This is a genomic window from Paraburkholderia sp. BL18I3N2, assembly GCF_003001875.1.
Taxonomy (GTDB): Bacteria; Pseudomonadota; Gammaproteobacteria; order Burkholderiales; family Burkholderiaceae; genus Paraburkholderia; species Paraburkholderia phytofirmans.
In genome coordinates this window covers 286,584-343,446 of record NZ_PVNC01000007.1, presented here as the reverse complement: position 1 = coordinate 343,446, position 56,863 = coordinate 286,584, and the positions used below count along the sequence as shown (strand labels likewise).

The following is a 56,863-nucleotide window of genomic DNA, read 5'->3' as shown; positions in this document are numbered from 1 at the left end:
GGTGTATCACCATCACAAGATGCAGTCGTCGGAATACCGCCGCTACAACATCACCGGCATTACGCCCGGCGACGACTACGCCGCAATGCGCCAGGTGCTCACGCGCCGTTACGAGAAGATGGTCGAGCAAGCCGCCGCGAATGCCGCTGACGAAGCCGCCGAGTTGCAAAGCGATGCGGCCGCCGATCCGTCGCTCACGCCGGATGCCGCGGAGCCGGTCGCGGCCGGCGGCATCCTGCCCACCATCGTGCTGATCGACGGCGGCAAGGGCCAGGTCGAGATCGCGCGCCAGGTGTTCACGGAACTGGGTCTCGATACCGGCATGCTGGTCGGCGTCGCGAAGGGCGAGGGGCGCAAAGTCGGCCTCGAAACCCTGATTTTCGCCGACGGCCGCGCGCCGCTCGAACTCGGCAAGGAAAGCGCCGCACTCATGCTGGTCGCGCAGATCCGCGACGAAGCGCACCGCTTCGCCATTACCGGCATGCGCGCGAAGCGCGGCAAGACGCGCCAGACCTCGCGGCTCGAAGAACTCGAAGGCGTGGGCGCGAAGCGGCGTCAACGGCTGCTCGCGCGCTTTGGCGGACTGCGTGGCGTGGTTGCGGCCAGTGTCGAGGATCTGGCGAGCGTCGAAGGCATTTCGCAGGCACTTGCGGAGCAGATTTACCGGCAATTGCACTGATTGCGGCGGCCGCGGCCGGCCGCTCAACCGCTGTCGAGCAGCGCTGCGGCGGCGCGCACCGCACGCCCCGCGCGCCGCTTTGCTTGTGGCAGGCCTTATGACACGGCACAATTGCATCTCCCTTGCCAGACGCTGCGCCTGCCCATGCCGTTTAATTTCCCGATTTTCCTGACCTGGCTGCGGATCGTCCTGATCCCGCTCGTCGTCGGTGTGTTCTATTTGCCCGACATGATGATGAGCCCCGCGCACCGCAATCTGGCGGCCGCGACCATCTTCATTCTGGCGGCGCTGACCGACTGGTTCGACGGCTATCTGGCGCGCAAGTGGAATCAGACCTCGGCATTCGGCGCGTTCCTCGATCCGGTCGCCGACAAGCTGATGGTGACCGCCGCGTTGCTGGTGCTCGTGCAACTCGCGCGAATCGATTCGGCGATTGCGCTCGTGATCGTCGGGCGCGAGATCGCGATCTCGGCGTTGCGCGAATGGATGGCGCAGATCGGCGCGTCGAAGAGCGTTGCGGTGAATTCGCTCGGCAAGTTCAAGACCGTTTGCCAGATGGTGGCGATTCCCATGCTGCTGTTCTACGGCCCGCTGCAGTTCGGCGGCGGCGTGGTGATCGACACGCGCGTGTGGGGCCTGTGGCTCATCTATCTGGCCGCGTTCCTGACGATCTGGTCGATGCTCTACTACATGAAGCTGGCGTGGCCGCAGATCCGCGAACGGGGCGGCGTGGCCTGAGGTTTCGTCGTGGTGGAGGGCGCCCGGAGCGTGTCTGAACTTCGCTGTCGCATGAGTGAAATCTGTTCAGTAAAAGAGATTCGCAAAAGGGGTTGACACGTTTCAGTCGTTTCTCCATAATCTCGTTTCTCCGATGCGCGCAGTTCGAAACGTCGGGTAGTAAGAGAGTAGTTGCAGTAACAAGGCAGCAGATAGCACGGCAAAAGCAGCACAATGCGGGAGTAGCTCAGTTGGTAGAGCGCAACCTTGCCAAGGTTGAGGTCGCGAGTTCGAGCCTCGTCTCCCGCTCCAAATTTTTAAAGCAGCGCATTGTTTGGCAAGCAGAAGTGCAGTGCGTTGTGAAGCAGTTCAATGCGGGAGTAGCTCAGTTGGTAGAGCGCAACCTTGCCAAGGTTGAGGTCGCGAGTTCGAGCCTCGTCTCCCGCTCCATACATAAGGGGAAGCAACGCTTCCCTTTTTGTTTGGTGGCCCGGTTCTACCGGTTGTCCGCCCGACAAAATCTGCGAATCTGTTTCTAGGTTCCAGTCCGCTTGCGGCGCGATAGCAAAGCGGTTATGCAGCGGCCTGCAAAGCCGTTTAGGCCGGTTCGACTCCGGCTCGCGCCTCCAGTAGTTGATGTAAAGAAAAGCCCCGACTTGTCGGGGCTTTTCTTTTTTCGGCGTCGGTTTCGCCGGCGAAGCGGATGAGGGTGCTGGCGGTTGCGGGTCTCCTCGCAGGGCCACGGGGTAGCCAGAGCATATTGCCCACCTGCGATCACCAGTGCTTCGAGTGGGCGCGAACGGCCAGTGCTGTGCAACGGGTTCGACTGCCGGCATCAAATGCTTATTTACCATTTGCTTTGCGCGCACTTTCACTTTCGTTTTATTGTCTTTCAAATGTGTTTTGCCAATCGTTTGATACGCGGGAACGATGCATTGAGTGCATTCGGCAATTGCCATTAATGTAGAGTGTGCAATACCATTCTCTCGTTCATAAGCATTGCTTGTCATCGGTTCAAATTGATGGCGACGCTTTGTATCGCGAAAGCACGGGGCCGGGCAAACCCGCGACAACTACTCCATATCGACCAATGAAAAAAACCATAACCGCCGCCGTGCTGTTCACCATCGGCGTGCCGATGCTGGCTATTGCGCAATCAGCGCCGGTTCCCGCGGTCAAAAGTGGCGACACCTGGACCTACGTCGACACGTTCGAGAAAGCGCCTTCGGTCTGGCGCCAGACACACGACGAGGTGACCGTCCTGCGCGCGACGCCGTCGCACATCTATTACGCGTCGAAACCGTCGGGCTCGACCCAGCCGCCGAACGAAGCGATCGCCGGCGCGGACTGGAGTCGTGAGCGCAATGTGAATGGCGCGGAAGTGGTGGTCAACCGGCCGCTCGCGTTCCCACTGTCGTCCGGCAAAACCTGGAATATCGACTACACGGAACTGCATCCGAACAAGCTGCATGCTTCGGAAAAGTGGAGCACGCACTATCGGGTGGTAGATACGGAAACCGTCGAAGTGCCGGCGGGCAAATTCCAGGCGATCAAGGTCGAAGCGGAAGGCGACTGGGTCGCGCAACTCGAACCGACGCAGACCGTCACGCAGGCCGTGCAGGTCCAGCAAGGCGATACGGCCATGGTCACGCATGCGCAGAAAACCGGCCCGGTTCAGGCAACCGGGCGGACTTATAAAGCCGTCTGGTATGTGCCCGAGATCGGCCGATGGGTAAAGTCGGTAGAGGAGTATTACGCCAGCAATGGCGTACGAAATGAGCGTTATACGAGTGAGCTGGAGTCGTTCAAAAAAAGCGCTGAATGAAAGCCTCGCATCCGAAGCCTCGCATCCGAAGCCTCGCATCCGAATAGGCAGCGGCCGATTTTTTCCGCGAAGTAAAGCCCCATCGTCCGGGGCTTTATTTTTATATGTGCTGATTCTCTGCGTTGCCGCTATCGTGGCTAATGCCATGGCAAATGCGGCGCACAATGCATTCTGCACGTGGTCGATCAATTGTCCGCGCGTCTGATTCTTGCGTTATTGCCTGTCCACTCCGAGGCTGCATGTACCTACAACTCACCGGCACCCCAGTTCGCCTGCTCGGCTCGATGCATCTGTTTCCGGCGACGAGCCGCAGAACGCCGCCGTGGATCGCCGAGGCCTATGACTGGGCCGAAGCACTCGTCTTCGAGTCCGATCCGCCGACGATCCTGCCGTTTCTGAAGGCCGACCAACCAGGGAGCGCGCAACAACTGCAGCCCTTTCTTTCCGCCGACGCGTGGCGGCAACTCCAGGCGGCATGGCCCGTCGACGGACCTTTGGCGCCACTCGCCGATCTTCGTCCGTGGGCCGCGCTGATCGTCGCGCCGACGTTGTTCCAGCAGGTCGTCGAAGGCGTCGAGCCGCGCATGCTGCGCTCGGCGATCACGCAGGCCAAACCCTATCGGTATCTCGAGACCGCGGACGAGGTGGCGGCGGCGCTCGAATCGATTCCGCTAGATGCGGTCGGCGCGGCGCTTGGCCTGCTGATGGCCGATCTCGACGAACCGCAGCGCACGCTCGAGCGCATGCACGCAGCCTGGCTGGATGGCGATCTGCCCGCCGTGCACCGGATCGCCATCGAGTCGCCAATGTTCAATCTGCCGGGCATCCGGCATGCGATTCTCGACGCGCGCAATCGCGCATGGGCGGCGCGCCTGACGGAGTTGCTCACGCGGCCGGAGCGCACGTTGGTCGTGGTCGGCGCGCTGCATCTGTGTGGCCCCGGTAACCTGATCGACTGCCTCGCGCGCCCCGTCGAGCCGGTCTTTGCCAACCCATAGCGAAGCCGTCTCCGCGCGAGCGTGGCAGCCCGGCGCGGCCTGCATCGGCTCAAGTGAGGATCGGCCGCGGATCCGACGCGCACGCAATCGGCGGGAACTCTCGCGCCGTGGTTTTGCCCCAAGGTAAAGCACACAGCTATACACTACCCGCCTACCACTTCGGCCAAGCCGGTCGCCCAAGGGAATCCAACATGCATGTCCCACCGACGCCCACGAACGAAAGCGCCCGTCTCGACACTTTGCGTGCGCTGCATATTCTCGATACGTTGCCCGAAGAGCGCTTCGATCGTCTGACCCGGCTCGCCAAGCGGCTCTTCGGCGTACCCGTCGCGCTCGTGAGTCTGGTCGACGCGGACCGTCAATGGTTCAAGTCGTGCGTCGGCCTGGAGGCGAGCGAGACCTCGCGCGACGTATCGTTCTGCGCGCACGCGATTCTCGGCGACGAAATCCTGATGGTGCCCGACACGCTCGCGGACGAGCGCTTTCACGACAATCCGCTCGTCACGGACAACCCGAGTATCCGCTTCTACGCCGGCTGTCCGCTGACGGTGCCCAACGGCAGCAAGCTCGGCACGCTCTGCCTGATCGACACCAAGCCGCGTGGCCTTGACGAAGAAGAACGCGAACTCCTGCGCGATCTGGCGCGCATGGCCGAGCAGGAATTGGCGGCGGTCCAGTTGGCCACGCTCGACGATCTGACGCTGCTGTCGAACCGGCGCGGTTTCGAGGCGCTCGCGCAACATGCGCTGAACGTTTGCAAACGGATGCACAAGCCGGCGTCGCTACTGTTCTTCGACCTGAACGATTTCAAGCAGATCAACGACACGCTCGGCCACGCCGAAGGCGATCGCGCGCTGAAGACCTTCGCCGATGTCTTGCGTACCGCGCTGCGTGAAAGCGACGTGATCGGGCGGCTCGGCGGCGACGAGTTCGTCGTGCTGCTAACCGATTCGGACAGCGGTGCCACGCAGGAAGTGACGCAGCGTCTCACGCAGATGCTGGACGCGCGCAATGCCGAAGCGCAGCGTGGCTATCACATCCGCTATAGCGTCGGGCAGATTCAATACGATTGCGTCCGGCACCAATCGATTGCCGAACTGCTGGCGGCCGCCGACGCTGCGATGTACAGCCACAAACAGGCGTCGAAGGCGCGCGCTGCGCATCGCAACTGAGCGCGGCACGGTGGCGAAGCCGCCACGCGCGGCATAATCACGCATCGCCGCTTCCAGTGCGGTGCGACTCTTTCTCTAGAACGTTGTCATGACTGAACCGCAGCAAACCGCCACCATGCGGCTGGCGCAACTCGATTGGCGCTGGAAATCCTTCCACGATCTCACGGGCATCGAGGTCTATACGATGCTGGGCGCACGCGCCGCGGTGTTCGTCGTCGAGCAGAACTGCTTGTACGGCGATATCGACGGGCTCGATATGGATGCGTGGCATCTGCTGGTGTACGGAGCTGATGAACGACGGCCGGCGCTCGCGGGCTATCTGCGCGTGCTGCTGCCCGATGCGGACGACGCCGATATCCGCATCGGCCGCGTGCTCACGACCGCCGATTTCCGCGGCATCGGTCTGGGCAATGCGATGCTCGAGCGCTCGCTGACGCATATTCGCGCGCAGTGGCCCGGTACGCCGATTCGCTTGCATGCGCAGGCGCATCTGCAAGGTTTCTATGGTGCGTTCGGCTTCGCGCCGGTTTCGGAGATTCACGAAGAAGACGGCATCCCGCATGTGTGGATGCGGTCGGCCTGAAGCGGCTACAGCAAGCTGAGTCCGGCGCGGGCGCGTCGGGCTGTCAATCGAATCCTGGGCTCAGCGCTGGCCGCGCGCCGGCGCTAGAGACTGCTTGGCTTTCGCGCGCCGTTCGCTACGCAAACGTCCGCGCGCCGACAGCCGCATCCAGTGACGCAAGGCGAGCAGCGCGCCGATCACGCTCATCATCGAACCCGGAATCCACAGCAACAGCCCGCCGATCTGCTGATCGCGCATCGGGCTCAACCACGTGAACGCGCGGCCGCAGATGGAGTAGATCGGATACAGCTCGTGCGGCGTGAAGAAGATGAACGCGCCGAGAATGATCTGCGGCGGAATCGCGGCGATCACAACCAGCACGCGCTTGCCCGGCGACAAACGCGCGGGCGGTGCGGGACGCGGATCGAGCACGAGCCACCAGAACAGCAGGCCGTCGATCACCATGCTCCAGTTCATCACGCGATAGAGCCGCCAGTCGAGCATCGCCATGAAGTGAATCGGCGACATCAGCCAGAAGTAGATCAACCCGACGAACAACGTGACCGCGACGACGGGATGCATCACCACGTCGAGGAATTTGCGCACCACCGGCGTTTCCAGCGCGGGCCGCACGAAGCGCTGCCGCCAGCTAAACGGAATGCCCGCGCGCAACGCAGCGCCCGGATACGACAGCGCGATAAAAAACGGCCCGAGGTGATGCAGCACCAGATGCTGCGCGCGATGCATGAAGAACTCATGCTCGAAGAAATAATCGAGCCGCGTATGCAACGCGACGTATAGCGCCACCAGCCCGAACCAGAAGGAGATACGCCGCGCGACCGACACCTTCGCTTTGCGCGCGCCACGCACGAACAGGATCGCGGGCACCAGCAGCGCGATCACGACCGTCGGCGAAAACTCCCAGGGATCGAGCCAGTAGAGCAGATTCATCGCGGCAGGTTGCCTGGTTACTTGGTTTGCGCCGGCGACTTGACCGCGAACGGCGTGTCGAGCGTTTCGCCGTCGGAGAATTTGAGCTTCAGATGCACAGTGTCGCCCGGCGCGACCTTGTGCTTCGCGTCTTCGAGCATCACGTGATAGCCGCCGGGCGCGATCGCGACCTGGCCGTGCGCGGGCACCGTCAGCTTGTCGACCATCACCATCTTCTGCGACGAACCGTTCGACACGGTCTGATGCAGCATTGCGTCGCCGTAGTCGTTACTGGAGATATCGACGAGATCGACCGCTTTGTCGCTCGCGTTGACGAGCGTCGCATAGCCGGCGGCGGGCAGGTTGTTGGGCAGCCAGCGAACCCACGCGTCCTTGACGCTGATCGCGTTGGCGCCCGCCGCTTGCGCGGTCGATGCGGCACCGAACGAAAGGGCGAGGGCACAACTCAGTGCAGCGAACGTTTTGATCTTGATCGACATGGTTGAACTCGGGAAAGGTCAGGAACGGTCATCGATGATGCGGCGCAGGTCCTGCGCGATCGCATCGGGCGTGTTGTGGTCGGTGGCCAGCAGGCGCGCGTGGCCCTGGCTGTCGAACACATAGACGGCGGAACTGTGGGTAACTTCGTAGTTGCCGCTGGGGTCGCGCTTTTCCATCTGATAGGCGACGCGGTAACGCTTGGCGAGCGACTCGATCTGCCAGTCGCTACCGGTCAGCCCTTCGGCATGTTGCGAATCGAAGGCGCCGACGTAATCGTGCAACGCCTGCGCCGTGTCGCGCGCGGGATCGACGGTGATGAACAGGATGCGCACCTTCTGCGCGTCGGGGCCAAGCTTGCCGAGCACCTGCATCAGCCGGCCCATCGTTTCAGGACAGACGTCCGGGCAATGCGTGTAGCCGAAATAGACGAGCGAGGCCCGGCCCTTGAACGAATCGCCAGTGACGGGTTTGCCGTCGTCGCCGGTCAGCTTGAAGTCGAGATCCGGCAGATGGCCGGTCACATTGGTCAACTGCCAGGTTTCCGCGGGATGCGTGCAGCCGGCGAGCGCCGTCAGCGCGCCCAGCATCAGCGTCAGTGCAAACAGACGCGCGGACCGCGGCCAGCGTGAAATTGCGAAGTGCGGTTGCGAGTGCCGGGATGAGAAGATCGGGAACAAAGCAGGCTTCGGTTACTCGATTGAATTGCGGCGCCGCTCGATGCGCGTGCGGCGCTTGCGCGGTCATAGTGTGCAAATATGGTCGTAACGGCAATGTTTCGCGTGGCTGCGACTTTAGCGCAAATCAGCCGATGGCGTCGCGCAGCGCCCACGGGCGCGCGGTTTGCGAGGCAATTTGACGCAGGCTGCTGAAAGCCGGCTGAAGCCGGATTGTTCTCATTTTGAACGCAATCGCCGCCGGGGCTCGCCTGCGGCACTAGGCTGGGCTTGTGCCGAGCCTTACTTTCTCGAAAAATTGATGGATGCGCGGTAAGATGCGCACACTTTTCCGGCCGCACAAGGCTGAAAGGCAAAACTAACCGATGCAAGCACTTCCGGCTGTTCTGTCTCCAAGCGAGACGGCATTTTTCTTCGATTTCGACGGCACGCTCGTCGAACTCGCTCCCACGCCGGACGGCGTGATGGTGCAACCTCGCGTGATCGATTTGCTGAGCGAGCTGCGCAGCTTGACGAACGGTGCGGTCGCGGTTGTCTCGGGCCGCGGTATCGACAGCATCGACAGTTTTCTCAACATGCCCGATCTGCCGATCGCCGGCCTGCACGGCGCCGAACGGCGCGACGCGAACGGCGACACGCAGCGCATCGGCTTCCATGACGAGCGGCTGCTGCGCATGGAGCAGGTGCTCGCGCAGGTGGTCAACGAGAACGCCGGCATGCTTCTCGAGATCAAGGGCGCGGCCGTGGCGCTGCATTACCGCAATGCGCCGGACCGCGAGCCGGTGGCGCGCGAGGCGACCGAGCGGCTGGTGGCCGATTATGCCGGCTCCTATGTGCTGCAGCCCGGCAAGATGGTCTACGAAATCAAACCTAAAGATGTCGACAAGGGCCGCGCGTTGCGCGCGTTCCTCGACGAGCCGCCGTTCGTCGGCCGCAAGGCGGTTTTTGCCGGCGACGATCTGACCGACGAGAAAGGCTTCGCCGTCGTCAACGAGCGCGGCGGCGTGTCGATCAAGGTCGGTCCGGGCGAGACGCTGGCGCATACGCGTGTCGACTCGGTTTCGGGTCTGCTCGACTGGCTGGCATCGATCGTCGCGGCGGCGCGCGCCGCATGATGGCCGCGCCGCATCATCCAAAGCAAACAAAGCACTGCATCGGGAATCGCGCTACATGAGCCGACTGATCATCGTATCGAACCGGGTTGCGCCGATCTCGGAGGGCGGCCCGGCGGCGGGTGGTCTGGCGGTCGGCGTGTACGACGCGCTGAAGGAAACCGGCGGCATGTGGTTCGGCTGGAGCGGCGACGTGCTCAGCTCGGGCCAGCCGCAGATCAAGGTCGAGGAGCGCGGCCCGGTGACCTTCGCAACCATCGCGCTGATGCGCCGCGACTACGATCAGTACTATCGTGGCTTCTCGAACGCCACGCTGTGGCCCGCGTTCCACTACCGCGCCGATCTGGTGCAGTACGACCGGCACGACTTCGAGGGCTACCGCCGCGTCAATGCGTGGCTCGCGCAACAGCTCGTGCCGTTGCTGCGTGAAGACGATGTCATCTGGGTCCACGACTACCATCTGATTCCGTTCGCGCAGGCACTGCGCGCCGCGGGCGTGAAGAACCGCATCGGCTTTTTCCTGCATATTCCGTTTCCGGCTTCGCAGGTGTTGCTGGCGGTGCCGCCGCATCGCGAACTCGTCGAAGCGCTGTGTTCGTTCGATCTGCTCGGTTTCCAGACAGCGCCGGATCTGCGCGCGTTCTGCGACTACATCGTCAACGAGGCGAACGGCTCGGTGGACGCATCGGCGAAAGGCCCGCTGACGATCCACGCGTTCGGCCGCACGCTGCGCGCGGCGGCGTATCCGATCGGCGTCTATCCGGACGAGATCGCCGAACTCGCGAAAGCGGGCGAGCGCGGCAAACCGGTGCGCACTATGAAGGCGACGCTGCATTCGCGCAAACTGATCATGAGCGTGGACCGGCTCGATTATTCGAAGGGACTGGTCGAGCGTTTTCGCGCCTTCGAGCGGCTGCTCGAACACGCGACCGCGCAACGCAACAAGGTGTCCTTCCTGCAGATCGCGCCGCCAACGCGCGCCGACATGCACGCGTACCAGGACATCCGTTTGCAGCTGGAAGGGGAGTCGGGGCGCATCAACGGGCGCTTCGCCGAACTGGACTGGACGCCGATTCTCTACATCCACAAGCAGTACGAGCGCTCGGTGCTGGCGGCGCTGTTCCGCACCGCGCACGTCGGCTATGTGACGCCGTTGCGCGATGGCATGAACCTCGTCGCCAAGGAATATGTGTCGGCGCAGGATCCGGACAATCCCGGCGTGCTCGTGCTATCGCGCTTCGCCGGCGCCGCGCAGGAGCTGGACGGCGCGCTGATCGTCAATCCGGTCGATATCGACGGCATGGCCGAGGCGCTCGCACGGGCGCTCGACATGCCGCTCGCGGAGCGTCAGGCGCGTCATCGCGACATGATGGTGCAGTTGCGCGAGAACAATGTTTCGGTGTGGCGCGATAACTTCATGCGCGATTTGCAGGGCGTCGCTGGTGCAAAGAGCACCCGAAGCGGGAAGGCGCGCGCGGTGTCGGGGAAAAAGGCGGCGCGCGAGACTCAGGCGGGGTAGGCCGAGGTCGGCGCTTCCGATTGCAACGCGCGTAAAAGAAAAGCCGCTCTCGAGCGGCTTTTCTTATGGCGATGACGGCTCGCGGCTCGAAGCATGCCGCGCTCGCAGGCTTAAACCACGTGCTGTTCGTCGACCTTCTTGCCGCCGATGTGCAGCGTGTGGCCTTTGCCATACTGCTTCGTGAGCAGGTCGCGATAGAGGCCCGGACGTTGGCGCAGTTCTTCCGGACTGCCGTCGTCGATGACCTTGCCGGCGCTCATCACGATGATCCGGTCGAAGTTGTTCAGCGTCGACAGACGGTGCGCGATCGCGATCACGGTGCGGCCGACCATCAGCCGGTCGAGCGCTTTCTGGATCGCTTCTTCCGACGCGCTGTCGAGCGCCGAGGTGGCTTCGTCGAGCAGCAGGATCGGCGCGTTCTTGAGGATCGCGCGAGCAATCGCGATCCGCTGACGCTGGCCGCCCGACAGCTTCACGCCGCGGTCGCCCACGATCGTGTCGTAGCCTTCCGGCATCGCCTCGATGAAGTCCGCGCAACGCGCCTCGCGCGCGGCCGCGAGCACTTCCTCACGGCTCGCCTCCGGGCGCCCGTAGGCGATGTTCTCGTACACCGTGCGGTGGAACAGCGAGATATCCTGCGGCACCAGCGCGATTGCATGGCGCAGGCTGTCCTGCGTGATCGTGGCGATGTCCTGGCCGTCGATCTTGATCGCGCCGCCCTGCGTTTCGTAGAAACGCTGCAACAGCGCCAGAACAGTGGACTTGCCCGCGCCTGACTTGCCGATCAGACCGACGCGCTGGCCGGGTTCGATATGCAGATCGAAGTGGTCGAGGATCGGACGGCGGCGCGGATAGGCGAACGTCACGCCTTCGAAATCGACGCGGCCGCCTTGCGGAACGAGTTCGGTCGCGCCGTCGCGGTCCGGCATGCCGTGCGGCTCGAGCAGCGTGCGTACAGCCTCAGCGAGACGCGCCACATGCTGCGTGACGTCGACGAGCGCCACGGCCAGATCGCGCGTGCCGTGCAAGATCGTGAAGCCGAGCGAGCTGACGAGCACGATGTCGCCCGAGGTCGCCTTGCCTTGATCCCACAGCCACAGCGCCCACCCCAGCAAGCCCGCCGACAGCAGCGCGGTGATCACCGCATGCAGCAGGCGCAGCTTTTCCAGATACAGCAAGCTCTGCTGGCGCGCGTCCATCTCGGCCTTGACCGTTGCGCCGAAGCGCTGCTGCTCGCGAAACGTCATGCCGAAAGCACGCACGAGGCCCATGTTGCTGATCACGTCGACCAACTCGCCGTCCACCGACGCCGCCTTGGTGGCGAAATGGTGATGGCGCGCGGAGCCGCGCCCGGCCAGCTTGTACAGCACGACCGACAGAATTGCCGAGCACAGCATCAGACCGCAGGCCATCAGCGGATTCACCGCGATGATCATGACGATCGCGCCGAGCACCGCGATACACGGCGGCAGCACATTCCACGCGGTGGTGTTCTCGGCCGTGTAGACCGCGTTCGATGTCGCCGTGATCCGGCTTGCGAGCATGCCCGGCTGCTTTTCGGAGTAGTAAGTGGGCGAGTGCCCGCTCAGATACTGGAACAGGTCGCGCCGCAGGTCGCCGGTCACGGCGACGAACGTATGCGCGGCGACCCAGCCGCCGACCCGCCACAGCAGGTTGTCGGCGGCGATCAGGCCGACCAGGATGGCGAATGCGCCCCACAGCGGGCCGGGATGGTGCCGGCCTTCGCCAAGCACGTCGATCAAATGTTTGATCGCGTACTGCGAAGCGAGCGCACAGCCCACGGCCGCGAACACGCTGCACAGGACGATCGCATGCGCGAGCGGATGGCGGCGGATGAAGCGGAAGAGGAACGCAAGCGGCCGGTGCGCATAGCTCGCGAGCTTTGCGTTCTCGGCATTACGCTGGGCGATGGTTAAATGTTCCAATTGATCGTGAGGTTGGTGTGTGTCGGGTTGTGCATGCAAAGCGTGGGCCACATGGAAAAGGTTCGCCGCGAAGCCGATGCTTCGCATTGTAAACATGCAAAAGCGATTGCGCCCTGTGTATCCGGGCCTTGGCGCGATTGATTTCGCGATAGACGTCCGCGACCCACCGCTACTCGACCCGTCTATGGGGTCAGGGTTCGCGCGGGTCGCGAAAAATTTCGGGATATAATTACAAATTGCATTCAACCGCGGTGCGGCATTTCTTCAACGCTTGCCGGCAAAGTTGACGCAAGAGCTTACAGGACCACCTCGGCGGTCCGTGCCGCAAGCCAGTTGCCACTGTAGAACTGTCTTAGAAAACAAGGGTTTGCAAAGTGTTTCGCGTTTGTAACAACGTAAAGACTTTGAAATGTTGTGGTGCAGCGTGAATCCCGGCATCGATAATGCATGCTCTGTAGGCCCACCGAATTTTCTGACAGTTTGTCAACGTAGGTGTCATGTGTGCGTTTACCGGCACATGCGCAGACACTGACCACGGGTCTGGGCTCACTACCCAAGCGATCCATCGCAGGATTTCTCGAAAGAATCAGGCCCGCGCCGGCAAGTCCGGCCAGACTGCCCTGGCGAGCAAGCGAGTCGCTTTTACCAAACGCAGTACCTTTGCCTGATTTTTTACGAGGAGTTCTTCATATGCGAATCGCTCAAATCGCTCCGTTGCACGAGGCGGTTCCTCCCAAGCTGTATGGCGGTACGGAACGCGTGGTGTCCTATCTGACCGAAGCTCTGGTCGAGCAAGGCCACGACGTCACGCTCTTCGCGAGCGGCGATTCGGTAACCTCGGCAAAGCTCGAAGCTTTCTGGCCGCAGGCGTTGCGCCTCGACCCGACGATCCGCGACGTGATGGCGCCGCACATGCTGCTGCTCGAAGAAGTGCGCCGCCGCGCCGACGAATTCGACGTGCTGCATTTCCACATCGACTACTACCCGTTCTCGCTGTTTGCCCGTCAGCCGGTGCCGTTCCTGACCACGCTGCACGGCCGTCTCGATCTGCCGGAACTGCAGCCGATCTTCAATACGTTCAGCGACGTGCCGGTGGTGTCGATTTCGGACAACCAGCGCATTCCGCTGCAGCAGGCAAACTGGCTGCAAACCGTCTATCACGGCCTGCCGGAAAACGTGCTCACGCCGATCCCCAACGTCGAACCGGGCTACCTCGCTTTCCTCGGCCGCGTCTCGCCGGAGAAGGGCCTCGACCGCGCGATCCGCATTGCCGGCCAAGCCGGCATGAAGCTCAAGGTCGCCGCCAAGATCGACAAGGCCGACCGCGCCTATTACGAAGAAGTGATCAAGCCGCTGATGGCGCTCCCGCACGTCGAGTACATCGGCGAAATCGGCGAAACCGAAAAGCGTGAGTTCCTCGGCAACGCGCATGCACTGGTGTTCCCGATCGACTGGCCGGAGCCCTTCGGTCTGGTCATGATCGAAGCGATGGCGTGCGGTACGCCGGCGATCGCGTTCAACCGCGGTTCGGTGCCGGAAGTGATCGAAAACGGCGTGTCGGGCTTCGTCGTCGAAGACGAAATCAGCGCGGTTGCCGCAGTCAAGCGTCTACACACGCTGTCGCGCGCCGGTGTGCGCAAGGCGTTCGAGTCGCGCTTCTCGTCGAAGGTCATGGCGAAGAACTACGTCGCGACTTACGAGGAACTGCTGCGTCAGAAGCACCGCACGGTGCTGCGCGAAGTCAACGCCAGCTAATGCGCGACAGATAAGAAAGTCGCACTGGCTCAAGGAACGCGTCAGGCGCTCCGAAGGCCGTCAGCAACGCCCCGTGAGGCACTTGCCCACGGGGCGTTGTTGCAGGCGCGCCGCGTTTTTCCCAATCAACCGACGAAAGTGCGGGTTTCGGGCCGCTAAGAATGAGCCACGCTCCGTAATATCCCTATAATGGCCCTGCCGCAAATTTGGCTGCGGCGCCGCCGACGACAGGAGGATGCCTTGGCGAGAACGAAAGAGACGCGTGCGAACGCGGCGCCCGGCGCCGGAACGATTTTCGCGTTGCGCGCCATCGGTCTCGTGATCCTCGCTCGCTGGCTTTTTTCGATGGCGGACCTGGATGCTGGCGCGTCGCTGCTGGCCATGCTGTCCTCGCCGTGGGCATGCATCAACCTCGTCTTTCTGTTCCTGCTGATCTTCCTGCCGGGCGCGCGCGCCGTGGCCGAGCGTCCGTTTCATCCGCTGCCGCAATGGCTGCGGCAGGCGCTGCGTCTGTTCGCTTTTCTCGGGTTCCTGTTTGCGGTCTGGTCGGTCGGCGCGTTTGCCGCGAGCGCCGGCTGGCGCCGTGCCGCCAATGCGGTGGCGGCCTCCAACGGCTGGTTGCTGGCGGCGCCCGCGCTGTATGCCGCCGTGCTGTGGATCTGCCGGCCGCGCGCGCTGTGGCGAACCAATATCGCCGCGCGCCGTTTCGCGATCGGCCGCTATGCAGTCGCGCTCGATCCGGCCACTCGGACGGTGATCGTGTGGGCGGAGCGCCGCAAGGTGGGGCAGTACGACGCGCGCGAATTGTCCGTGCGCTGGGCGGCGGGGCAGGAGGCACGAACCACGCCGACGCCGACCCCCACTCGCGCTGTCGCGTTTGGCGGCGTGGGCGAGCCGGGTGGGTCCGGCGCGTCGCTGGGGGCGGCGGCTGCGCCGTCGCTGGCGCACGGCGCCTTCGGCCGCCGCCCGAAGATCGAGTTACTGTGGGATTCGCCGGCCGCCGCGGGGCACAACCGGCAAACCGTATTCCGCACCGCGCTGACGACCGAAGGCGACCGGGTCGCCGCCCGCGCGCTTGACACATCCTTGCGGCAGGTCTGAATCTGCCGGTTTGTGCAGTCGGCCACACCCCTTGCCGAAGCAGGCGTTGTAGATTGAGCCGTAGTCGATAATGAAGTCATGGCGCCCGGCGCTTCAGCGCGGGCGCGTGAGACATACAACGATCGTATTGCGTCCTTTGCAGGAGTCGCCATGCTGGTTCGCTGGTTGCTTGCCGCCCTCCATCTGCTTGCTTATGGCTTCGCGCTCGCATCGATTCTGCGGCGCACATGGGCGCTGCGCCGCGCCACCGTACCCGCCGCGCTGCGCTCGCTCTTCCGCGCGGATTCACGCTGGGGCATTTCAGCACTGGTGCTGCTCGTCACCGGGTTGATGCGCGTTTTCGGCGGTTACGAAAAGGGCGCCGACTACTATCTCCACGAGCCGCTCTTCCACATCAAGATGACGCTGCTCGTCATCATTCTCATTCTTGAAGTCCCGTCGATGCTCGCGTTGATGCGATGGCGCGCGGCGGTCAGGAAAGGCGTCGCGCCGGATTTGCGCAAGGCGCGCTCTTATGCCCGCTACAGTGTGATCCAGACGATCTTGCTGGTGCTGATGGTGTTTGCCGCGACGGGCATGGCGCGCGGAGTGGGATTATCGGCGGGCGTGGTGTAACGCGGCGTGTGGATGCTTGCGTAGCCGGCGCGAGCAGAGCAGCGCTTACGCGTGCGCTCTTGCGCGTGCGAAAAAAGTGCGGCAGATCGACAGTGCGAAGCGTCGCCGCCTACCGGCGCGGCGATTTCCAGATCACGCGAGCGTGCCTGACTAGCGCTCACTCGCGCCCATAAAAAACGGGCGGTGGAACGTCATCCAAAAGCGCCGCCATATCTGCGCTTGCCAGTCGACGTCCCACACGCCCAGTTCAATTTACTTCCCAACCAGCAGGCTGGAATCGTCCGTCCTGTTCGCGTTCGGCTGCTCGGTCCGAGTCGTGAATTCCGGCTCGCCCAGACCCTTGATCAGCTCCAGCGCCTGACGCTCGAACAACCGCCGGTATAGGCCGTTCTCGAGTCTGATCAGCGCGTCGTGGCTGCCTTCCTCGATCACTTTGCCCTTGTCCAGCACCAGCAGCCGATCCAGCGCGCGCACAGTGGAAAGGCGGTGCGCCACCACAAGCGTGGTGCGGCCCATCATCAGCCGCTCCATGGCCTGCTGGATCAGCACCTCGCTCTCGCTGTCGAGGCTCGACGTCGCTTCGTCCAGAATCAGGATCGGCGCGTCGGCGAGGAACGCCCGCGCGATCGCGACGCGCTGACGTTCGCCGCCCGAGAGCTTGACACCGCGTTCACCGACCAGCGTGTCATAGCCGTTGGGCAGCGCTGCGATGAAGCCGTGCGCGCTCGCGAGCTTCGCGGCCCGCTCGATCTCGGCACGGCTCGCGCCGGGCCGAGCATAAGCGATGTTCTCGGCGAGCGAGCGGTGAAACAGCACCGGTTCCTGCTGAACGATCGCTATCTGGCTGCGCAGCGATGCCTGCCGCACTTGGGCGATGTCCTGACCGTCGATCGTGATCCTGCCTTCCGAAATGTCATAGAGCCGCTGGATCAGCTTGATGAACGTAGTCTTCCCGGAACCCGAATGCCCGACCAATCCGACGCGCTCGCCCGGCGCTATGCGCACGGAGAAGTTGTCGTAAAGCGGCCGGCCGTTCGTTCCGTAGTGGAAGGTGACGTGCTCGAAACGGATCTCGCCTTTGCCGATCGTGATCGGACCCGCGCCGGGGCGGTCCTCGATACCGAGCGGCTGGCTTTCCTGCGACACCAGTTCCTCCATGTCGTTGACCGAGCGTTGCAGGTTACGGATGTGCATGCCCACGTCGCGCAGATAGCCCTGCAGCATGAAGAACATAGTCAGCGCAAACGTAATGTCGCCGACGCTCGCTTCGCCGCGCGCCCACAACAGCAGCGCCGCGCCGAGAATCGCGGCCTGGATCGCCACCAGCATGCCGCCCTGGACGCCGCCGTTAATCGTACCGCGCATCCAGGTGCGGCGCGTGCGGTGCCGCCACTTGCCGATCACGCGCGCGAGCAGCGCTTCTTCGCGCTCTTCCGCGCCGAACGCCTTGACCACGCCGTTGCAACTGACCGCGTCGGCGAGCGCGCCGCCCATGCGCGTGTCCCACGCATTCGCGAGACGCGCGGCCGGCGCGACGAAGCCGAGCGACATGGCCACCGTCACCGCGATGTAGAGCACCGAGCCGATGCCGACGACCGCGCCCATCATCGGCCAGCGCCAGCCGAGCAGAACGGTTGCGCCGACCAGCATGACGAGCGACGGCAACAGCGCAATGAGCAGCGTGTCGTTGAGCAGGTCGAGCGCCCACATGCCGCGCGTGATCTTGCGCACTGTGGAGCCGGCGAAGCTGTTGGCGTGCCAATCCGTCGAAAAGCGTTGCACGCGATGAAACGCGTTGGCCGCGATCTCGCTCATCATCTTGAGCGTGAGCCGGATGATGTTGAAGTACACGCCTTGACGCAGCAAAGTGGCGCCGAGACCGAGCGCGCCCAGCACGCAGAAGGCCGTAATCGCGGCATGCCAGGCGACGGCGTTGCTCGCCGCGCCGGACGCGATGGCGTCGACGAGACGTCCGGCGAACATCGGCGTGAGTACATCGGCCAGTGCCGAGAGCAGCACCAGCGCCGTGATGACGACGATGCGCCAGGGCTGCTGCGCCCAGTGATGGAAGGTGAAGCCGAGGACGTCCTTGAAGGCTTGTCCGCGAAAGTCGAGTTTTTTTCTGGTCATTTGTCACGCCCTCGTGGCGCATGAGCACAGCGAGGTTCCAGTCAGAAGCGAAAGGACGAGACAGTCAAAACGCGCCGGAATGCGTAGGCGATTGAACTGCGGACTGTCTGGGAATTGCGCGGAGTGCCTTTTCAGGCGACACCACGTGAACGGCGATTCGGCGACTTAATCGGACAGATTAAGATCGCGAAAACGCTCGCGAGACCATGCCGGGGACGGCGATACGCATTGCAAACATGTGGCGCCTCCCTATGGTCGAATGAGGTGGAGAAATGGAGCGGGCGAATGCCCGAGTGCCAACTATATCAGCAGTATCAGGCGTCCGCAAACGTACGAAGATCCGGAGTTGACGATCAGTCCGAACGTTGAGCGCCGGAATCTGCCTGGCATTCCGTACGGTTTTTCACCGGCCGATCTATGAATCAAACCACGAAATGAAAAAGGGCTCACGCATTTCTACGTGAGCCCTTTAGTCTTCGGTGATCGACACACCAAAATTCTGGTGGGTAGTACTGGGATCGAACCAGTGACCCCTGCCGTGTGAAGGCAGTGCTCTACCGCTGAGCTAACCACCCGAAGAGAGCCGAATTATGTCAGGGTTTTTCGGCCTCGTCCAGTACTTTTTAAGCGGTTTGCTCATCCGCAGCCGGCGCCGGTTCAAGGCGCCACACGCTCGTGCCCTTGATCGCCTTGTCGAGACCGTCGAGTACCGCCTGGTGCGCGGCGAGCTCGTCGTCGCTGGCGCTGATCACGACCAGATCGAGCGAACTGATCGCGACGCGTGGCGCATGCGCGTCGCCGCCAACGTGCGACTCGCCGAGCATGTCGATGACGAGGCTTTCCTGGCCGCGCGTCATCGCCAGATAGACTTCGGCGAGTAGTTCCGAGTCGAGCAGGGCGCCGTGCAAGGTTCGGTGCGCGTTGCTGATGCCGAAGCGGTCGCACAGTGCGTCGAGCGAATTGCGCTTGCCGGGGAACATCTGCTTGGCGCGCGCCAGCGTGTCGATGATTTCGCCGCAGTAGGTTTTCACCGGCGGCAAACCCAGCAACGCGAACTCGGCATCGAGAAAACCGATATCGAACGGTGCGTTGTGGATGATCAGTTCCGCGTCCTGGATGAAGTCGCGAAACTGATCGGCGATCTCGGCGAACTTCGGCTTGTCGCTCAGGAACTCGGTGGTCAGTCCGTGCACAGCCAGCGCGCCCGGATCGCTCTCGCGCTCCGGGTTGATATAGAAGTGCAGATTGTTGCCCGTCAGTCGGCGGTTCACCATTTCGACGCAACCGAGTTCAAGAATCCGGTCGCCGGTGCGGGCATTCAGGCCGGTAGTTTCGGTATCGAGGATGAGTTGACGCATGTCGGATTAGCTTGCTTCGAGATATTTGCAGAAAAAAGAGTGCGCACGCAGTGGACCGCGCGCGCCGTCGCAGCAGGCGTTACATCTGCGCGAGTGATGCGACGCCGCGATTGGCCAACTGATCGGCGCGCTCGTTTTCCGGGTGGCCGTTGTGCCCGCGCACCCAGCGCCACTCGATTTCGTGTTGCGCGACGAGCGCGTCGAGCCGTTTCCACAAGTCGGCGTTCTTGACCGGCTGCTTGGCGGCGGTGATCCAGCCTTTCTTCTTCCAGCCGTGGATCCATTCGCTGATGCCTTTCTGCACATACTGCGAGTCGGTGTGCACGACCGCTTTGCAAGGACGTTTCAGCGCTTCGAGCGCGGCGATCACGCCCATCAACTCCATGCGGTTGTTGGTGGTGTTGGCTTCGCCGCCGAACAGTTCTTTTTCCTGGTCGCCGAAGCGCAGCAATGCGCCCCAGCCGCCGGGGCCGGGGTTGCCTTTGCAGGCGCCGTCGGTATAAATATCGATGAGATCGGAAGTCATTGAGTGTGGTTGCGTGTATTCGGTGTGGCGGCGGGCGCGAGGCCCGCGGCGAGGACGGGTTTCTTCACTTTCAGCGGGCCGACGAGACGCATGCCGCGCACGCGCTTGATCGCCTTGATCATGTAGGTGGCGCCGAAAATCGGCCACCAGCGGTCGCCGGCGGCTTCCATGAAACCGTAGCGGGCGAGCCATTGTTCGCTGCCAAGCGGCGGACGATAGCAGCCGAAGCGCCCGCGTTCAAGGTCGAAGCCCAGCAGCTTGATCCAGTCTTTCAGGCGCGTGAAGGCGATCAGGTCGACGGCGGCCGGCACGAACGGCCGGCCGGTCATCTTGCCGACCGATTGCCGCGCCCCCCACAGCGAGAGCGAATTGAAGCCGAGAATGATCAGTTGCCCTTCGGGCATCAGCACGCGCTCGGCTTCGCGCAACAGACGGTGCGGGTCGCTCGTGAATTCCAGCGTGTGCGGCATGACGATCAGATCGACGCTTTGCGCTTCGAACGGCAGATCCAGCAGGTCGCACCAGACGGCACTGCGCCCGGCCGGCGCCGGCAGGCCCACGAGGCCGCCCTGTGCGGTGCTGTTGTTCAAACCGTTGCGATTGCCATTGGCCGCACGGCCCGCGCCGCGCGGATACGCATACGGCGCGCTCGCTCCGCTCGCGGCGTCGAGCACGAGCCCGCGGCACGGCATGCGGTTCTCGCGCAAGGCGTCGAGTTGCGGCAAGCCGAGTTGCAGCGCATGGTAACCGAACACGTCCGACACCACGCGGTCGAGCTGGGTTTGCTCCCACTCGAGTACGTATCGGCCAGGTGGCGAGTCGGTCCAGGCGGGCCAGTCTATAATCGCTCGGTCAGTCATATCAAAGAATGCGTCGCCTATGAATGCGCTCGAGTACGTACCGGTCCCGGCGTTTGATGACAATTACATCTGGGTCGTTTCCGACGGACACCATGCGGCGGTCGTCGATCCGGGTGAGGCCGCCCCCGTAAAAGCCTATCTGGCGAAACGGGGTTGGCGGCTGAGCGCTATTTTACTCACGCACCATCATCAAGACCACGTCGGCGGGGTGGCCGATCTGCTGAATGGCCAGGCCGTACCGGTCTACGGCCCCGCTGGTGAAGCAATCGAGCATCTCACACACCGTCTGAAAAATGGCGATCATGTGTCGATTGCGGCGCCGGCGCTCGAATTGAGCGTGCTCGACGTACCGGGTCATACGAGTGGCCACATCGCCTATTTCCAGGCGGCCGACCCGCAAGGCACGCCGCACGTGTTTTGCGGCGACACGCTGTTCGCCTGCGGATGCGGCCGGCTGTTCGAAGGCACGCCGAAGCAGATGCTCGCCTCGCTGGATTCGCTGGCCGCGCTGCCCGGCGCGACCGAGGTTCACTGCGCGCACGAGTACACGCTGTCGAATATCCGCTTTGCGCTCGCCTGCGAGCCGGGCAACGCCGAACTGCAAGCCTGGCGGGACAAAGCGAGCGAACTGCGCGCGCGCGACGTGCCCACGTTGCCCACCACGATCGCCCATGAGCGCGCAGTGAATCCGTTTTTACGCGCCGGCGATCCAGCGGTGCAGGCGAGCTTGCGGGAGCAGTTGCACGAGGCAGTGCCGGATCGATTGACGGCCTTTACCTTGATGCGCGAATGGAAGAACCGCTTCCGTTGACCCGACCCCGGGCAGGGTAATCCTCACGCGAAGAATCGGAAAAATTCGCCAAGCCCAAGATTTACTTGATTTTTTGGTAATTTTCCGATTGACGTAAACGTTGCCGTTTCGTACTATCGGCTGCAAATTCCAGCCCTTGTGGAAGCCGAGATTTTCATGCGATTTATCTTTAGTGCGTTGCTGGTCCTGACGCTCGCCGCCTGCGCGAGCCAGGGACCGACGACGAGCATTCCGAACACCGCAACCAACCCCGCCAGTCAGCAAGCCGTAGCAGACGCCCTTCGCAAGTCAGCCACCGCCAAAGAGACGATCAACGTCGATCAAGGCTCCGTCACTCAGCTGACGAGCGCCGACGCCGACCTTTGGGGCCGTATTCGCCGTGGTTTCCAGATGCCGGACCTGCAAACTGACCTCGTCGACATGCAGGTCAACTGGTATGCGCAACGGCCTGACTACGTGCAGCGCATGACCGAGCGCTCGCAGAAATACCTGTACCACATCGTCGAAGAGCTCGAGGCGCGCCATATGCCGACCGAGCTCGCGTTGCTGCCGTTCATCGAGTCGGCGTATAGCCCGCAGGCGTTGTCGGTGGCGAAGGCGGCCGGCATGTGGCAGTTCATGCCGGGCACGGGCCGCACCTACAACCTCAAGCAGAACATGTGGCAGGACGAGCGCCGCGACGTGCTGGCGTCGACCAGCGCCGCGCTCGACTATCTGTCGCGTCTGCATGACATGTTCGGCGACTGGCAGTTGGCGCTCGCGGCGTACAACTGGGGTGAGGGCAACGTGCAGCGCGCGATTGCGCGCAATGAAGCGGCGGGCCTGCCGACCGACTACCTCAGCCTGCGCATGCCGAACGAGACGCGTAACTACGTGCCGAAACTGCAGGCGGTCAAGAACATCGTGATGAACCCGCAAATGTACGGGCTCACGCTACCGACCATTCCGAATCACCCGTATTTCGTGACGGTGACCACCTCGCACGACATCGACGTGGACATGGCCGCCAAGCTCTCGAACCTGTCCGCGGACGAATTTCGCGCGCTGAACCCGTCGTTCAGGAAGCCGGTGATTCTCGGCGCCACGCAGCCGCAAATCCTGCTGCCGTTCGACAACGCCAGCGCCTTCGAACGCAATCTGAAGACTTACTCCGGCTCGCTGTCGTCGTGGACCACGTACACGGTCACCGAACGCGCGACACCTGCGGCAATCGCGCAGAAGATTAGCGTCGACGCCGACACGCTGATGGAAGTGAACAAGATTCCGGTCGGCATGCGTTTGAAACCCGGCTCCACAATCGTGGTGCCGCGCGGTTCGGACGACGACGAGGACATCAGCGCCGACGTCGCCGAAAGCGCCGTGCTGGCCATGGAGCCCGACGTCCCCGATACGCGCAAGATGCTGATCCGTGTGCGCCGCAATCAGTCGATGGCGGCCATTGCCGTGCGCTACGGCGTGTCGGTCGGCCAGTTGAAGGCATGGAACCGTACGCATCGCGACGCCGTTTCGCGCGGTCAGGTGATCGTGCTGCACGTGCCGGTCGGCAAAGCCATGCCGAGCGAACCCGGTCCGGAACGCATCGCGACCGATGTGCAAGGCGGCGGCGTCGAGAAGATCGGCACCCGCGTCGCAGACACCAGAAGCGAATCGCGCTACGACAAGAAGAAGGGTCGTGGCCGGGCAGAGGTGGTGAAGGTTTCCGAGCCGGTAGGTAAGGTCGTCAAGCCGACGGCATCCAGCGCCAGCAAGGGCAAGGTGACCAAGGTGTCGGCTTCCACGTCCAGCAAGGCGTCGAAGCCTGCGGCAGAGAGCCACCCGAAGACCGCGGCCAGCGCGAAGAAGGGTAAGTAGACCATTGCGGTTCAACGGTAGTGACCGCATGCGTTGCGGGGCAGCGCATGAATTGCGCTCCAATCACGCACCATGCTTTTTGCAACGCCGTCACCTGTGGTGACGGCGTTTTTCATTCCGCAGATCATTCGCGCAAAGTCAGCGCTTTTCCTTTATCTTTCGTGCTTCGGTCAAACTCAATCCGCCAGCCGTCTAACTCCAAGCTCATGTCGTCGACCCAGTTGCGCGTCTTCCTGCTGTTCTCCGCCGGTTATTTTGTTTCCTACGTGTTTCGCGGCGTCAACCTCGGCTTTGCACCGTTTATCACGCACGATCTCGGTTTGTCGGCCGCGGATCTGGGCCTGCTCACCAGTCTCTATTTTCTCGGCTTCGCGGGTGCGCAGATTCCGGCTGGCGTCCTGCTCGATCACTTCGGCGCGCGGCGTGTCACGGCCGTCACGCTGCTATTTGCAGCGCTCGGCATCTGGGTGTTCGGCGCTGCCCATAGCGTCGGCGTGATGATGGTGGGGCGCCTGCTGATCGGCGTCGGCGTCTCCGTGTGCCTTGGCGCCGCCTTCAAGGCATTGGCGCAGCACTTCGCCGCCGCGCGCCTGCCGCTGATGAACGGACTGGTGATGGCGATCGGCGGCTTCGGCGGCGTGATGGTCGGCTCGCCGCTGACATGGGCGCTGACGTTCGCCAGCTGGCGCGCTGTCTGCGTCGGGTTGGGTTTGCTGACGGTGCTGGTCGCGCTGGCGCAGTGGACGCTCGCGCCGGACACGAAGGAATCGCATCATCAGGCGAGTCTGGGCGCGCAGTTCAAAGGCACGCTGCATATCTTGCGTAGCGCGGCGTTCTGGAAGATCGCGTCGTTTTCAGTCGTCACGCAAGGCGTCTTTTACGCGATGCAGTCGCTCTGGGTCGGGGCGTGGCTGCGTGACGTGCAAGGCTTCGAGCCGCGCGAAGCCGCTGCGCTTGTTTCGATTCTCGGCTTCGCGATGATGGCCGGCTGCGTGGGCTTCGGCGCGGCCGCGCGCGGTCTCGAACGGCGCGGTATCTCGCTCTATGCGTTCTGCGGCATCGGCATGGCGCTGTACGTCGTGACGCAGTTGCTGATCATGTTCAAGGCGCCGCTGCCAGCGGGCCTGTTGTGGGCGGCGTATGGGATCTTCGGCGGCACTGGCATTCTCAGCTACGCGGTTATGGCTCGGCACTTCCCGGCGCAGATGATCGGCCGCGTGAATACCACGCTGACGTTAATCATCTTTCTGCTGATTTTCGGCTTCCAGATCGGTGTCGGCGCGGTGCTGTCCCATTGGCCGGCGAGCGGCGGCCACTATCCGGCGGCCGCGCATCTGACGGCCTGGGGCATTCTCGTGGCGCTGCAGGTGGCGAGCGCGATCTGGTACGTGTTGCCCGGCCGTAAGCTGGTTCCTCCGGCCGAGGTCCACGCCGAGCAGGACGCTTGAGGTAAAGCAACCCGTAGTCTGCCGCCGGGCACGCCCTTTCGCTGGTCGTCACGGCGCTGGCGACCGGTAATTCGCTGGTCGTGCCCCATCGCGCGGCTCTGTCCCGATTCGCGCTGGCCGAAACGTTCCAGAGCACCGTCCGGGCCAGGTGCGGCAAGGCTTTCAGCGGTTTCGAGCTGCGGTGTTCCACGGGTCGACGCCATCTCGGATTTGGAGAGAAGGGCATTTTCACGCTATAATTCCGAGGTTTGAGCTTATCAACCCGCACCCTAGCGCCTACCTCTCCCATACCGTTCATCCGCCGCGCGCCACCGGCGTAGCAAGCAGGGCCCCGCCCCCAGCCGATCCGTCCACACAATGGACCCATCGCGCCCCTTGCAACGTCAACGGCAGTTCGCGAGCGAGTCTGCGCGCGCATCCTCGATGCGTTTCGCTGCGGCTCGCAGTCGGATAGACAGGTCGGCAACAGGGTGTTCCCCCAAGGAGTCTCCCGTGTTGCCGTCATTTTCTCCCGCTCTGCTCGCGCTCGCCGACGGCACGGTCTTTCGTGGTTACTCGATCGGCGCCCCCGGGCATACCATCGGCGAAGTCGTGTTCAACACCGCTATCACCGGCTATCAGGAAATCCTGACTGACCCGAGCTACGCGCGCCAGATCGTGACCCTCACGTATCCGCATATCGGTAACGTCGGCGTGAACGCCGAAGACGTCGAAGCTACGAAAGTCCATGCCGCCGGCCTGATCATCCGTGATCTGCCGGTTCTCGCGTCGAACTTCCGCATGGAGCGCACGCTCCCGCAATACCTGAAGGACGAAGGCGTGGTCGCCATCGCCGGTCTCGATACCCGCATGCTGACCCGCGTTCTGCGCGACAAGGGCGCGCAGAACGGCGCGATCCTCGCCGGTTCGGACGACGAAGCCAAGGCGATCGAACTCGCACGCTCGTTCCCGGGCCTCTCGGGCATGGACCTCGCGAAGGTCGTGTCGACGAAGGAAACCTACGAGTGGACCCAGACCGAATGGCGTCTGGGCGAAGGCTACGGCACGCAAAAGGCGCCGAAGTATCGCGTCGTGGCGTTCGACTACGGCGTCAAGTACAACATCCTGCGCATGCTGGCCGAACGCGGCTGCCACGTCACCGTGCTGCCGGCGCAAGCCAGCGCTGCTGACGCGCTCGCGCTGAATCCGGACGGCATTTTCCTGTCGAACGGCCCCGGCGACCCGGAGCCGTGCGACTACGCGATCACGGCTACCAAAGAGCTGATCGAGCGCGGCATCCCGACCTTCGGCATCTGTCTCGGCCATCAGATCATGGGCCTCGCGGTCGGCGCCAAAACCATGAAGATGAAGACGGGCCACCACGGCGCGAACCATCCGGTGAAAGATCTGGAGGATGGCCGCGTGGTGATCACGTCGCAAAACCACGGCTTCGCGGTCGATGCCGACACGCTGCCCGCCAACGCCCGCGCCACGCACGTGTCGCTGTTCGACGGCACGTTGCAGGGCTTTGCGCTGACCGACAAGCCGGCGTTCTGCTTCCAGGGTCACCCGGAAGCGTCGCCTGGTCCGCACGACATCGCCTATCTGTTCGACCGCTTCACGGCGTTGATGGACACGAAGAAGGCCGGCAAGACCGCAGCGGCATAAAGCGGCATCGAAGTCTCGGCGGCGCACGGCTCGCGCCGCGCTGCGCGCGATCGACGCACAGTGCCGCACACGCGGCGAGCCGCAGCAGACAAAGCAGAGCGCGCGCAACGCCACAGCGGCGCGCGCCGACGGAAAGAATAGCAACCAGGTTGCATGGGACCGGAGTAAGGCGCTGAAGCGCTAACTCCCGTCGACACAGGAATACATTAGCGAGAGCGTTATGCCCAAGCGGACAGACATCAAGAGCATCCTCATCATCGGCGCGGGTCCGATCATTATCGGCCAGGCGTGCGAGTTCGATTACTCGGGCGCGCAGGCATGCAAAGCGCTGCGTGAGGAAGGCTACAAGGTCATTCTCGTCAACAGCAATCCGGCGACGATCATGACCGACCCGAACACGGCCGACGTCACCTACATCGAGCCGATCACGTGGGAAGTGGTGGAGCGCATCATCGCCAAGGAGCGCCCCGACGCGATCCTGCCGACGATGGGCGGCCAGACGGCGCTGAACTGCGCGCTCGATCTGCACGCGCACGGCGTGCTGGAGAAGTACAAGGTCGAGCTGATCGGCGCATCGCCGGAAGCGATCGACAAGGCGGAAGACCGCCAGAAGTTCAAAGACGCGATGACCAAAATCGGCCTCGGTTCGGCCAAGTCGGGCACCGCGCATTCCATGGAAGAAGCGCTGGCGGTGCAAGCGGACATCGCTTCGCAAACGGGCAGCGGCGGCTATCCGGTCGTGATTCGTCCGTCGTTCACGTTGGGCGGTTCGGGCGGCGGTATCGCGTATAACCGCGACGAGTTCGAAGAGATCTGCAAGCGCGGTCTCGATTTGTCGCCCACGCGCGAGTTGCTGATCGAAGAGTCGCTGCTCGGCTGGAAAGAGTACGAGATGGAAGTGGTCCGCGACAAGAAGGACAACTGCATCATCGTCTGCTCGATCGAAAATTTGGACCCGATGGGCATCCACACCGGCGACTCGATCACCGTCGCGCCGGCGCAAACGCTCACGGACAAGGAATATCAGATCCTGCGTAACGCATCGCTCGCGGTGCTGCGCGAGATCGGTGTCGACACCGGTGGTTCGAACGTGCAGTTCTCGATCAATCCGAAAGACGGCCGGATGGTCGTGATCGAGATGAATCCGCGTGTGTCGCGCTCGTCGGCGCTGGCGTCGAAGGCGACCGGTTTCCCGATCGCGAAGATCGCCGCGAAATTGGCAGTCGGCTACTCGCTCGACGAACTCAAGAACGAAATCACCGGCGGCCAGACTCCGGCGTCGTTCGAGCCGACCATCGATTACGTCGTTACCAAGATCCCGCGTTTCGCGTTCGAAAAATTCCGCGAAGCCGATTCGCGCCTGACCACGCAGATGAAGTCGGTCGGCGAAGTGATGGCGATTGGCCGCACCTTCCAGGAATCGTTCCAGAAGGCGCTGCGTGGTCTGGAAGTCGGCGTGGACGGTCTGGACGAAAAGACCGATAACCGCGACGAGATCATCCGCGAGATCGGCGAAGCCGGTCCTGATCGCATCTGGTACGTGGGCGACGCGTTCCGTGTCGGCATGACGGCCGAAGAGATTTTCGAAGAAACCTCGATCGACCCGTGGTTCCTCGCGCAGATCGAACAGATCATCCTGAAGGAGAAGGCGCTGGCCGGTCGTACGCTCGCGAGCCTCTCCAAGGAAGAACTGAAGTATCTGAAGCAAAGCGGCTTCTCGGATCGCCGTCTCGCCAAGTTGCTCGGCGCTAAGCCGGCGGAAGTGCGTCAACGCCGTATCGAGTTGAACGTGCGCCCGGTGTACAAGCGCGTCGATACGTGTGCGGCCGAGTTCGCCACGAAAACCGCCTACATGTACTCGACCTACGAGGAAGAGTGCGAGGCGAACCCGACCAACAACAAGAAGATCATGGTGCTGGGCGGCGGCCCGAACCGGATCGGCCAGGGCATCGAGTTCGACTACTGCTGCGTGCACGCCGCGCTCGCCATGCGCGAAGACGGCTATGAAACGATCATGGTCAACTGCAACCCTGAAACCGTTTCGACCGACTACGACACGTCCGACCGTCTGTACTTCGAATCGCTGACGCTCGAAGACGTGCTCGAAATCGTCGACAAGGAAAAGCCGGTCGGCGTGATCGTGCAATACGGCGGTCAAACGCCGCTGAAGCTCGCACTGGATCTCGAAGCGAACGGTGTGCCGATCGTCGGCACGTCGCCGGACATGATCGACGCCGCGGAAGACCGCGAGCGTTTCCAGAAGCTGCTGCAGGACCTCGGCCTGCGCCAGCCGCCGAACCGTACGGCGCGCGCCGAAGACGAAGCGCTCAAGCTCGCCGACGAAATCGGTTATCCGCTGGTGGTGCGTCCGTCGTACGTGCTGGGCGGCCGCGCGATGGAAATCGTCCACGAGCCGCGCGACCTCGAGCGCTATATGCGTGAGGCCGTGAAGGTGTCGAACGATTCGCCGGTGCTGCTCGACCGCTTCCTGAACGACGCGATCGAATGCGACGTGGATTGCATCTCCGACGGTGAAGCGGTGTTCATCGGCGGCGTGATGGAGCACATCGAACAGGCGGGCGTGCACTCGGGCGACTCGGCGTGCTCGCTGCCGCCGTATTCGCTGTCGAAGGAAACCGTGGCTGAGCTGAAGCGCCAGACCGGCGCAATGGCGAAGGCGCTGAACGTGATCGGCCTGATGAACGTGCAGTTCGCGATTCAGCAGGTGCCGCAGGCAGACGGCTCGAAAGAAGACGTTATCTACGTGCTCGAAGTGAACCCGCGCGCCTCGCGCACGGTGCCGTACGTGTCGAAGGCAACCAGCCTGCCGCTCGCGAAGATCGCGGCGCGCGCCATGGTCGGCCAGAAGCTCGCCGATCAAGGCGTGACGAAGGAAATCGATCCGCCGTACTTCAGCGTGAAGGAAGCCGTGTTCCCGTTCGTCAAGTTCCCGGCAGTCGATCCGGTGCTCGGACCGGAAATGCGTTCGACCGGCGAAGTGATGGGCGTGGGCCAGACGTTCGGCGAAGCGCTGTTCAAGTCGCAACTCGCGGCGGGCTCGCGTCTGCCGGAGTCGGGCACGGTGCTGTTGACCGTGATGGACGCCGACAAGCCGAAGGCAGTCGAAGTCGCGCGCATGCTGCACGAACTCGGCTATCCGATCGTGGCAACCAAGGGCACGGCCGCCGCGATCGAAGCGGCCGGCGTGCCGGTGAAGGTCGTCAACAAGGTGAAGGACGGCCGTCCGCACATCGTCGACATGATCAAGAACGGTGAGATCGCGCTGGTCTTCACGACCGTCGACGAGACCCGCGCCGCGATCGCCGACTCGCGTTCGATCCGCATGAGCGCGCAGGCAAACAAGGTCACGTACTACACGACCATGTCCGGTGCGCGTGCCGCTGTGGAAGGTTTGCGCTATTTGAAGGACCTGGAAGTCTATGATTTACAAGGCCTCCACGCTCGCCTAAACTAAGGCTTCGAATACCTGTCCAAGATGTAAGTGCCGCGGTTAAGCGGCGTTCCGCAGGTGCTTGACGCCGGGCTTTGCCCGGCGCTCTGGCCCCCACGGAATGCACTTAACCGCGGTGATTTTTTTTACGGCTGTTTTTTGCATAGAGTTGTTTATGAGCACTGTTCCATTGACTAAGCGCGGCGCGGAAATGTTGCGCGATGAATTGCAGCGCCTGAAATCGGTTGAGCGTCCTTCGGTGATCAATTCGATTGCGGAAGCGCGTGCCCAGGGCGATCTGTCGGAAAACGCGGAATACGACGCGGCGAAGGAAAAGCAAGGCTTTATCGAAGGCCGTATTGCCGAAATCGAATCGAAGCTGGCCGGCGCGCAAGTCATCGATCCGGCGGCTGTGGAAGCGGACGGACGCGTGGTGTTCGGCGCGACGGTGGAACTGGAAGATCTGGATTCGGGCGCGTCGGTCAAATATCAGATCGTCGGCGACGACGAAGCGGACATCGACCATGGCTTGATCTCGATCAGCTCGCCGATTGCGCGCGCCCTGATCGGCAAGTCGGAAGGCGACGTTGCGTCGGTGCAGGCGCCGGGCGGCGTGCGCGAATACGAAATCATCGCGGTTAGCTACGTTTGAAGGCGGTTCCGGTGTCCCTGATGCCGCATCGATTTTTCCGGTTATTGACGGTGGTGTGGGTCGGTAGTCTGCTGACTATCGGCTATGCGGTCGCGCCTGTGCTGTTCACCTCGCTCGACCGGATGACGGCCGGCGCGGTGGCCGCGCAACTGTTCCGCATTGAAGGCGTGTTGGGTGCGGTGTGCGGCATTTTGCTGCTCGGTCTCGCGAACGTCCTGGTTCGGCGCGGCAGCGATGCGTATCGCCGGTTGCGCTGGCTGATCGCCGGCATGCTGGTGTGCGTACTGGTTGGTTACTTTGCGTTGCAGCCTTTTATGAATGCAATGCGCATTGCCGCGCTCGAGGCGGGCAGCGATGTCGGGCATTCGGCTTATGCAACACGCTTCGGCATTTTGCACGGCGTGTCGAGTCTGTTCTACCTGATCGAAAGCCTGCTGGGTGTGGCGCTGGTGTGGAAACTGCCCGCCGGCGCAGGCGTCGCGTCCGCAGAGCAGGGTGCTCGCGGCACGGCGGGGAACGTCGCCGGCTGACACGAGCGGCCGTGGCTGCTTTCAGGCGCTGAGTATGCAAACTGGAGCGCGACGAGCGTGCTGGGTGAGCAACGTTGAGCTCCGTGGTCGTGAGATCAAGCGGCCCACGTCAAGGTGCGGACACCGCCCGCACCGCTCATCATTCGCTTATTTCGACGACTGATGCGAGCGCTTCGCGCTGGTCTGGCGCTTCTTGGCGCGCTTGATGTTGCCGCCTTGCGTCACGCGTTCATTGCCGCGCACCACGACTGCTTTTGCCTTAGGTTTGCGCATCGGGATTTCGCTGGGCTTCACGACCGTCACCACGCGCGGCGCGCGGCCCTTACCCGGTTTGGCTTCCACCGCGGCTTCGCGGGCGCTCGGCAGGGCGCCGCGCTTGGTCTTCACGGCCGGCTGTGCGGCTTCCGGCTTCCAGATCACCAGCAGCTTGCCGATATGCTGGATCGGCGCGGCGTTCAGCTTGTCGCAGATTTCTTCATAGATCGCGATGCGCTCTTCGCGTTCGTCGCCGAACACGCGGATCTTGATGAGCTGATGAGCGCCAAGGTGGACCTTGATCTCGGAGAGCACAGCGTCGGTCAAGCCTTCGGCGCCGACGAGCACGACCGGTTTGAGCGCATGTGCCTGGGAGCGCAACTCGGCGCGTTGGTCGGAAGAGACTTTGAGGGCGGGCATGGAAAGTGGGAGACTCGACTAAAATGGCGGCACCTGCATTTCCGAGAGATTCGGCCAATTGCGCAGGGCGGCGCGTCAGAACAACAGAATCGCGGATGACTGCCAGTTTTGGCGGCGTCCGCGCGAATTAACCGCGTATTATCCCCTAAAGCGTGTCATAACGCAGCAAGAGTTCAACGCTTAATGGCAAAAAACAAATTCAACACGGCGTGGTTGCACGATCACATCAACGACCCGTACGTAAAAATGGCGCAGCGGGAGGGCTATCGTGCCCGCGCAGCCTACAAGCTCAAGGAAATCGACGAGCAGGACAAGCTGATCCGTCCCGGCCAGGTGATCGTCGACCTCGGTTCGGTGCCGGGCAGTTGGAGCCAGTACGCGCGTAATAAGCTTGCCAAGGGTTCGCAGCGCGACGCCGAGCGCGAAGGTGGCATCGACGGCACGATCATCGCGCTGGACATCCTCCCGATGGAGCCGATCGCCGACGTCACGTTCATTCAGGGCGACTTCCGCGAAGACACCGTCCTCGGTCAACTGGAAGAATTGGTCGGCGAACGCCAGGTCGATCTTGTAATTTCGGATATGGCGCCCAACCTGTCGGGAGTGGCGGTGGCGGATGCCGCGCGAATCGAGCATCTGTGCGATCTCGCGCTGGAATTCTCACAAAATCACCTGAAGCAGGATGGTGCCCTTTTAGTCAAATGCTTTCACGGCAGCGGTTACAGCCAGATTGTCGAAAAGTTCAAGCATCAATTTAAGGTGGTGGCGGCCCGCAAGCCGAAAGCCTCGCGGGACAAGTCGTCAGAAACGTTTATTTTGGGTAAGCATCTCAAGCGGCCCGCATAGGACGCTGCAGGACGGTTCCGCATCTGCCGATAATGCGATCATGGCCTCGGAAATGGGTGCTGCAATGGCCCGCTGTCCTATTTCTGTGGTAGTGAAACCTTATGGCAGGGGTCTGCGGACTGGATTAGAATGCTTTCGTGGTGCCGCAAGGCAAATGTAGGCGCCCGTCTAAGTGAAGGAGTGGTGCTTTGAACAACAATATGTTTTCGAAAGCAGCAGTGTGGCTGGTTATCGCACTGGTGCTGTTTACGGTGTTCAAGCAGTTCGACAAGCCCCGTGTCCAGGAAGGCGTTTCCTATTCGCAGTTCATGGACGACGCGAAGAACGGCAAAGTCAAGAACGTCATTGTCCAGGGGCGGAACCTCACGGTCACTCCAGCAGACGGCCAGAAGTACCAGATCGTGTCGCCCGGCGACATCTGGATGGTCGGCGATCTGATGAAGTATGGCGTTCAGGTGAGCGGCAAGGCTGATGACGAACCGAATGCGCTGGTGTCCGCGCTGTACTACCTCGGGCCGACGATCCTGATCATCGGTTTCTGGTTCTACATGATGCGACAGATGCAGGGGGGCGGGAAAGGTGGTGCGTTCTCGTTCGGTAAATCCCGTGCACGTCTGATCGACGAAAACAATAACGCAATTAATTTCACCGACGTTGCCGGTTGCGACGAAGCCAAGGAAGAAGTCTCCGAACTGGTCGACTTCCTGCGCGATCCGCAGAAATTCCAGAAGCTGGGCGGGCGCATTCCGCGCGGCGTCCTGCTGGTCGGGCCGCCGGGAACCGGTAAGACGCTGCTGGCGCGCGCAATCGCCGGCGAGGCAAAAGTGCCGTTCTTCAGCATCTCGGGTTCGGACTTCGTCGAAATGTTCGTCGGTGTCGGCGCGGCTCGTGTGCGAGACATGTTCGAGCAGGCCAAGAAGCACGCACCGTGCATCGTGTTCATCGACGAAATCGACGCGGTTGGCCGTCATCGCGGCGCCGGCATGGGCGGCGGTAACGACGAGCGCGAACAGACGTTGAACCAGATGCTGGTCGAGATGGACGGCTTCGAAGCGAACTCAGGCGTGATCGTGATTGCTGCAACGAACCGTTCGGACGTGCTCGACAAGGCGCTGCTGCGTCCGGGCCGTTTCGACCGCCAGGTGTATGTCGGTCTGCCCGATATTCGCGGCCGTGAACACATCATGAAGGTTCACCTGCGCAAGGTGCCGATTTCGAACGACGTCGATGCAGCGGTGATCGCACGCGGCACGCCGGGCTTCTCCGGCGCCGACCTCGCGAACCTCGTGAACGAAGCAGCTTTGTTCGCGGCTCGCCGCGGCAAGCGCATCGTCGAAATGACGGATTTCGAAGACGCGAAGGACAAGATCTTCATGGGCCCGGAGCGCAAGTCGGCCGTGATCCGCGAAGAATCGAAGCGCGCTACGGCGTACCACGAGTCGGGTCATGCAGTGATCGCGAAGCTGTTGCCGAAGGCCGATCCGGTGCACAAGGTCACGATCATTCCGCGTGGCCGCGCATTGGGCGTGACATGGCAGTTGCCGGAGCATGACAACGAGACGTATTCGAAGGACTACCTGCTGGATCGTCTCGCGATCCTGTTCGGTGGCCGCGTCGCGGAAGAGCTGTTCCTGAACCTGCTCAGCACCGGCGCGTCGGACGACTTCAACAAGGCGACGCAAACCGCGCGCGCCATGGTGGCTCGCTTCGGCATGACGGACGCACTCGGACCGATGGTCTACGTCGACGACGAAAACGACGCCACGCCGTTTGGCCGCGGCTTCACGCGCACCATTTCGGAAGCGACGCAGCAGAAGGTCGATGCCGAAATCCGCCGCGTGCTGGACGAACAGTACAACCTGGCGAAGCGCTTGCTGGACGAGAACCGAGATAAGGTCGAAGCGATGACCGCCGCACTGATGGAGTGGGAGACGATCGACGCCGATCAGATCAACGACATCATGGCCGGCCGTCCGCCGCGTTCGCCGAAGAGCTCGACGCCGTCGGCAACCGACGCCTCGTCGGGCGGCAGCCCGGGCACCGAGGTCAAGCCGGGCAGCGCAACGGCGCCGGCCTGATAGGCGACCAGTAGAAAGTGCGGGCCGGTGTGTTTCACACCGGCCCGTTTTGCATTTATCCGTTTGCGCGAAGCACTACCACGTGTCGAAAGTCGAATCCCCTTTTTTGCCTATTCCCGAGCCGCTGCAATGCGGCCGCTTCAAGCTGACCTTTGAACGCCCGTTGGTCATGGGCATTCTGAACGTCACTCCCGATTCTTTTTCCGACGGCGGCAAATACGCAATGCGCGGCGATGCGTTGCGCCAGGCCGAGCGTATGATGCTCGACGGCGCGGACATCATCGATATCGGTGGCGAATCGACGCGCCCGGGCGCCCCGCCGGTGCCGCTCGACGAAGAACTGGAGCGGGTGATCCCGCTCGTCGATCAATTGCGCGGCGCGAATGTGCCCTTGTCGATCGACACCTACAAGCCCGAAGTGATGCGCCACACGTTGGCCGCCGGCGCCGATCTGATCAACGACATCTGGGGCTTCCGGATGCCCGGCGCGATCGACGCCGTGCGCGACAGCGAGTGCGGCCTGTGCGTCATGCACATGCTCGGTGAGCCGCAGACCATGCAGCTCGGTGAGCCGGTCTACGACGACGTCGTGAGCGAAGTTCGCGATTTTCTTGAGGAGCGCGTCGCGACACTTGAGCGGGCGGGCATTGCGCGTGCTCGTATCAGCGTGGACCCGGGTTTCGGCTTCGGCAAGACGGTAGTCGAGCATAATTACACGCTGCTCGCGCATCTGCCGGATACGGCGCCGCGAGCCGAGCCTCCGTATCCGATTCTTGCTGGCATGTCGCGCAAGTCGATGGTCGGCGCGGTGGTGGGACGCCCAGCGCCGGAACGCGTCGCCGGCAGTATTGCGGCGGCGGTGTGCGCCGCTGAACGGGGCGCTGCGATTCTGCGCGTGCACGACGTCGCGCAAACAGTAGATGCATTAAAAGTATGGGCAGCTATGCGCGACGCGGCGGATCACAGCCGCGCGCGCGGTTGAACCCACAAGCCAAGGAGGAAGATAAAACATGGCACGTCGTTATTTCGGAACGGACGGCATTCGGGGCAAAGTCGGCGAAGGGCCGATCACGCCGGAGTTTGTATTGCGGCTTGGCTACGCGGCCGGCAAGGTGCTGGCAGGCGCGGACCGCTGGGCCAAATCGGGTACGCGGCCAACCGTGTTGATCGGCAAAGACACGCGGGTGTCGGGGTACATGCTCGAAGCCGCGCTCGAGTCGGGTTTCTCCGCGGCGGGTGTGGACGTGATGCTGGCCGGCCCGATGCCGACGCCCGGCATCGCCTACCTGACGCGCGCGTTGCGGCTCGCCGCGGGCGTGGTCATCAGTGCATCGCATAACCCGTACTACGACAACGGCATCAAATTTTTCTCCGCCGACGGCAACAAGTTGCCGGACGAAGTGGAGTCGCAGATCGAGGAGCAGCTCGATCTGCCGCTCGCTTGCGCGGCATCCGAGCAACTGGGCAAGGCGCGGCGTCTCGACGACGCGGCGGGCCGCTACATCGAGTTCTGCAAGAGCACGTTCCCGGCGGCGTTCGATCTGCACGGCCTGAAGCTGGTAGTCGACTGCGCGCATGGCGCCGCTTATGACGTGGCGCCGCACGTGTTCCACGAGCTCGGCGCCGAGGTGATTCCGATCGGCGTCGCGCCGAACGGCTTCAACATCAACGACGGTGTCGGCGCGACCGCACCGGATGCGCTGGTCCGTGCCGTGCGCGCGAATCATGCGGATCTGGGCATCGCGCTCGATGGCGACGCCGACCGTCTGCAGGTGGTCGATGCGGCAGGGCGCCTCTACAACGGCGACGAACTGCTGTACATCCTGGTCAAGGATCGAGTTGCGACCGACGGCAAAGTGGACGGCGCGGTCGGCACCTTGATGACGAATATGGCGGTGGAAGTGGCGCTGCAGGAAGCCGGCGTGAAGTTCGTCCGCGCGGCGGTCGGCGACCGCTACGTGCTCGAGCAGTTGCGCGAACACGGCTGGCAACTCGGCGCCGAGGGCTCCGGCCATATTCTTTCGCTCGACCGCCATTCCACGGGCGACGGCATCGTCTCCGCGCTGCTGGTGCTGGCGGCCATGAAACGCAGCGATAAGACGCTCGCAGACCTGCTCGACGGCGTCACGCTGTTCCCGCAGAAGCTGATCAACGTGCGCATGAAGCCTGACGCGGACTGGAAGAGCAGCGATCTGATTCGCCGCGCCATCGCCAAGGCCGAGAGCGCGCTGGACGGCCGCGGCCGTGTGCTGATCCGCGCGTCCGGCACCGAGCCGGTGCTGCGCGTGATGGTGGAAGCAGAAAATGCCGCCGACGCGCTTCAGCACGCGGAGTCGATTGCCGGAGCCGTGAAAGAGGCAACGGCGTAAGCCGCGCGCTGTTGCGGCGAGAGGGCGTGGGGACGACGAGCATATCGTCCGGACGCCCTCTCGCTGTCCGCAATCTGCAATTCAGCGTCGCAATCACCACGCGGCAATTAGCGCCTACCGCCCGCAGCGCGTCACGCTTCACGTGACCAAGTGTCGCCAACTCAGACAGCGAACCGCGCAAAAGACACATCGCCAAAAAAGGCACACCGCCAGGCAGACCGGCGCTCAAACACGCAGGACCAAAACGCGCAGCCCCAAAAGACGCAGCCCCAAAAAGACGCGGCCCCAAAAGACAATGCCAACGCTCTAGCCGCACTCCAACCACCGTCTCCCCCGCCGCAGCATCCCGCACAACCCACGCCGCATCTTTTTCCTCAAACGCGCACTCGCAAACGTTCGCGCCCCATCTTTCTTCGACTAATCTAAAGAGCGGTACGATCTTCGCCGGAAAGTCAGCGTTTTCCCTGACGAGGCGCCTTTCAGTCGTGTAATCCCACTGTCACATCCGTTTCACGTTAAGTCACGTTACTGTCACAAAGAGACCCTAAGCTTCGCGGTGATCGTCTTACACGCTCACACCGCTCACACCTTTGGAGGTCTCATGAAATTGATGCAAACCGTGTTCGCTGGCGTTGCTGGCGCGCTTTTCGCGATCGCAGCGCAAGCCGCAGACATCACCGGCGCGGGCAGCACCTTCGCAGCACCGATTTACACGAAGTGGGCCGACTCGTATCAGAAATCGGGCGGCGGCAAGGTGAACTATCAAGGCATCGGCTCGTCGGGCGGCGTGAAGCAGATCGTCGCGAAGACCGTCGACTTCGCCGGTTCGGACGCTCCGCTGAAGGACGACGAACTCGCCAAGGAAGGCCTGTTCCAGTTCCCGACCGTGGTCGGCGGCGTGGTGCCGGTCGTCAACGTGCCGGGCGTGAAGCCGGCTGAACTGACGCTGTCGGGCGAAGTGCTCGGCGACATTTATCTGGGCAAGATCAAGAAGTGGAACGATCCGGCGATCGTTGCGCTGAACCCGAAGGTCAAGCTGCCGGATACCGACATCGCCGTGGTTCGCCGCGCCGATGGTTCGGGCACCAGCTTCATCTGGACGAACTATCTGTCGAAGGTCAACGCGGACTGGAAGTCGAAGGTCGGTGAAGGTTCGACGGTCAACTGGCCGACGGGCACGGGCGGCAAGGGCAACGACGGCGTTGCGGCCTTCGTGCAACGTCTGCCGGGCGCAATCGGCTACGTGGAATGGGCGTACGCGAAGCAGAACCACATGACGTATGTCGCGCTGAAGAACTCGACGGGCACGGTTGTCGAACCGAAGACGGACACCTTCAAGGCAGCGGCAGCAGGCGCGGACTGGTCGAAGTCGTTCTACCAGATCCTGACGAACGAGCCGGGCAAGAACGCATGGCCGATCGTCGGCGCGACGTTCGTGCTGGTTCACACGACGCAAGAGAAGGCGCCGCAAGGCAGCGAAACGCTGAAGTTCTTCGACTGGGCGTTCAAGAACGGCACGCAAGCCGCGAACGATCTGGACTACATCTCGCTGCCGGATTCGGTCGTGTCGGAAATCCGCACGCAATGGAAGGCAAAGGTGAAGGACGCTTCGGGCAAGGCAATCGCCGAGTAAATGCGGCGATGAGCGCGGCAGCGCAAGCGCTCGGTATCGGTAGCACGTAACACGTTGGCCGTCCTCATGTGAGGACGGCCAATGGCTTTAACCCCCGGCATTACCGGCCGCATGACACGTGTCGTGCGGCAACTGGAAACAGGTCCATCAGGCTCTCATGTCCGATATCCAATTAGCGCCCGGTGCGAGCAGGTCGACCCCGCCCGGCAGCGCGTCGCAGCAGAAAGCGCCCAGCCGCGCCGGCGATGTGATCTTCGGCGGTCTCGCGCGCCTCGCCGCTATCATCACTTTGCTGCTGCTCGGCGGCATCATCGTTTCGCTGATCGTCGCGTCCATGCCGTCGATCAAGCAATTCGGCCTCAGCTTCCTGTGGACCGCCGACTGGGATCCACCCAGCAAGCAATTCGGCGCGCTGGTGCCGATCTACGGCACCATCGCCACCTCGATCATTGCACTCATCATCGCGGTGCCCGTCAGCTTCGGCATCGCGCTATTCCTGACTGAACTCTCGCCCGCGTGGCTGCGCCGCCCGCTCGGCATCGCGATCGAACTGCTCGCCGCGATTCCGTCGATCGTGTACGGCATGTGGGGTCTGCTGGTGTTCGCGCCGATCTTCGCGACCTGGTTCGAGAAGCCGCTCGGCGCGGTGCTCGGCGGCATTCCGGTGGTCGGAGCGCTGTTTCAGGGCGCGCCGATCGGCATCGGCATTCTGTGCGCCGGGGTCATACTTGCGATCATGATCATTCCGTACATCGCCTCGGTGATGCGCGACGTCTTCGAAGTCACGCCGGTTCTGCTGAAGGAATCGGCGTACGGCATCGGCTGCACGACGTGGGAAGTGATGTGGAAGATCGTGCTGCCCTTTACGAAGAGCGGCGTGATCGGCGGCGTGATGCTGGGTCTGGGCCGCGCGCTCGGCGAGACCATGGCTGTCACGTTCGTGATCGGTAACACCAATCTGCTCGACAACGTGTCGCTCTTTTCGCCGGGCAACAGCATCACGTCGGCGCTCGCCAACGAATTCGCCGAAGCGGATCCGGGCCTGCACACGTCGGCGCTGATGGAACTCGGCCTCATCCTGTTCGTGATTACTTTCATCGTGCTGGCGATCTCCAAGGTCATGCTGCTGCGTCTTCAGAAAGCGGAGGGCGCGAAATGAGCCAGCCCACTTTGAATATGCCGGGTTCGAACGACGCCGCCGCGCTCGAAGCGATGCGCGTGCGTCTGCAAGGCCGCCGCCGCATGAAGAACGCGATCGCGCTGACCATGTCGCTCGCCGCCATGGCGTTCGGCCTGATCTGGCTGGTCTGGATTCTCTATACGACTTTGCGTCTCGGTATCGGCGGCTTGTCGGTCGAGCTGTTCACGCAATCTACGCCGCCGCCGAACACCGATGGCGGCGGTCTCGCCAACGCGATCGTCGGCAGTCTGATGCTGGTCGGACTCGCGACTTTCGTCGGCACGCCGATCGGTATTCTGGCTGGCGTCTATCTCGCCGAATACGGTCAGAAGGGCTGGCTCGCGAGCGTCACGCGTTTCATCAACGACATTCTGTTGTCGGCGCCTTCGATCGTGGTGGGCCTCTTCGTCTACGCGCTGGTCGTCGCGAAGATGGGCCACTTCAGCGGCTGGGCCGGCGTCTTCGCGCTCGCCTTGCTGCAGATTCCGATCGTCATCCGCACCACGGAAAACATGCTGAAACTGGTGCCGAACGCACTGCGTGAAGCGGCTTTCGCGCTCGGCACGCCGAAGTGGAAGATGGTGCTGTCGATCACGCTGAAGGCCTCGATCGCGGGTATCGTCACTGGCGTGCTGCTCGGCGTGGCGCGTATCGCAGGCGAAACCGCGCCGCTGCTCTTCACGGCGCTGTCGAACCAGTTCTTCTCGACGGACATGGGCCAGCCGGTCGCGAACCTGCCGGTCACGATCTACAAGTTTGCGATGAGCCCGTTCGCGCAGTGGCAATCGCTCGCGTGGGCCGGCGTCTTCCTGATCACGCTCGCGGTGCTGGGATTGAACATCCTCGCGCGCACGATCTTCTCGAACAAGTAAGGGCGGAGTGTAATCCGATGAATATGGCAGAAACTCAACTCAATCCGATCCAGCGCCACACTGCGCCCGCCGGTTTCGATCCCGCCCAGAGCGGCCAGTCGCAGGCGCCGTCGCGCCCGAAGATCGAGATCAACGATCTGAACTTCTTCTACGGCAAGTATCACGCGTTGAAGAACATCAATCTGCAGATTCCCGAAGGCAAGGTGACCGCGTTCATCGGCCCGTCGGGTTGCGGCAAGTCCACGCTGCTGCGCACGCTGAACAAGATGTACGCGCTCTATCCGGAACAGCGCGCCGAAGGCGAGATCCTGATGGACGGCGAAAACCTGCTGACCTCCAAGCGCGATATCTCGCTCTTGCGCGCACGGATCGGCATGGTGTTCCAGAAGCCGACGCCGTTTCCAATGTCGATCTACGACAACATCGCGTTCGGCGTGAAGATGTTTGAAACGCTGCCGCGCTCGGAGATGGACGACCGCGTCGAATGGGCGCTGACCAAGGCCGCGCTGTGGAACGAAGTGAAGGACAAGCTCGGCCAGAGCGGCTACGGTTTGTCGGGCGGCCAGCAGCAGCGTCTGTGCATCGCGCGCGGTATCGCGATCCGTCCGGAAGTGCTCCTGCTCGACGAGCCGTGTTCGGCGCTGGACCCGATTTCGACGGGCCGCATCGAAGAACTGATCGCCGAATTGAAGAGCGATTACACGGTGGTGATCGTCACGCACAACATGCAACAGGCGGCCCGCTGTTCGGACTACACTGCCTATATGTACCTCGGCGAGTTGATCGAATTCGGCGATACCGAAAAGATCTTCATCAAGCCGGTCCGCAAGGAAACTGAGGATTACATCACTGGCCGCTTCGGTTAACGCGCCGAACAAAACAAGGAGTACCACATGTCCGACAAACACCTGTCCAGCCAGTTCGACGCCGACCTGAATCTGGTTTCTTCCAAGGTGCTCGAAATGGGCGGCCTGGTCGAATCGCAGATCGTCAAGGCCATGCAGGCGCTCAACGAATTCGATCTCGACATCGCCGAACAGGTGATCGCCGCGGAAGATCGTCTGAACAAGATGGAAGTGGAAATCGACGAAGAGTGCAGCAACATCATCGCGCGCCGTCAGCCGGCCGCGCGTGATTTGCGTCTCCTGATCGCGATTTCGAAGACCATCACGAATCTCGAACGCGCCGGCGACGAAGCCGAAAAAATCGCCAAGCGCACCAAGCGATTGATGGAAGACGGCGCCTCGCGCACCATCAATATCGCCGAAATCAAGTTGTCGGGTGAAATGGCGGTGTCGATTCTGCGCCGCGCGCTCGACGCGTTCGCGCGCCTCGATACGGTCGCCGCCGCGCAGATCGTGCGCGACGATAAAGCGATCGACGAAGAATTCCGCGCCTTCGTGCGCAAGCTGATTTCGTACATGACCGAAGATCCGCGTTCGATCTCCGTGGGCCTCGACTTCCTCTTTATCGCCAAGGCGATCGAGCGGATCGGCGACCACGCGAAGAACATCGCCGAATTCATCATTTACATCGTGAAGGGCACGGACGTGCGGCACAAGTCGCGCGACGCGCTCGAACGCGAAGCACTCAGTTAATCCAGACATAAGGACCAGAGGTGCCGATGCCCAGCAGCATTCTCGTCATTGAAGATGAGCCCGCCATTTCCGAACTGATTTCGGTCAATCTTCAACACGCCGGACACTGCCCGATTCGCGCGTACAACGCGGAACAGGCGCAGAACCTGATCAGCGACGTATTGCCCGACCTCGTCCTGCTCGACTGGATGTTGCCGGGTAAATCGGGCATCGCGTTCGCTCGCGATCTGCGCAACAACGAGCGCACGAAACATATCCCTATCATCATGCTGACCGCGCGTGGCGACGAGCAGGACAAGGTGCTCGGCCTCGAAATCGGCGCCGACGACTACGTCACCAAGCCGTTCTCGCCGAAAGAACTGATGGCACGCATCAAGGCGGTGTTGCGCCGCCGTGCGCCGCAGTTGACCGAAGACGTAGTCGCGATCAACGGTCTCAAGCTCGATCCAGCCACTCACCGCGTGGCCGCGAATGGCGACGGCAGCGAGATCAAGCTCGATCTCGGCCCGACGGAATTCCGCCTGCTGCACTTCTTCATGACGCACCCCGAGCGCGTGCACAGCCGCACGCAATTGCTCGATCAGGTGTGGGGCGACCACGTGTTCGTCGAAGAGCGCACGGTGGACGTGCATATCAAGCGTTTGCGCGCAGCTCTCAAGCCGGCCGGGTGCGATGCTATGATTGAGACGGTACGCGGCAGCGGCTACCGGCTTGCGAAGAGCGCCTGAGGCGCGCATTAGCGGCGTTCGCGCCGCCGCGCTGGGTACGTTTATTCGCCACGATAGGCGCCGCGATTTCCGTCCCGGCGCATAGGCTTTTCTCTTCGATCGCTAGACCATGAACATCATCTGGGCGCGCTCCATCGTGTCGGTCGTGCTGCTGGCTGTTCTGTGCGCGGTGGTCGGCGCACTCGTGAACGTCAAGGCAGCGCTCGTCCTCGCGATCGTCATGCTGCTCGCGCAGAGCCTTTTCAGCACCTTCCATAAACAGCGTCTGTGGCGTTTGCTCGACGCGCCGGTTTACGGCGAAGTGCCGAGCGCCCCCGGCATCTGGGGCGAAATCTACTACCGTCTGCATAAGCTCGCGAAGCGCTGGCACGCCCAGGTGCGCTCGGTCGAGCAGCAGCATTCGCGCTTCATTCAGGCTATCCAGGCCTCGCCGAACGGCGTGGCGATGCTCGACGATCACGACCAGATCGAGTGGTGCAACGCGATCTCGGAACTCCATTTCGGCCTGGACGCGAAGCGCGATCTGCGCCAGCACATCACGCATCTGGTGCGCCAGCCGGACTTCGTTCGCTATCTGAATTCGCATCGCTACGAAGAAATGCTGATCATGCGCGGCATGGGCGACAAGCGGCAAAACGTGCTGTCGGTGCAGGTGTTTCCGTACGGCGAGAATCGCAAACTGGTGCTCTCGCAAGACATCACCGAACTCGAACGCACCGATGCGATGCGGCGCGACTTCGTCGCCAATGTTTCGCATGAACTCAAAACGCCGCTCACGGTTCTCTCGGGTTTTCTGGAAACCATGCGCGAGTTGCCGCTGAGCGAAGCCGAACGTTCGCGCTATCTCGAACTGATGGAGCAGCAGGCTTCGCGCATGCGCCATATCGTCAGCGATCTGCTGGTGCTCGCCAAACTCGAAGGCGACAACAAGCCGCCGAGCGATCAGATGATCGATATGCGCGCGGTGTTGCGGCATCTGCGCGACGACGCGGAAAACCTGTCGAGCGATCATCACAAGATCGTGTTCGATGCCGACGAAGGGCTCACGGTCACCGGTGTCGAAACGGAAATTCTCAGTGCGTTGGGCAATCTCGTCACGAACGCGATCCGCTACACGCCGGACGGCGGCGCGATCAAAGTGGCCTGGCATGCGCAGGGCGGCAATGCGATATTTTCCGTGACGGACAGCGGACTCGGCATTCCGGCCGTGGACATTCCGCGCTTGACGGAGCGTTTCTATCGCGTCGATCGCAGCCGTTCGCGCGACACCGGCGGCACGGGTCTCGGGCTCGCGATCGTCAAGCATGTGCTGCAGCGTCACGATGCGCAACTCGACGTGAAGAGCGAAGAGGGGCGTGGCAGCACGTTCACCGTGCGCTTCCCGGTGTATCGCACGGCGCGCCGGCAACCGGCGCCGGCTTGAACGTAACCGCATCGGAATGAAGAAAAGCCCGCATTTAGCGGGCTTTTTTACGCGTGTCGCGTTTGTTGGTAGCCCGCCAGAGCGAGCGCAGTCACTAACGTTACGAACAGAATTTCCCCAGCAGACTCATCTGCGCATTGCGCGAGGACTTGCCCGGCCGGCGGCGCCGATAATGGCCGTCGCTTTGCATCAGCCACGCGGATTGATTGTCGCCAAGAAACGCCGACAGGCCTTCAGCGATCACACGCCGCTTCAAACGGCGGTTGTTGATCGGAAACGCCACTTCAACACGCCGGAAGAAATTGCGATCCATCCAGTCGGCGCTCGACAGATAGACTTGCTCCTTGCCGCCGTCGTAAAAGTAGAAGATGCGATGGTGTTCCAGAAAGCGCCCGACGATCGAGCGCACCGTGATGTTCTCCGAAAGCCCCGCCACGCCCGGCTGCAACGAGCACACGCCACGCACGATCAGATCGATTTTCACGCCGGCCTGCGCGGCTTCGTACAACTCGGCGATCACCGTGGGTTCGAGCAGCGCATTCATCTTCGCGACGATGCGTGCCTTCTTACCCGCGCGCGCATGCTCGGCTTCGGCGCGGATCGCTTCGACCAGTTTCGGATGCAGCGTGAACGGCGATTGCCACAACTCGTGCAGCTTCAGCTCGCCGCCAATGCCGGTCAGTTGCTGGAACACGTGATGCACGTCTTCGCAGATTTTCTGATCGGCGGTCATCAAACCGAAGTCGGTGTAAAGACGCGCGGTGCGCGGGTGGTAGTTACCGGTGCCGAGGTGCACGTAGCGCTTGAGCGTGGTCTTGCCGCCCACCGACACGCGCCGTACGATCAGCATCATCTTCGCATGGCACTTGTGGCCCACCACGCCGTACACCACGTGCGCGCCGACTGCCTCGAGCTGCGAGGCCCAGTTGATGTTGGTTTCCTCGTCGAAGCGCGCGAGCAGTTCGACCACTACCGTGACTTCCTTGCCGTTGCGCGCCGCTTGCATGAGCGCGTCCATCAGCGGCGAATCGGTGCCGGTGCGATAGATGGTCTGCTTGATCGCGACCACGTTCGGATCTTTGGCCGCCTGCAGCAGCAGTTCGAGCACCGGCTGAAAGCTCTCGTACGGATGATGCAGCAACACGTCGCCCTGATCGATCACGTCGAACATGCTGGCGCTGTTGGCGACCTGCGGCGGAATCGCGGGGATGTGCGGCACGAACTTGAGATCGGGACGGTCCACCATCTCCGGCAATTGCATCAGCCGCACCAGATTGACGGGGCCGTCGGCGTAATAGCAGTCCTTGTCCGAGAGGCCACTTTCGTCGAGCAGGCGCCGCACGACATGCGTGGGCGTTTCCGCCGACACTTCGAGCCGCACCGCATTGCCCAGATGCCGCGCCGGCAATTCGCCCTGCAACGCGACGCGCAGATTGGTGATTTCATCTTCGTCGACAAACAGTTCGCTATTGCGCGTGATGCGAAACTGATTGCAACTGCGCACCACGAGGTTTGGAAACAGCTCGCCGACAAAGCGTTGCAACAGCGAGCTCAGCAGCACGAAACCATGCGGATAGCCCGACAGTTCCTGCGGCATGCGCACGAGCCGCGGCAGCGCGCGCGGCGCCTGCACGATGCCCATCATCGCCTGACGGCCGAACGCGTCCTTGCCTTCCAGTTCGACGACGAAATTCAGGCTCTTGTTGAGCACGCGTGGAAACGGATGCGCCGGATCGAGGCCGATCGGCGTGAGCACGGGTAACAGTTCGTCGAAGAAGTAATTGCGCGCCCATTCGGTCTGCGCTTCGTTCCACGCTTCGGTGCCGTGAAAATAGATACCTTCTGCTTCGAGCGCGGTGAGCACCGTGTCGTGCAGCATGGTGTACTGGCGATGCACGAGCTTCTGCGCGCGTTCGACCACGAGGTCGTACACGTGCTGCAGCGACATGCCGTCCGGCGATAGCGCGCCGGGGTTGTCGCGCATCTGTTCCTGCAGTCCGGCCATGCGGACTTCGAAGAATTCGTCGAGATTGCTACTGGTGATGCAGATGAAGCGCAGGCGTTCGAGCAAAGGGACGGCTGGGTCGGCAGCTTGTGCCAACACACGCTCGTTGAAACCCAGAATGCCCAGCTCGCGATTCAATAAGGGGTAGCGGATGGACATCGGCAGCGAGAATGGAATGTCAGGAAGAGAGGCGGAAAGACGCTCGGAAATTCTCACAGTATGATGACGTTGTTATGACATTCTCGATTTTTTATTCTACGCCGTAATCGGCACGTGTCGTCAATATGACGCAGTCGGTATGGGACCATTGGGCACCCCCATTGCTGCGAGGTGACATCGTGAGGCCCGGTACGCTTAGAATGGCGTCTTTGAACAGCGCGGCCGGCCAGAAGGCGCCCAGGGCACCCGATGGACACGGAGCGTTCCCCGCATCCAACGCCGCCGCGCTCGCGCGCATGGAGTCCGCTTACCCGATGGTCAATACTCCGCAACTCCTCGCCGCCGTCGATCTCGGCTCGAACAGCTTCCGGCTGATCGTGGGCCGGGTCGAGGAAACCGACGCGGGCAGCCAGATCTATCAAGTCGATGCCTTGCGCGAGCCGGTGCGTCTGGCCGCCGGTCTGTCGCGCGACAAGATGCTCGACCGTGCCTCGCAAGTGCGCGGCTGGGACGCGCTCAAGCGTTTTGGCGAGCGTCTTCGCGACTTTCATCCCGATCACGTTCGCGCGGTCGCAACCAATACATTGCGCATCGCCAAGAATGCCGGCGAATTTCTCGGCGAGGCGCAGGCCGCGCTCGGTTTCCCGATCGAAGTGATCGCCGGGCGTGAAGAAGCGCGCCTGATCTACGCGGGCGCAGCACACTCCGTGCCCGCGAGCCCGGGTAAGCGTCTCGTCGTCGACATCGGCGGCGGCTCGACGGAATTCATCATTGGCTCGCATTACACGCCCATCAAGATGGAGAGCCTGTATATCGGCTGCGTGAGTCATAGCCGGGCGTTTTTCCCCGCCGGCAACGTCGACGAATACACGATGCGCCAGGCCGAACTCGCCGCGGGCCGCGAAATCCAGATCATTTCCGCCGAGTACAAGAAAACCGGCTGGGAGCAGGCGATCGGCTCGTCGGGCACCGCGCGCGCGTTGGCCGAATTGGTGGAGGCAAATAACTTCAACGACCCGGGCGTCACGCACGGCATCTCGCGTGGTGGTCTCGAACGGCTCAAGCGCGCGCTGATCAAGGCGGAGAACGTCAACCGGCTGAAGCTCGTCGCGTTGAAGGGCGATCGTATTCCCGTGCTGGCGGGCGGTCTGTCCATCATGATCGCGGTGTTCGACGAACTCGGTGTCGACTACGTCGATACGACGGACGGCGCCTTGCGCCTCGGCGTGCTATACGACCTGCTAGGCCGTTCGCAGCACGAAGACATGCGTACGGTCACGGTGGAAGGCTTCATGCGCCGCTATGGCGTGGATCGCGCGCAGGCGGGGCGCATCGGCGAACTCGCGGTGCGCTTCTACGAACAGTTCGCGGAACCCGACGAAGAACGCCGCGCGGAAAACCGCACGTTTCTCGGCTGGGCGGCGGCGCTGCACGAAATCGGTCTGTCGATCTCGCATAGCGCGTATCACAAGCATTCGGCTTATATCGCAAGCAACGCGGACATGCCGGGCTTTTCGCGCACCGATCAGGCGCGGCTTGCCGCGCTCGTGCTCGGTCACGCGGGCAAGCTCGGCAAGCTGTCGCAGACACGCGAAGTGGAGTGGCCGCTGCTGTTCTGTCTGCGGCTCGCGGCGCTGCTCTGCCGCCGGCGTGCGGACGTCGGCCTGCCGGGCATTGCGGTGGCGCAGGTCAACGGCGGTTACGAGGTGCGTTTGCCGAACGAGTGGGTGGCCAACAACCCGCTCACCGACTACAGCCTGATTCAGGAGGCCGCGGAGTGGGAGAAGGTCGGCATTCCGTATCGCGTGGTCTATACGGACGACTGAAGCCTTGTGCATGGCGCATTGCGGACGAACGAGAAAGCCCGGCATGTTGCCGGGCTTTTTTGTGGCCGCTTGTTTTGTTTCTGCAAGTCGCGTCACAGCGCGTCTTGCGTGCGAATCAGCTTAGCGCGGCAGCGCATCGCCGAGGAAGTGGCGGGCGTAACGCGCATTGATATCGGACAAACGGAACAGCGTCAGAAAGTCCGCGGTATTGAAATCGGGATCCCATGCCGGCGCGCCGCAAATCTTTGCGCCCAGACGCAGGTAACCCTTCACCAACGGCGGCGGTGCCACTTCGGCGCCCGTTTGCAGTTCATCGACCGGCAGCGGTGTATGCGGAAACGCGCGATATTCCGGCGCGGTCAGCGCGTTGTCGCGCAGCGAGCAATACAGATTCGCCGCGTAGTGGCCGCCGTCGACCATCGCCACGCTCGCGCAGCCGAGCATCGTCTCGTAGCCGTTGTGTTTCATGTACGCGGCAAGGCCCGCCCACAGCGACATGATCACCGAGCCGCTGCGATAGTCGGGATGCACGCAGGAACGGCCCACTTCGACCATCTTGGCGCGCAGGTGCGTGAGGCGCGACACGTCGAATTCGCTTTCCGCATACAGGCGGCCAATTCGCGCGGCCTGATGCGGCGGCAACGCGCGATATGTGCCGACCACGTTCAACGTGTCGAGATCGCGCACCAGCAGGTGATCGCAGTAGGAGTCGAACGAATCGACATCGAGACCTGCGGGGCCTGTCAGGCGCGCGCCCATTTCGTCGGCGAACACGCGGTAGCGCAGACGCTGTGCTTCGCGCAGTTCTTCGTCGGTGCGCGCCCACGTGACTTGCAGGCGATGCTGGGCGGTGACCGTTTCCTCGGCGCGCGGCAGACGGCGCGACTCGAAGATCGAAGCGAGGGGCAGGGTGGGCGTCGGCAGTTCTCGCATGGGGGGTCCTGGTCGAAAAAAGGGAGATTTCTTTTTTCGCCAATGTAGTAACGCCTGGTGACGCTCGCATGGCAAACCCGTGACGATTGGATGACTGCCCGTAAGCTGCGTGCCCGCGGCTTGTAATGATGCGAACGGGGCCGATGAGTGTTGTTTCCGCGCGAAACGTGGGGAATCGAGGAAATGGGTGGGGGTAATTCAAGCGCCGGGACGGTGAGGTCCCGGCGATGTGGGTGAAGCGTGTGATCGGCTTGGTAGTTCGGCGCCATCGCGCGCGGCGCTTGGTTTTTATAGGCGCGGGCCTCGCCTCGTCGAAGCGAATCCGGCTCAGACCAGATCGGGCGTCATGGCGGCGCGCAGCACGGCCTGGTCGTCGCCATCGCGCTCGCGGCTCGCGATCCACCACACGCCCGCTTTCTTCAGCGGCCAGCTCCCGTCGCTATTGCCGAGCAGCCGTGCGGCGACGTGGCCGAGCGTCGGTTGATGGCCGACGATCACCACCGTCTGCGCGACGCCTTTAGGCCAGCCCGCGGCGTTGAGCACGTCGTCGGGGCTCGCGTTGGGCGCGAGTTCGCGCACTACGCGGTATTGATCGCTCAGCGTCTCGGCGGTCTGGATGGTGCGCACAGCAGGGCTCGCGAGCACGACGGCGTCGTCGGGCAGGCGGGTGCGCAGCCATTTGGCGACGTTTTGCGCCTGCTTGCGGCCTCGGGTGGTGAGCGCCCGCGCGAGGTCGGTGCTGGCGATGTCTTCGGCTTCGGCGTGACGCCAGAGAATCAGATCCATGCGTGTCTCCTTGACTCTGCTTGCGGCGCTTGAGCCTGATGAGGCAGGCCGGCGCCAAGTTTAGTCACTGTCGCACGCTGGCCCGTCATGCCGCAAGGCAAAGGCTCGGACTGACCGTATCAGCGCGCGGATGTATCGCAGGCGAGAGTCTGAAAGCCCGAACAAAGCCCAAAAAGCAAAAACCCGCGAAGCCGGAGGCTACGCGGGTTTCGTGTTGCTTTTCGTGGTCGGAGCGAAAGGATTCGAACCTTCGACCCTCTGATCCCAAATCAGATGCGCTACCAGGCTGCGCTACGCTCCGACGAATCCGAGATTCTACGTGGCATTGGGTGCCAGAGTCAATCACGAATTGCACCGGAGTGAAACGGGAGCTGGGATGCGCGAGTCGGCTGCGTTATATCCGGCCCATCAGCAGCAGCACGATCACGATGACCAGCACGACGCCCAGCACGCCGGTCGGCCCATAGCCCCAGCCACTGCTGTACGGCCAGCTCGGCAACGCGCCGATCAGCAGAAGAATGAGCACGATAATTAGTATGGTTCCAATGGTCATTCGAGTTCTCCCTGTCTGGCCTGAGCCAGTTAGTCTGATTGGTTCGGCGCATTCACGCCGGGACGCTCGACGCGCAGCTACGCGCTCTTGCACGCTTATACCCAGCAAGGCATGTGCCCAAACGGAAAATGAGGCCAGAGGGAAAGGGCGGGCGGCTGGATGCTCAGGCTGTGGCCAGGAAACGCATCAGGGGAAAGGGCGGACCGGAAAAACTTGCGCGGTTACGGTGGACATGCCATGGGCGTCACCGCGCAATGAGTCGACGTGCGAGCGCGGGCTCGCGCGTGCAATGCAACGCATCAACCGTTCAATTATTCGGACGGAATGTGCGCAGGCGCAGTCGGCAACCCGGTTGTGCGTTCAGTGCCGGCGGCGCATCCAGTGCGGCATGTGCTGATGAGTCAGCCAGTGGTGCACCATGCCTTCGCCATCGTGTTCACGCCGATAGGTTCTCGATTCGTAGATCGACAACACGAGCAGCACGAGCAGACCTATTGCAAGTCCAACCAGACCCGCGATCGTTTCAGCGTCCATGGCAGTCTCCTGTGAGATGCGGCCGTGACTTTATAGTAGGTCACGCGTAACGAAATGGGAGGGTGCACGCGGCGCGTCGCGGCGTCGTGGAATGCACTTTGCGGTTAGACTCTCGGCGCTCGCGCTTGCCCAGTCACCGCCGGGCAGCCGCTTTTTTGGTTCTGCTTCGAGAGACTCTGTTCATGATCCGCGTTTCGATGATTGCGTTGCTGCTGGTTGCCGGCGTTGCCGGTTGTGCGAATGGTCCGTCCGGCCATCACGGCGGGCCGCCGCCGCAAGATCCGGCCGACTACCATGGCGTGCCGACCGACAGCCGTCCGCCCGTGATGGTGCCTGCACCGGTCACGCCGTGAGCATCGGATGATTACGGGCGCGGCAACGATGACGAATAGCAGAAGCGAAGCACCGGCGCGGGCACGCCGGCGCTTCTGACCCGCGCAGACTGTTCGCGCGGAGAGCGCGGGCTGAAGTCATTCTAGGGCGAGCGTCGCGCGTGACATGTGTGCGCTTGTTTCAAGCCGTAACCGGCTGCCGCGATGCGAAATGGGCAAGCCCGCGGGCTCAAGCCGCCGCGTCCGCCATGCCGCGCACGACGCCCGGCACATAACGCGCAAGCGTAAGACCACGTAGCGCCATGAAGAGCAGCATCGCGGCCCATAACCCATGATTGCCGTATAGCGCCAGCAAGGCCCACGACGCCACGGCGAACAGCCCGAACGACACCACCATCGACATCATGAGTTCGCGCGTGCGAGTCGCGCCGATGAACACGCCGTCGAGCAGAAAGCCCAACACGGACACCACCGGCGAGAGCGCGGCCCACGGCAGATACATTTCGGCGGTGGCGCGTACGGCGGCCTGATCCGTCAGACGTTCGACGATCCACGAGCCCGCGCCCCAGTACACCAGCGAAAACCCCAGCGCGCCGAGCGTGGACCACAACGCCGTCACCTTGATCGCCTGCGCGAAAGCGTGCCGGTCGCGCGCGCCGATCGCCGCACCGACGAGAGCTTCGGCGGCGTGCGCGAAACCGTCGAGTCCGTAGGCCATGAACGTCTGAAAATTGAGCAGCAGCGCGTTGGCGGCGAGCGTGGCGTCGCCTTGCTTCGTGCCCAGGTGCGCAAACCAGCCGAACGACGAGAGCAGGCACAGGGTGCGCACGAAGATGTCGCGATTGAGTACCACGAGCCGCTTGAGCGCCGCCGCGTCGAACAGGGCGGCGCGGTTCATCGCAGGCAGGCCGCGCGGCCTGCCGTGCCATAGCAGGGCGGCGCCGAGCACGAAACCGAGCGCGTCGGCGGTGGCCGTGGCCGCGCCGATTCCGGCGACGCCCCAATCGAAGCAATACACATACAGGAGCACGGCCACGATGTTCACGCTGTTGATGAACACCTGCGAGAGCAGCGCGAGCCGCACCTGCTGCGTGCCGAGCAGCCAGCCGAGCACGACGTAATTGCCGAGGGCAAGCGGGGCGGCCCAGATGCGCGCGTGACAGTAAAGCCGCGCGTTGCGCTGCACCGCTTCGCTGCCGCCGATCACGCGCACTACGTAATCGATCAGCGGCATTTGCAGCGCCAGCACCACTGCGCCGATCGCGGCCGCCAGCAACAGCGCGCGTACGACGGTGTTGCGCAACTCGGCGTGGTCGTCCGCACCGTGCGATTGCGCGACCAGACCGGTCGTGCCCATGCGCAGGAAGCCGAAGCCCCAGAACACGAAGTTGAAGAACAGGCCGCCGAGCGCCACACCGCCGAGATACGAAGCGCCATCCAGATGGCCGGCGACGGCGGTATCGACCGCGCCGAGAATCGGCTGCGTCAGATTGGCGAGAACGATGGGAAACGCCAGCGCGAGCACCCTGCGGTGCCAGTGCACGGGAACGGCGGGTGCCGCTGCCGACGTGTCAGCGTCGCGCGCGGCTTCGCTCAACTGCGTTCCTGCACGCACACCCAGGGCGAGACGACGACGGCCCACAGATCCGGGTCGCGCGCGGCGAAGTCGGCGGCGGTTTCCGCCTGCACGCGCTCGACGAGTCCGGCGGACAGCCATTGCGTGACCTGCGTGGTGTCGTCGCTGGCGATGGCTTCGGCAACGCTCACCAGATCGAGGTCGCGCGCGACGCGCAGCAGGATGCCGCGTGCGAAGAAACGTTCGAGCTCGCTCCAGCCGATCTTGGCGGTTTCGGCGAGCAGCTTGGCGTACAGCGGGCTATGGGTGGCGTCGTTGGAAGTCATCGTAAGCGGGTTCCGGCGGGGCCGTTACTATAAACCATCGGCGCGGACCGCCAGCGCGGCGCGCGTTCCGGTAGGCTATGGGTCCTGCGAAATTCATTCTGAACCTTCATGTCACTGGATTCAACGGCGCCGGCTTCGGGCGCGCGAGCTCACGTCGTGACGGACGCCGCGCTCACGCGCGCGGAAGTGGAGCGACTCGTCGCGGCCAGCCTCGCCGGCAATCAGGCGCCGCTTCATTTCGCCGACTGCGATTTCGAAGGCGTCGACCTGTCGCGACTCGATCTGCGCGGCGCCGAGTTTCAGCGCTGCACGATCGTCGAGACGTCGTTTTTCGGCGCGGCGCTCTCCCATACCCGCTGGGTCCGTTGCCGTGGCCGCGAGGCGGATTTCGCGTCGGCCGATCTGGTCGATGCGGCGTTTCAGTCGAGCGACCTGAACAACACCAGCTGGCGGCGCGCCAAGCTGGCCTCGGCGTCGTTTCATAGCTGCAAGCTGACCGGCGCCAATTTCGAAGCATGCACGGCGCTGGGTTTGAGCTTCGTCGAAACGCTGCTGGTCGGCGCGCACCTGCGCGGGCTGTCGTTTCGCAAAGCCACCCTGCAACAACTGGATTTTTCGGATGCCGATCTGGCCGGCGTGGACTTCCGTGAAGCGATCTTCGACGGCGGCAGCCTGAAGGATGCCCATTTGAAGGGCGCGCGCTTCGACGGCGCGGACCTGCGCGAAGCCGACCTCAGCGGCGTTCGGCTGGTGGACGCGGCGCTCTTCAAGGGCGCGACGATCTCGCATGCCCAGGCGGCCGTGCTCGTCACCGAACTGGGTTTGCGGGTCATGTGAGCGTCCGCGCAAGGTGGCCGATTTTAGCCGTTCGGCCAGCTTGAACGATCGGATGCCAATTCTTATCATTAGATTGGGCGAATCAATTAAGCTGGTCGATTTGCAGTGATGCAATTTGTCGGCGGATTTAATCTCTTTAATATTTTCGCTATTTGCGAATTGTTGTGAAGAAGCCGGTTACTTTGATTAGGTCGGTCAATATCGGATAATAATTCGAAAAGGTGCGGTGGCGCACTAAAGCTACGCGGTACGTAAAGCGTCCGAATCATGCTGGACGAGTTAGCAGAAATCCGCCAGCCCCCAATTCCTCAGGCTTTTCCGGCCGTTTCAGTTGAGCCCCTTGCCTCGCCTGGTCCGGCGGGCAATATCGGGTTTCGAGTCGCGCCATTTAAAGCGTTTCACGTTGAAACGGCGGGCGAATTTGGCCTGTTTGATTCCGACTTTTCCAGTTCATGTAACGCGGAATCGGTACGCCGCATCACACTGATTGCGAAAATTAATATATTGCGCTTGTAAAAGGGGGTTGTTAGATTTCGTTCTGGCGCATGGTGAACCGGTCCTTTGCCGATATGCGCCGAACCCCCGTTAGCCCGGCCTCGTGCCGGGCTTTTTTTCGCCGCGCTACGTCCGAGTCACCGTCGATTCACATGTGCAGCGGATCATGAAAACTTACCTCTCCTTCCTCGAGCATGACCGCGCTAATCATTTTCCTCGGCGTCTGCCCGGTCGCGCTTGGCGTGCTGGTCGCTTTCGCCGCGCGCATCGATCCGCGTTCAGGACGCCGGCGTCGCCGCTAGTCCGGACAGCGGCGCGCGTGGCGTCGTCGTCATTGCTTGCAGCGAACCACCATCGACCGGTTCTTGACGTTCGCACCGAAAATACCGCCGACCGTTCCACCCGAGGTCGCGCCGTTGTCGACGTCTTTCGATACCACGTCGTAGCCGTAATTGCCGCAGACTTCACCCGCGCGCTTGTAGCACTCTGCCCAGCTCGAACTTGCGTCGCTGCCACTGCAGTTGATCGCAAAGCCGGTGTCGCCGCTCGGCAGGTAGGTCATGGTGGTGGTACTGGAGCAGCCGCCGAGGCTGCCCAGCGTCAGCAGGCCGAGACCGATCGCCGCAGCCGTCGCGACGGACGCAAATGCGCTCTTCATACAGATTCCTTACAGATAGACGGAGGAAGACGTGACGCGAAGCCACGTCGTGTCCTGATTGAGCGTTTTATAACACGCCGGGTTCCCTCGTCCGCGGTTGCAGGCTGCCTGCCCGCAATGGACGGTGCAGGCGGCGGGACAGCACGCGAACCGCGCAAACCGGGCCCAGGGCGCTTGCCGACGGCAAGCCAGTGCTCATGCCCCAGCCAGCCGCTAGCGGGGCGGCAGCGCCCGCGACGGATCGATTGAGCGGCCCTGATAGCGCAGTTCGAAGTGCAGCATCACGCGATCGGTATCGGTGTCGCCCATCTCGGCAATTTTCTCGCCGCGTGTGACCGACTCGCCTTCCTTCACCAGCAGCGTGCGGTTGTGCGCGTAGGCGGTCAGATACTCGGCATTGTGCTTGAGAATCAGCAGATTGCCGTAGCCGCGCAAGCCGTTGCCGGCGTACACGACTGTGCCGGGCGCTGCGGCGACCACGGGCGTGCCCGCTGCCGACGAGATATCGATGCCCTTCGAATTGCCGCCGTCGAAACGCCGGATGACCGTGCCGTCGGCCGGCCATACCAGCGAGATCGTCGAAGCCGGCGCCGCGGACGGTGCGCTGTCTGCGGGCGCCGGACGCGGCGTGGCTGAAGCGCTGCCGCCTCCGCTGCTGCGTACCGCGCCACTGGTCGATGCCGTGCCGGCCGGCGGCTCGACGCGCAGCACCTGGCCGACCTCGATGCTGTCCGGATTGGTCAGATTGTTCCAGCGCACGATGCTTTGCACCGACTGCCGGCTACTGCGCGCGATCTTCGACAGCGTATCGCCCCGTTCCACCCGATAAAAGCCCGGCCCCACCGGCGCCGACCCGCACGCGGCGAGCAGTGCCACCAACGACGCGCAGGCGAGCCGTTTCATCATTCTTGTCGTGCTTACCATTGGACCTCGCAAAGCGCTGCCGCGCGCCGATCCCGATCACGCAGCAGGTAGATACAAAGCGCTCGATTCTAACGGTTTTGCGCTGCAGCACGCGAAAAAGGACCACGCGGCAGGCGCGCGCGGCGCGAGACGCGGCGAAATGCAGCG

General features: G+C 62.7%; 51 protein-coding genes and 5 tRNA genes (1 of these 56 running past the window's edge). 36 read left to right on the top strand and 20 right to left on the bottom strand.

All coding sequences use genetic code 11. From position 1 onward, the window contains the following. The 9 genes from uvrC to B0G75_RS21285 all read left to right on the top strand — a co-directional run. A protein-coding gene (uvrC, locus tag B0G75_RS21325) for an excinuclease ABC subunit UvrC (protein ID WP_106310095.1) crosses the window boundary here: on the top strand, positions 1-679 show its 3' portion. Its footprint begins 1,517 nt before the window's first position; 679 of the gene's 2,196 nt are visible here — the last part of the coding sequence; the start codon falls outside the window, past its left edge; its stop codon occupies positions 677-679. 144 nt (positions 680-823) lie between these two features. After that, on the top strand, positions 824-1,417 hold the full coding sequence (gene pgsA / locus B0G75_RS21320) for a CDP-diacylglycerol--glycerol-3-phosphate 3-phosphatidyltransferase (protein WP_106309838.1): 594 nt from the start codon (positions 824-826) through the stop codon (positions 1,415-1,417). A gap of 215 nt (positions 1,418-1,632) precedes the next feature. Continuing rightward, positions 1,633-1,708 (top strand) — tRNA-Gly (locus B0G75_RS21315). Positions 1,709-1,770: 62 nt separating this feature from the next. Beyond that, positions 1,771-1,846 (top strand) — tRNA-Gly (locus B0G75_RS21310). A gap of 105 nt (positions 1,847-1,951) precedes the next feature. After that, a tRNA-Cys gene (locus B0G75_RS21305) sits at positions 1,952-2,025 on the top strand. Between the two features lie 461 nt (positions 2,026-2,486). Then, positions 2,487-3,221 carry a hypothetical protein gene (locus tag B0G75_RS21300; RefSeq protein ID WP_106309834.1) on the top strand — a complete coding sequence of 245 codons (735 nt, stop codon included), beginning with the start codon at positions 2,487-2,489 and terminating at the stop codon, positions 3,219-3,221. A 239-nt stretch (positions 3,222-3,460) separates the two neighbouring features. Further along, positions 3,461-4,219 (top strand): TraB/GumN family protein, encoded by a 759-nt coding sequence (locus B0G75_RS21295; RefSeq protein WP_106309831.1) that lies wholly within the window; start codon positions 3,461-3,463, stop codon positions 4,217-4,219. A gap of 191 nt (positions 4,220-4,410) precedes the next feature. Beyond that, the gene (locus B0G75_RS21290) at positions 4,411-5,391 is read left to right on the top strand and encodes a sensor domain-containing diguanylate cyclase (protein WP_106309828.1); all 981 of its coding nucleotides are present in this window, start codon (positions 4,411-4,413) and stop codon (positions 5,389-5,391) included. Positions 5,392-5,479: 88 nt separating this feature from the next. Beyond that, the gene (locus tag B0G75_RS21285; protein WP_106309825.1) at positions 5,480-5,974 is read left to right on the top strand and encodes a GNAT family N-acetyltransferase; all 495 of its coding nucleotides are present in this window, start codon (positions 5,480-5,482) and stop codon (positions 5,972-5,974) included. Between the two features lie 60 nt (positions 5,975-6,034). Here the strand turns inward: B0G75_RS21285 and B0G75_RS21280 are convergent, their stop codons facing one another. The 3 genes from B0G75_RS21280 to B0G75_RS21270 are packed head-to-tail and all read right to left on the bottom strand — an operon-like array spanning position 6,035 to position 7,971. Beyond that, positions 6,035-6,904, bottom strand: a complete 870-nt coding sequence (locus tag B0G75_RS21280) for a cytochrome c oxidase assembly protein (protein WP_106309822.1) — start codon at positions 6,902-6,904, stop codon at positions 6,035-6,037. Between the two features lie 17 nt (positions 6,905-6,921). Beyond that, positions 6,922-7,383 (bottom strand): copper chaperone PCu(A)C, encoded by a 462-nt coding sequence (locus tag B0G75_RS21275; protein ID WP_106309819.1) that lies wholly within the window; start codon positions 7,381-7,383, stop codon positions 6,922-6,924. An 18-nt stretch (positions 7,384-7,401) separates the two neighbouring features. After that, positions 7,402-7,971 carry an SCO family protein gene (locus tag B0G75_RS21270; RefSeq protein WP_106310092.1) on the bottom strand — a complete coding sequence of 190 codons (570 nt, stop codon included), beginning with the start codon at positions 7,969-7,971 and terminating at the stop codon, positions 7,402-7,404. Between the two features lie 452 nt (positions 7,972-8,423). On the opposite strand from B0G75_RS21270, the gene otsB reads away from it, so the two are divergent. Further along, positions 8,424-9,173: a trehalose-phosphatase gene (gene otsB, locus B0G75_RS21265; protein WP_106309816.1), complete on the top strand. Its 750-nt coding sequence runs from the start codon at positions 8,424-8,426 to the stop codon at positions 9,171-9,173. A gap of 55 nt (positions 9,174-9,228) precedes the next feature. Then, entirely contained in the window at positions 9,229-10,689 is a 1,461-nt protein-coding gene (gene otsA, locus B0G75_RS21260) for an alpha,alpha-trehalose-phosphate synthase (UDP-forming) (RefSeq protein ID WP_106309813.1), read from the top strand. Positions 10,690-10,799: 110 nt separating this feature from the next. Here otsA and B0G75_RS21255 read toward each other — a convergent pair whose 3' ends face one another. Next, on the bottom strand, positions 10,800-12,635 hold the full coding sequence (locus tag B0G75_RS21255) for an ABC transporter ATP-binding protein (RefSeq protein WP_106310089.1): 1,836 nt from the start codon (positions 12,633-12,635) through the stop codon (positions 10,800-10,802). 690 nt (positions 12,636-13,325) lie between these two features. Between B0G75_RS21255 and B0G75_RS21250 the strand changes: the two genes are divergently transcribed. The 3 genes from B0G75_RS21250 (at position 13,326) to B0G75_RS21240 (ending at position 16,106) form a co-directional block, all read left to right on the top strand. Next, positions 13,326-14,390, top strand: coding sequence for a glycosyltransferase family 4 protein (locus tag B0G75_RS21250; RefSeq protein WP_106309810.1), 1,065 nt, complete (start codon positions 13,326-13,328; stop codon positions 14,388-14,390). A gap of 240 nt (positions 14,391-14,630) precedes the next feature. After that, on the top strand, positions 14,631-15,491 hold the full coding sequence (locus B0G75_RS21245; RefSeq protein WP_106310084.1) for a hypothetical protein: 861 nt from the start codon (positions 14,631-14,633) through the stop codon (positions 15,489-15,491). A gap of 150 nt (positions 15,492-15,641) precedes the next feature. After that, complete coding sequence (locus B0G75_RS21240; RefSeq protein ID WP_106309807.1) at positions 15,642-16,106, top strand: DUF2214 family protein; 465 nt, start codon at positions 15,642-15,644, stop codon at positions 16,104-16,106. A 252-nt stretch (positions 16,107-16,358) separates the two neighbouring features. Here B0G75_RS21240 and B0G75_RS21235 read toward each other — a convergent pair whose 3' ends face one another. From B0G75_RS21235 to B0G75_RS21215, 5 genes are all read right to left on the bottom strand, one after another. Next, positions 16,359-18,236, bottom strand: a complete 1,878-nt coding sequence (locus B0G75_RS21235; protein ID WP_106309804.1) for an ABC transporter ATP-binding protein — start codon at positions 18,234-18,236, stop codon at positions 16,359-16,361. Positions 18,237-18,736: 500 nt separating this feature from the next. Beyond that, a tRNA-Val gene (locus tag B0G75_RS21230) sits at positions 18,737-18,811 on the bottom strand. A 48-nt stretch (positions 18,812-18,859) separates the two neighbouring features. Next, entirely contained in the window at positions 18,860-19,594 is a 735-nt protein-coding gene (dnaQ, locus tag B0G75_RS21225) for a DNA polymerase III subunit epsilon (RefSeq protein ID WP_106309801.1), read from the bottom strand. Positions 19,595-19,673: 79 nt separating this feature from the next. Further along, the gene (gene rnhA, locus B0G75_RS21220; RefSeq protein ID WP_106283734.1) at positions 19,674-20,120 is read right to left on the bottom strand and encodes a ribonuclease HI; all 447 of its coding nucleotides are present in this window, start codon (positions 20,118-20,120) and stop codon (positions 19,674-19,676) included. After that, complete coding sequence (locus B0G75_RS21215) at positions 20,117-20,980, bottom strand: class I SAM-dependent methyltransferase (protein WP_106309798.1); 864 nt, start codon at positions 20,978-20,980, stop codon at positions 20,117-20,119. Before B0G75_RS21215 ends, rnhA begins: the two co-directional genes overlap by 4 nt. Positions 20,981-20,999: 19 nt before the next feature. Here B0G75_RS21215 and gloB point away from each other — a divergent pair, with 19 nt between their 5' ends. The 7 genes from gloB to B0G75_RS21180 all read left to right on the top strand — a co-directional run bounded on the left by gloB (position 21,000) and on the right by B0G75_RS21180 (position 31,370). After that, positions 21,000-21,791 carry a hydroxyacylglutathione hydrolase gene (gene gloB, locus B0G75_RS21210; protein WP_106309796.1) on the top strand — a complete coding sequence of 264 codons (792 nt, stop codon included), beginning with the start codon at positions 21,000-21,002 and terminating at the stop codon, positions 21,789-21,791. Positions 21,792-21,947: 156 nt separating this feature from the next. Further along, complete coding sequence (locus B0G75_RS21205; protein WP_106310081.1) at positions 21,948-23,642, top strand: transglycosylase SLT domain-containing protein; 1,695 nt, start codon at positions 21,948-21,950, stop codon at positions 23,640-23,642. Positions 23,643-23,848: 206 nt separating this feature from the next. Further along, positions 23,849-25,090 (top strand): nitrate/nitrite transporter, encoded by a 1,242-nt coding sequence (locus B0G75_RS21200; RefSeq protein ID WP_106309793.1) that lies wholly within the window; start codon positions 23,849-23,851, stop codon positions 25,088-25,090. 492 nt (positions 25,091-25,582) lie between these two features. Then, complete coding sequence (gene carA, locus B0G75_RS21195; protein WP_106309790.1) at positions 25,583-26,737, top strand: glutamine-hydrolyzing carbamoyl-phosphate synthase small subunit; 1,155 nt, start codon at positions 25,583-25,585, stop codon at positions 26,735-26,737. Between the two features lie 220 nt (positions 26,738-26,957). Further along, a complete protein-coding gene (gene carB, locus B0G75_RS21190) occupies positions 26,958-30,212 on the top strand; it encodes a carbamoyl-phosphate synthase large subunit (RefSeq protein ID WP_106309787.1) in 3,255 nt (1,084 codons plus the stop codon). 151 nt (positions 30,213-30,363) lie between these two features. Further along, positions 30,364-30,840 (top strand): transcription elongation factor GreA, encoded by a 477-nt coding sequence (greA, locus tag B0G75_RS21185; protein WP_012433846.1) that lies wholly within the window; start codon positions 30,364-30,366, stop codon positions 30,838-30,840. 20 nt (positions 30,841-30,860) lie between these two features. Then, positions 30,861-31,370: a DUF4149 domain-containing protein gene (locus B0G75_RS21180; RefSeq protein ID WP_106309784.1), complete on the top strand. Its 510-nt coding sequence runs from the start codon at positions 30,861-30,863 to the stop codon at positions 31,368-31,370. A gap of 147 nt (positions 31,371-31,517) precedes the next feature. Here B0G75_RS21180 and B0G75_RS21175 read toward each other — a convergent pair whose 3' ends face one another. Further along, positions 31,518-32,045 (bottom strand): YhbY family RNA-binding protein, encoded by a 528-nt coding sequence (locus B0G75_RS21175; protein WP_012433844.1) that lies wholly within the window; start codon positions 32,043-32,045, stop codon positions 31,518-31,520. A gap of 183 nt (positions 32,046-32,228) precedes the next feature. On the opposite strand from B0G75_RS21175, the gene B0G75_RS21170 reads away from it, so the two are divergent. The 11 genes from B0G75_RS21170 (at position 32,229) to phoR (ending at position 44,772) form a co-directional block, all read left to right on the top strand. Beyond that, entirely contained in the window at positions 32,229-32,891 is a 663-nt protein-coding gene (locus B0G75_RS21170; protein ID WP_106309781.1) for an RlmE family RNA methyltransferase, read from the top strand. A gap of 188 nt (positions 32,892-33,079) precedes the next feature. Continuing rightward, the gene (ftsH, locus tag B0G75_RS21165) at positions 33,080-34,969 is read left to right on the top strand and encodes an ATP-dependent zinc metalloprotease FtsH (RefSeq protein WP_106309778.1); all 1,890 of its coding nucleotides are present in this window, start codon (positions 33,080-33,082) and stop codon (positions 34,967-34,969) included. A gap of 169 nt (positions 34,970-35,138) precedes the next feature. Continuing rightward, positions 35,139-35,951 (top strand): dihydropteroate synthase, encoded by an 813-nt coding sequence (gene folP / locus B0G75_RS21160; protein WP_374956909.1) that lies wholly within the window; start codon positions 35,139-35,141, stop codon positions 35,949-35,951. Positions 35,952-35,979: 28 nt separating this feature from the next. Then, entirely contained in the window at positions 35,980-37,338 is a 1,359-nt protein-coding gene (glmM, locus tag B0G75_RS21155) for a phosphoglucosamine mutase (RefSeq protein ID WP_106309772.1), read from the top strand. A gap of 601 nt (positions 37,339-37,939) precedes the next feature. Further along, complete coding sequence (gene pstS, locus B0G75_RS21150) at positions 37,940-38,971, top strand: phosphate ABC transporter substrate-binding protein PstS (RefSeq protein ID WP_106309769.1); 1,032 nt, start codon at positions 37,940-37,942, stop codon at positions 38,969-38,971. A 157-nt stretch (positions 38,972-39,128) separates the two neighbouring features. Then, the gene (pstC, locus tag B0G75_RS21145; RefSeq protein WP_106309766.1) at positions 39,129-40,130 is read left to right on the top strand and encodes a phosphate ABC transporter permease PstC; all 1,002 of its coding nucleotides are present in this window, start codon (positions 39,129-39,131) and stop codon (positions 40,128-40,130) included. Beyond that, on the top strand, positions 40,127-41,023 hold the full coding sequence (pstA, locus tag B0G75_RS21140; RefSeq protein WP_106309763.1) for a phosphate ABC transporter permease PstA: 897 nt from the start codon (positions 40,127-40,129) through the stop codon (positions 41,021-41,023). The genes pstC and pstA overlap by 4 nt, the downstream gene beginning before the upstream one ends. 17 nt (positions 41,024-41,040) lie before the next feature. Further along, positions 41,041-41,889 (top strand): phosphate ABC transporter ATP-binding protein PstB, encoded by an 849-nt coding sequence (pstB, locus tag B0G75_RS21135; protein WP_106309760.1) that lies wholly within the window; start codon positions 41,041-41,043, stop codon positions 41,887-41,889. 27 nt (positions 41,890-41,916) lie between these two features. Then, a complete protein-coding gene (gene phoU, locus B0G75_RS21130; protein WP_106309756.1) occupies positions 41,917-42,621 on the top strand; it encodes a phosphate signaling complex protein PhoU in 705 nt (234 codons plus the stop codon). 26 nt (positions 42,622-42,647) lie between these two features. Then, positions 42,648-43,349, top strand: coding sequence for a phosphate regulon transcriptional regulator PhoB (gene phoB, locus B0G75_RS21125; RefSeq protein ID WP_106309753.1), 702 nt, complete (start codon positions 42,648-42,650; stop codon positions 43,347-43,349). A gap of 109 nt (positions 43,350-43,458) precedes the next feature. Next, complete coding sequence (phoR, locus tag B0G75_RS21120; RefSeq protein WP_106309750.1) at positions 43,459-44,772, top strand: phosphate regulon sensor histidine kinase PhoR; 1,314 nt, start codon at positions 43,459-43,461, stop codon at positions 44,770-44,772. Positions 44,773-44,872: 100 nt separating this feature from the next. Here phoR and ppk1 read toward each other — a convergent pair whose 3' ends face one another. Further along, complete coding sequence (gene ppk1, locus B0G75_RS21115; protein ID WP_106283718.1) at positions 44,873-46,936, bottom strand: polyphosphate kinase 1; 2,064 nt, start codon at positions 46,934-46,936, stop codon at positions 44,873-44,875. 200 nt (positions 46,937-47,136) lie between these two features. Here ppk1 and ppx point away from each other — a divergent pair, with 200 nt between their 5' ends. Continuing rightward, on the top strand, positions 47,137-48,762 hold the full coding sequence (gene ppx, locus B0G75_RS21110; RefSeq protein ID WP_106309747.1) for an exopolyphosphatase: 1,626 nt from the start codon (positions 47,137-47,139) through the stop codon (positions 48,760-48,762). 120 nt (positions 48,763-48,882) lie between these two features. On the opposite strand, the gene B0G75_RS21105 is transcribed toward ppx, so the two are convergent. The 5 genes from B0G75_RS21105 to B0G75_RS40750 form a co-directional block, all read right to left on the bottom strand. Beyond that, positions 48,883-49,695, bottom strand: coding sequence for a GNAT family N-acetyltransferase (locus tag B0G75_RS21105; protein ID WP_106309744.1), 813 nt, complete (start codon positions 49,693-49,695; stop codon positions 48,883-48,885). Between the two features lie 327 nt (positions 49,696-50,022). Next, complete coding sequence (locus B0G75_RS21100) at positions 50,023-50,481, bottom strand: histidine phosphatase family protein (RefSeq protein WP_106309741.1); 459 nt, start codon at positions 50,479-50,481, stop codon at positions 50,023-50,025. 224 nt (positions 50,482-50,705) lie between these two features. Beyond that, a tRNA-Pro gene (locus B0G75_RS21095) sits at positions 50,706-50,782 on the bottom strand. A 93-nt stretch (positions 50,783-50,875) separates the two neighbouring features. Continuing rightward, complete coding sequence (locus B0G75_RS21090; RefSeq protein ID WP_106309738.1) at positions 50,876-51,034, bottom strand: DUF3309 family protein; 159 nt, start codon at positions 51,032-51,034, stop codon at positions 50,876-50,878. Between the two features lie 360 nt (positions 51,035-51,394). Beyond that, positions 51,395-51,568, bottom strand: a complete 174-nt coding sequence (locus B0G75_RS40750) for a hypothetical protein (RefSeq protein WP_166679042.1) — start codon at positions 51,566-51,568, stop codon at positions 51,395-51,397. Between the two features lie 182 nt (positions 51,569-51,750). Between B0G75_RS40750 and B0G75_RS40745 the strand changes: the two genes are divergently transcribed. After that, a complete protein-coding gene (locus B0G75_RS40745; protein ID WP_181309320.1) occupies positions 51,751-51,921 on the top strand; it encodes a hypothetical protein in 171 nt (56 codons plus the stop codon). Positions 51,922-52,129: 208 nt separating this feature from the next. Here the strand turns inward: B0G75_RS40745 and B0G75_RS21085 are convergent, their stop codons facing one another. Continuing rightward, positions 52,130-53,497, bottom strand: a complete 1,368-nt coding sequence (locus B0G75_RS21085; RefSeq protein ID WP_106309735.1) for an MATE family efflux transporter — start codon at positions 53,495-53,497, stop codon at positions 52,130-52,132. After that, positions 53,494-53,802: a DUF2288 domain-containing protein gene (locus tag B0G75_RS21080; protein WP_106309732.1), complete on the bottom strand. Its 309-nt coding sequence runs from the start codon at positions 53,800-53,802 to the stop codon at positions 53,494-53,496. The genes B0G75_RS21085 and B0G75_RS21080 overlap by 4 nt, the downstream gene beginning before the upstream one ends. Before the next feature lie 108 nt (positions 53,803-53,910). Here B0G75_RS21080 and B0G75_RS21075 point away from each other — a divergent pair, with 108 nt between their 5' ends. Both B0G75_RS21075 and B0G75_RS40240 read left to right on the top strand, forming a co-directional pair. After that, on the top strand, positions 53,911-54,639 hold the full coding sequence (locus B0G75_RS21075) for a pentapeptide repeat-containing protein (protein WP_106309729.1): 729 nt from the start codon (positions 53,911-53,913) through the stop codon (positions 54,637-54,639). 267 nt (positions 54,640-54,906) lie between these two features. Beyond that, positions 54,907-55,155 (top strand): hypothetical protein, encoded by a 249-nt coding sequence (locus B0G75_RS40240; protein WP_146142529.1) that lies wholly within the window; start codon positions 54,907-54,909, stop codon positions 55,153-55,155. Between the two features lie 310 nt (positions 55,156-55,465). On the opposite strand, the gene B0G75_RS21070 is transcribed toward B0G75_RS40240, so the two are convergent. Next, entirely contained in the window at positions 55,466-55,792 is a 327-nt protein-coding gene (locus B0G75_RS21070; RefSeq protein ID WP_012433822.1) for a hypothetical protein, read from the bottom strand. A gap of 213 nt (positions 55,793-56,005) precedes the next feature. Then, positions 56,006-56,716, bottom strand: a complete 711-nt coding sequence (locus tag B0G75_RS21065) for a peptidoglycan DD-metalloendopeptidase family protein (RefSeq protein WP_106309726.1) — start codon at positions 56,714-56,716, stop codon at positions 56,006-56,008. Positions 56,717-56,863 lie beyond the last annotated feature (147 nt).

What these genes read in the sequence shown, in the direction of transcription:
- B0G75_RS21075 (WP_106309729.1), top strand. Translation starts at nt 53,911, where the DNA reads ATGTCACTGGATTCAACGGCGCCGGCTTCGGGCGCGCGAGCTCACGTC.
- pstS (WP_106309769.1), top strand. Translation starts at nt 37,940, where the DNA reads ATGAAATTGATGCAAACCGTGTTCGCTGGCGTTGCTGGCGCGCTTTTC.
- rnhA (WP_106283734.1), bottom strand. Translation starts at nt 20,120, where the DNA reads ATGACTTCCGATCTCATCGATATTTATACCGACGGCGCCTGCAAAGGC.
- B0G75_RS21170 (WP_106309781.1), top strand. Translation starts at nt 32,229, where the DNA reads ATGGCAAAAAACAAATTCAACACGGCGTGGTTGCACGATCACATCAAC.
- B0G75_RS21215 (WP_106309798.1), bottom strand. Translation starts at nt 20,980, where the DNA reads ATGACTGACCGAGCGATTATAGACTGGCCCGCCTGGACCGACTCGCCA.
- B0G75_RS21275 (WP_106309819.1), bottom strand. Translation starts at nt 7,383, where the DNA reads ATGTCGATCAAGATCAAAACGTTCGCTGCACTGAGTTGTGCCCTCGCC.
- pgsA (WP_106309838.1), top strand. Translation starts at nt 824, where the DNA reads ATGCCGTTTAATTTCCCGATTTTCCTGACCTGGCTGCGGATCGTCCTG.
- phoR (WP_106309750.1), top strand. Translation starts at nt 43,459, where the DNA reads ATGAACATCATCTGGGCGCGCTCCATCGTGTCGGTCGTGCTGCTGGCT.
- B0G75_RS21105 (WP_106309744.1), bottom strand. Translation starts at nt 49,695, where the DNA reads ATGCGAGAACTGCCGACGCCCACCCTGCCCCTCGCTTCGATCTTCGAG.
- phoB (WP_106309753.1), top strand. Translation starts at nt 42,648, where the DNA reads ATGCCCAGCAGCATTCTCGTCATTGAAGATGAGCCCGCCATTTCCGAA.
- ppk1 (WP_106283718.1), bottom strand. Translation starts at nt 46,936, where the DNA reads ATGTCCATCCGCTACCCCTTATTGAATCGCGAGCTGGGCATTCTGGGT.
- pstC (WP_106309766.1), top strand. Translation starts at nt 39,129, where the DNA reads ATGTCCGATATCCAATTAGCGCCCGGTGCGAGCAGGTCGACCCCGCCC.
- B0G75_RS40745 (WP_181309320.1), top strand. Translation starts at nt 51,751, where the DNA reads ATGATCCGCGTTTCGATGATTGCGTTGCTGCTGGTTGCCGGCGTTGCC.
- pstA (WP_106309763.1), top strand. Translation starts at nt 40,127, where the DNA reads ATGAGCCAGCCCACTTTGAATATGCCGGGTTCGAACGACGCCGCCGCG.
- B0G75_RS21240 (WP_106309807.1), top strand. Translation starts at nt 15,642, where the DNA reads ATGCTGGTTCGCTGGTTGCTTGCCGCCCTCCATCTGCTTGCTTATGGC.
- B0G75_RS21270 (WP_106310092.1), bottom strand. Translation starts at nt 7,971, where the DNA reads ATGCTGGGCGCGCTGACGGCGCTCGCCGGCTGCACGCATCCCGCGGAA.
- dnaQ (WP_106309801.1), bottom strand. Translation starts at nt 19,594, where the DNA reads ATGCGTCAACTCATCCTCGATACCGAAACTACCGGCCTGAATGCCCGC.
- B0G75_RS21285 (WP_106309825.1), top strand. Translation starts at nt 5,480, where the DNA reads ATGACTGAACCGCAGCAAACCGCCACCATGCGGCTGGCGCAACTCGAT.
- pstB (WP_106309760.1), top strand. Translation starts at nt 41,041, where the DNA reads ATGAATATGGCAGAAACTCAACTCAATCCGATCCAGCGCCACACTGCG.
- B0G75_RS21235 (WP_106309804.1), bottom strand. Translation starts at nt 18,236, where the DNA reads ATGACCAGAAAAAAACTCGACTTTCGCGGACAAGCCTTCAAGGACGTC.
- B0G75_RS21100 (WP_106309741.1), bottom strand. Translation starts at nt 50,481, where the DNA reads ATGGATCTGATTCTCTGGCGTCACGCCGAAGCCGAAGACATCGCCAGC.
- B0G75_RS21200 (WP_106309793.1), top strand. Translation starts at nt 23,849, where the DNA reads ATGTCGTCGACCCAGTTGCGCGTCTTCCTGCTGTTCTCCGCCGGTTAT.
- B0G75_RS21080 (WP_106309732.1), bottom strand. Translation starts at nt 53,802, where the DNA reads ATGACTTCCAACGACGCCACCCATAGCCCGCTGTACGCCAAGCTGCTC.
- otsB (WP_106309816.1), top strand. Translation starts at nt 8,424, where the DNA reads ATGCAAGCACTTCCGGCTGTTCTGTCTCCAAGCGAGACGGCATTTTTC.
- B0G75_RS21280 (WP_106309822.1), bottom strand. Translation starts at nt 6,904, where the DNA reads ATGAATCTGCTCTACTGGCTCGATCCCTGGGAGTTTTCGCCGACGGTC.
- glmM (WP_106309772.1), top strand. Translation starts at nt 35,980, where the DNA reads ATGGCACGTCGTTATTTCGGAACGGACGGCATTCGGGGCAAAGTCGGC.
- B0G75_RS21290 (WP_106309828.1), top strand. Translation starts at nt 4,411, where the DNA reads ATGCATGTCCCACCGACGCCCACGAACGAAAGCGCCCGTCTCGACACT.
- B0G75_RS21295 (WP_106309831.1), top strand. Translation starts at nt 3,461, where the DNA reads ATGTACCTACAACTCACCGGCACCCCAGTTCGCCTGCTCGGCTCGATG.
- gloB (WP_106309796.1), top strand. Translation starts at nt 21,000, where the DNA reads ATGAATGCGCTCGAGTACGTACCGGTCCCGGCGTTTGATGACAATTAC.
- B0G75_RS21070 (WP_012433822.1), bottom strand. Translation starts at nt 55,792, where the DNA reads ATGAAGAGCGCATTTGCGTCCGTCGCGACGGCTGCGGCGATCGGTCTC.
- B0G75_RS21090 (WP_106309738.1), bottom strand. Translation starts at nt 51,034, where the DNA reads ATGACCATTGGAACCATACTAATTATCGTGCTCATTCTTCTGCTGATC.
- phoU (WP_106309756.1), top strand. Translation starts at nt 41,917, where the DNA reads ATGTCCGACAAACACCTGTCCAGCCAGTTCGACGCCGACCTGAATCTG.
- B0G75_RS21180 (WP_106309784.1), top strand. Translation starts at nt 30,861, where the DNA reads ATGCCGCATCGATTTTTCCGGTTATTGACGGTGGTGTGGGTCGGTAGT.
- B0G75_RS21300 (WP_106309834.1), top strand. Translation starts at nt 2,487, where the DNA reads ATGAAAAAAACCATAACCGCCGCCGTGCTGTTCACCATCGGCGTGCCG.
- B0G75_RS40240 (WP_146142529.1), top strand. Translation starts at nt 54,907, where the DNA reads ATGCTGGACGAGTTAGCAGAAATCCGCCAGCCCCCAATTCCTCAGGCT.
- ppx (WP_106309747.1), top strand. Translation starts at nt 47,137, where the DNA reads ATGGCGTCTTTGAACAGCGCGGCCGGCCAGAAGGCGCCCAGGGCACCC.
- B0G75_RS40750 (WP_166679042.1), bottom strand. Translation starts at nt 51,568, where the DNA reads ATGGACGCTGAAACGATCGCGGGTCTGGTTGGACTTGCAATAGGTCTG.
- greA (WP_012433846.1), top strand. Translation starts at nt 30,364, where the DNA reads ATGAGCACTGTTCCATTGACTAAGCGCGGCGCGGAAATGTTGCGCGAT.
- B0G75_RS21175 (WP_012433844.1), bottom strand. Translation starts at nt 32,045, where the DNA reads ATGCCCGCCCTCAAAGTCTCTTCCGACCAACGCGCCGAGTTGCGCTCC.
- B0G75_RS21205 (WP_106310081.1), top strand. Translation starts at nt 21,948, where the DNA reads ATGCGATTTATCTTTAGTGCGTTGCTGGTCCTGACGCTCGCCGCCTGC.
- otsA (WP_106309813.1), top strand. Translation starts at nt 9,229, where the DNA reads ATGAGCCGACTGATCATCGTATCGAACCGGGTTGCGCCGATCTCGGAG.
- carB (WP_106309787.1), top strand. Translation starts at nt 26,958, where the DNA reads ATGCCCAAGCGGACAGACATCAAGAGCATCCTCATCATCGGCGCGGGT.
- B0G75_RS21065 (WP_106309726.1), bottom strand. Translation starts at nt 56,716, where the DNA reads ATGGTAAGCACGACAAGAATGATGAAACGGCTCGCCTGCGCGTCGTTG.
- folP (WP_374956909.1), top strand. Translation starts at nt 35,139, where the DNA reads ATGGGCATTCTGAACGTCACTCCCGATTCTTTTTCCGACGGCGGCAAA.
- B0G75_RS21250 (WP_106309810.1), top strand. Translation starts at nt 13,326, where the DNA reads ATGCGAATCGCTCAAATCGCTCCGTTGCACGAGGCGGTTCCTCCCAAG.